This is a genomic window from Streptomyces geranii, from assembly GCF_002954775.1.
Taxonomy (GTDB): domain Bacteria; phylum Actinomycetota; class Actinomycetes; order Streptomycetales; family Streptomycetaceae; genus Streptomyces; species Streptomyces geranii.
Genome location: NZ_PJME01000008.1, coordinates 1 through 57,671 on the forward strand (window position 1 = coordinate 1; position 57,671 = coordinate 57,671).

A 57,671-nucleotide genomic window follows, 5' to 3' on the forward strand; every position below is an offset into this window, starting at 1 on the left:
GCTACGGCTACCCGCCCGCCGCGGCGCCGCCCCCCATGCCCGCCGCACCGCCGCCCGGCGGACGCCCCGGCGCGGCCCCCGCGGGCCCGCCCATGGGACAGCGGCCGACCGCGGCGGCGGGCCGCACGCGCGCGTGGGTCGAGATCAACGGCGCCCGCCACCAGATCACCCGCGCGACCCTGGTGCTCGGCCGCAGTACCGAGGCCGACGTGCGGATCGACGACCCCGGCGTCTCACGCCGGCACTGTGAGATCCGTCCCGGAACGCCCCCGTCCATCCAGGATCTCGGGTCCACCAACGGCATCGTGGTGGACGGAACGCACACCACCCGCGCTACGCTCCGCGACGGCTCGCGGATCGTCGTGGGCAGCACCACCATCATTTACCGGCAAGCCGAAGGGTGAAGCGGGGGCAATGTCAGAGCTGACCCTCACGGTCATGCGGCTGGGTTTCCTGGCCGTACTGTGGCTGTTCGTGATCGTGGCCGTGCAGGTCATCCGCAGCGACCTGTTCGGTACGCGCGTCACCCAGCGCGGGTCGAGGCGGGAGAGCGGCCGGCAGCAGCAGGCCGCCCGGCAGGCCGCCGCGCCACCACCGCAGCGCCAGCAGCAGCCGTCCGGCGGCGGCAGGCAGCGCCGGGGCGCCCCCAGCAAGCTGGTCGTCTCCGAGGGCACCCTGACGGGCACCACCGTCGCCCTCCAGGGGCAGACCGTCACGCTCGGCCGGGCGCACGACTCGACCATCGTCCTGGACGACGACTACGCGTCCAGCAGGCATGCCAGGATCTACCCGGACCGCGACGGCCAGTGGATCGTCGAGGACCTCGGATCCACCAACGGCACCTATCTCGACCGGACCCGACTGACGACTCCCACGCCGATTCCGCTCGGCGCCCCGATCCGCATCGGCAAGACCGTCATCGAGTTGCGGAAGTAGTGCTACATCATGATTAGGCGCGAGCGGAGCGAGCACGCGGTGGCGGCCGTCATCCACGGCCCCGGCGCGCTCCCGACCGGAGGGTGGGCACCGTGCGGATGTACCCGGAGCCGACGGGCGAGGTGCGCATGAGTCTGTCACTGCGCTTCGCCGCCGGATCGCACAAAGGCATGATCCGCGAGGGCAACGAGGACTCCGGCTACGCCGGTCCCCGCCTCCTCGCCATCGCCGACGGCATGGGCGGCCAGGCGGCCGGCGAGGTCGCCTCCTCCGAGGTGATCTCCACCATCGTCGCCCTCGACGACGACGTCCCCGGCTCCGACATCCTCACCTCGCTCGGCACCGCAGTGCAGCGGGCCAACGACCAGCTCCGCATGATGGTCGAGGAGGACCCCCAGCTCGAAGGCATGGGGACCACCCTCACCGCGCTCCTGTGGACCGGCCAGCGCCTCGGCCTCGTACACGTGGGCGACTCGCGCGCCTACCTCCTGCGCGACGGCGTCCTCACCCAGATCACCCAGGACCACACCTGGGTGCAGCGCCTCGTCGACGAGGGCCGCATCACCGAGGAAGAGGCCACCACCCACCCGCAGCGCTCCCTGCTGATGCGCGCGCTGGGCAGCGGCGACCACGTCGAACCCGACCTCTCCATCCGCGAGGTCCGCGCCGGCGACCGCTACCTGATCTGCTCCGACGGCCTCAGCGGCGTCGTGTCCCACCAGACCATGGAGGACACCCTCGCCAGCTACCAGGGCCCCCAGGAGACCGTCCAGCAGCTCATCGAGCTGGCCCTGCGCGGCGGCGGCCCCGACAACATCACGGTGATCGTCGCCGACGTCCTCGACCTCGACACCGGCGACACCCTCGCCGGGCAGCTGTCCGACGTACCCGTCGTGGTCGGCGCGGTCGCCGAGAACCAGCTCAACCTGCACGACGGCGGCGCCATGCAGACGCCCGCCGGACGCGCCTCCGGGCTCGGCCGCCAGCGGCCCGCGCACGGCGGCGGAGGCGGCGAGTTCGGCCCGCCCGGCTCCGGCGACACCACCGGCTACATCCAGACCGGCGGCTTCGGCGGCTACACCGACGACGACTTCGTCAAGCCCAGCGCAGGCCGCAAGTGGTTCAAGAGAACCCTCTACATCACCCTCGCCCTCGCCGTCATCGGCGGCGGCCTCTACGGCGGCTACCGCTGGACCCAGACCCAGTACTACGTCGGCGCCAACGACGAGCACGTCGCGCTGTACCGGGGCATCAGCCAGGACCTCGCCTGGGTCTCGCTCTCGAAGGTCGAGAAGGACCACCCCGAGATCGAACTCAAGTACCTGCCGTCGTACCAGCAGAAGCAGGTCGAGGCGACGATCACCGAGGGCGGCCTCAAGGACGCCCAGTCGAAGATCTCCGAACTGGCCACCCAGGCCTCCGCGTGCAAGAAGCAGGAAGCCCGGCGCGCGGCCGACAACGCGAACAACGCCGAGACCGGCGAAGGCGAGGCCGGAGGCACCACGGGAACCACCCGTACCGCCGCCGCGTCCAAGGCGACGCCGAGCCCGACGCCGTCCGGATCGGCGTCCCCGTCCACAACCGCACCCACTCCCACACCCGGCCCCAGCCTCTCCGACGAAGAGCAGAAGCTGGTCTCGCAGTGCGGTAAGCAGTAGGCAAGCCGTGAGGGGCCACTTCATACGATGAGCAGTACAACCAACAGTCCGACACACCACACGTCCACGATCGGCGCGATCGGCACACCCAGCCGACGCAACACCGAACTGGCACTACTGGTGTTCGCCGTGATCATCCCGGTGTTCGCCTACGTCAACGTGGGCCTCGCCATCAACGACAAGGTCCCGGCCGGGCTCCTCGCCTACGGCCTCGGCCTCGGCCTGATCGCCGGCGTCGGCCACCTCGTCGTACGCAAGTTCGCCCCGTACGCGGACCCCCTGCTGCTGCCCCTGGCCACGCTGCTCAACGGCGTCGGCCTGGTCGTCATCTGGCGGCTCGACCAGTCCAAGCGGCTCCAGCGCCTCCCCATCTACGTCGAGGCCGCTCCCCGCCAACTGCTGTACTCCGCACTGGGCGTGGCCCTCTTCGTCGCCGTACTGGTCTTCCTCAAGGACCACCGCATCCTGCAGCGCTACACCTACATCTCCATGGCCGGCGCGCTGATCCTGCTGGTCCTCCCGCTCGTCCCCGGCCTGGGTGTCGACATCTTCGGCGCCAAGATCTGGATCAAGATCCCCGGCCTCGGCACCGTCCAGCCCGGTGAGTTCGCCAAGATCGCCCTCGCCATCTTCTTCGCCGGCTACCTCATGGTGAAGCGCGACGCCCTCGCCCTCGCCAGCCGCCGCTTCATGGGCCTCTACCTGCCCCGCGGACGCGACCTCGGCCCGATCATCGTCGTCTGGATCATCTCGATCCTGATCCTCGTCTTCGAGACCGACCTCGGTACGTCGCTGCTGTTCTTCGGAATGTTCATCATCATGCTGTACGTCGCCACCGAGCGGACCAGCTGGATCGTCTTCGGTCTGCTGATGTCCGCGGCCGGCGCGGTCGGCGTCGCCAGCTTCGAGACGCACGTCCAGCAGCGCGTCGAGGCCTGGCTCGACCCGATGAACGAATACCTGCTCAGCCAGAAGGGCATCGCCGGCCACACCGAGCAGTCCATGCAGGCCCTGTGGGCCTTCGGCTCCGGCGGCACCCTCGGCACCGGCCTCGGCCAGGGCAACTCCGACCTCATCGGCTTCGCCGCCAACTCCGACTTCATCCTCGCCACCTTCGGCGAGGAACTCGGCCTGGCCGGCGTCATGGCGATCCTGCTCATCTACGGCCTGGTCGTCGAACGCGGCGTCCGCACCGCCCTCGCCGCCCGCGACCCCTTCGGCAAGCTCCTCGCCATCGGCCTCTCCGGCGCCTTCGCCCTCCAGGTCTTCGTCGTCGCCGGCGGCGTCATGGGCCTCATCCCGCTCACCGGCATGACGATGCCCTTCCTGGCGTACGGCGGCTCCTCCGTCATCGCCAACTGGGCCCTCATCGGCATCCTCCTCAGAATCAGCGACACCGCCCGCCGACCCGCCCCGGCCCCCGCGCCCAACCCCGACGCCGAGATGACCCAGGTGGTCCGACCGTGAACAAGCCCCTGCGCCGGATCGCGCTCTTCTGCGGACTCCTCGTCCTCGCCCTGCTCGTCCGCGACAACTGGCTCCAGTACGTCCGCGCCGACGAACTCAAGGACGACAAGTACAACCGCCGCGTCGCCATCGAGCGCTACGCCACCCCCCGCGGCAACATCATCGTCGACGGCGAGGCCATCACCGGCTCCACCACGTCCGACAGCAGCGACTTCGAGTACAAGCGCACCTACAAGGACGGCCCCATGTGGGCCCCCGTCACCGGGTACGCCTCGCAGGCGTTCGGCGCCACACAGCTGGAGTCCATCGACGACGGCATCCTCACCGGCAACGACGACCGGCTCTTCTTCCGCAACACCCTCGACATGATCACGGGCAAGAAGAAGCAGGGCGGCAACGTCGTCACCACCCTCAACGCCGCCGCCCAGAAGGCCGCGTACGACGGCCTCAAGGAGCGCGGCAAGGGCGCCGTGGCCGCCATCGACCCCTCCACCGGTGCGATCCTGGCGCTGGCCTCCTTCCCCTCGTACGACCCCTCGGTGTTCGCGGGCAACTCGACCAAGGACTCGGAAGCCTGGCAGAAGCTGCAGAAGGCCCAGGACCCGAACGACCCGATGCTCAACCGGGCCCTGCGCGACATCTACCCGCCCGGCTCGACCTTCAAGGTCGTCACGGCGGCGGCGGCCCTGGAGAACGGCCTCTACACGGACGCCGACGAGAAGACCGACTCCCCGCTCCCCTACACGCTGCCGACGACCACGACCGAGCTGAAGAACGAGGGGACCATCCCCTGCAAGAACGCGACCATGCGCGTCGCCCTGCAGTGGTCCTGCAACACCGTCTTCGGCAAGATCGGCGCCGACCTCGGCAAGGACAAGATGCTCGCCGAGGCCAAGAAGTTCGGCTTCAACTCCGAGCAGTTCGTCCCGGTCCGCTCCGCCGCCTCCAACTTCCCCGAGAAGATGGACGAGCCGCAGACCGCCCTCAGCTCCATCGGCCAGTTCGAGACGGCGACGACCCCGCTGCAGATGGCCATGGTCGCCGCCGCGATCGCCAACGACGGCAAGCTGATGAAGCCGTACATGGTCGACAAGCTCCAGGCCCCCAACCTCGACGTGCTCGAACAGACCGAGCCCGAGGAGATGAGCCAGCCGCTGTCCTCCAAGAACGCCCAGATCCTCCAGTCGATGATGGAGACGGTCGTCAAGGAAGGCACCGGCAAGAAGGGCCAGATCAGCGGCGTCACCGTCGGCGGCAAGACCGGCACCGCCCAGCACGGCGTCGACAACAGCGAGAAGCCGTACGCCTGGTTCATCTCGTACGCCAAGCTCGCCGACGGCAGCTCACCGGTGGCCGTCGCGGTCGTCGTCGAGGACGAGGGCGCCATCCGCGACAACATCTCCGGCGGCGGTCTGGCCGCCCCCATCGCCAAGAGCGTGATGGAGGCGGTCATCAAGAGCAAGCAGTGAGCCCCGTCACGTCCCCTTCACATCGGTGCACGTTGCGATACCGGTCCGGTATCGGCTGACGGGCTTGGCCAGGTCACACAAATGAACCCGGGTACCGTATGCCCGGACGGCACACCGCCGGACCACACAGCAGGTGCGGTCGGGACCGACGGAGAGGGCTGGTAGGAAGCTATGGAAGAGCCGCGTCGCCTCGGCGGCCGGTACGAGCTGGGCCAGGTGCTCGGTCGTGGTGGCATGGCGGAGGTCTACCTCGCACATGACACCCGCCTCGGCCGCACCGTGGCAGTGAAGACGTTGCGCGCCGACCTCGCGCGCGACCCTTCCTTCCAGGCCCGGTTCCGCCGGGAGGCCCAGTCGGCCGCCTCGCTCAACCATCCCGCGATCGTCGCCGTGTACGACACCGGCGAGGACTACATCGACGGGACGTCCATCCCGTACATCGTCATGGAGTACGTGGACGGCTCGACCCTGCGCGAACTCCTCCACTCGGGCCGCAAGCTGCTGCCCGAGCGGACCCTGGAGATGACCATCGGGATCCTCCAGGCCCTGGAGTACTCCCACAGAAGCGGCATCGTCCACCGCGACATCAAGCCCGCGAACGTGATGCTCACGCGCAACGGCCAGGTCAAGGTCATGGACTTCGGCATCGCCCGCGCGATGGGCGACTCCGGCATGACGATGACGCAGACCTCCGCGGTCATAGGAACGGCCCAGTACCTCTCGCCGGAACAGGCGAAGGGCGAACAGGTCGACGCCCGGTCGGACCTCTACTCGACCGGCTGCCTCCTCTACGAACTCCTGACGGTACGTCCGCCCTTCATCGGGGACTCCCCGGTCGCGGTGGCCTACCAGCACGTACGGGAGGAACCGCAGCCCCCGTCGGTGTTCGACCCCGAGATCACGCCCGAGATGGACGCCATCGTCCTCAAGGCCCTGGTCAAGGACCCGGACTACCGCTACCAGTCCGCCGACGAGATGCGCGCCGACATCGAGGCCTGCCTCGACGGCCAGCCGGTCGCCGCCGCGCACGCCATGAGCTCGGTCGGCTACGGCGGCTACGGCTACCCCGACGACCAGGCCACGACCGCCCTGCGCTCCGACGCCGGCGCGACCACCATGCTCCCCCCGATGAACCCGGACGACGGCGGCTACGGCTACGACGACCGGGGCCCCCGACGCCGCCAGCAGCAGAAGAAGTCGAACACCTCGACGATCCTGCTGGTCGTGGCCGGGCTGCTGGTGCTGGTGGGCGCGATCCTGATCGGCAGGTGGGTCTTCGACGGGCAGAACGCCGGCGACTCCACCATCAAGAACCCCAACTTCGTCAGCCAGACCAAGGAAGACGCGGAAAAGGCGGCGGTGAACGTCGACCTCAAACTGGCGTTCACGGAGAAGGCCTGCGAGGACGAGCCCAAGGGCAACATCTGCGACCAGACTCCGGATGCCGGTGTCGACGTGAAGAAGGGCGACACCATCACGCTGGTGGTGTCCACCGGCGCGCCGAAGGTGGCGGTCCCGAGCGTGATCGGCCTCAGCCTCGACGAGGCACGGACGAAGCTGGAAGGCGACGACTACGGCTTCACCGTCAAGACGGAGTCGCGGGAGTCCTCGGAGGAACCTGACAGCGTCCTGGACCAGGACCCGGCTTCCGGCAAGGAGGTGGAGAAGGGATCGACGATCACCCTCACCATCGCCAAGGAAGAGGAGAAGTCGACCGTCCCGGACGTCACCGGCCAGGACTGTGACACCGCCAAGCAGCAGATGCAGGACAACGACCTCGTCGGCGAGTGCACGGAGGTCGAGACCCAGGACGGCAACCAGGTCGGCAAGGTCATCGCGACCTCGCCCCAGGCCAACACCCAGGCCGACCCCGGCTCCACGGTCACCATCCAGATCGGCAAGCAGGCCGAGCAGCAGAAGACCCAGGTCCCGAACGTCATCGGCCAGACCGTGGGCCAGGCAAAGCAGACCCTCCAGGCAGCCGGCTTCACGAACATCCAGTTCACCAACGGCAGCGACCAGAGCGACAACGCGTTCGTCACCGGCCAGAACCCGGGCCAGGGCAACGAGGTCGACGATCCGGGCAACACCCAGATCACCCTCCAGAGCGTCGGCTTCGGCAACGGAAACGGCAACAACGACGGAGACAACGGCGACAACGACGGCCTCTTCGGCTGACCCGCTCGTCATCTGAGTGAGCCCCGGCACCTGACATCAGGCGCCGGGGCTCACTCATACCCCTGTACGAAATCCGACCAGAACTTCGTATGCCTGGACTCGTTGGACAGTACGGAAAATCCGACGATTCGAGGAGCAACGGAACGTGATCAACGAAACGGCACTGCTGGAGTCCAAGACCCTGCGCGACAGCGTGCTGGAACGCACAGACGTACTCGACAAGGTCAAGACTCTGTCACTGCTGCCGGACGGCATGCATGTGACAACGGCGATGGTCGCGGCGTACTTCGAGGTCGCGGAGCGCGCCGTCAACCGGATGGCACAACGCCACCGGGACGAGCTCACGACGAACGGCCTGCGGATCCTGCGCGGCGAAGAACTCGCGCGGTTTAAGGGAGACACCCTGTCTCTCTATCCCGAGCGCCATCCACAACCCCGCTCCAGCCTGGCCCTTTGGTCCCGCCGAGCGATTCTCAACGCGGCCATGCTCCTCCGCGACAGCGAAGTGGCCCGCAAGGTCCGCACCTACCTCCTGGACATGGAGTACCTGGCACGCACCACCCAGCCTGTGGACAACCCTGTCCCCCAGGACACCCCCTCCCTCGACGACCGCATCGACCAACGCATCACCCACGTCCTCGGCAAGACCGTCGTCCCCATGTTCAACGCCCTGATCGAAACCTCGGGCGAACACCGCAGGGAACTCATCGCCCTGCGGACCGGAGTCCAGCGCATCGAGCGACGGCTCCACCAGCACCACACCCGCCTGCAGCGGCTCGAAGGAACAAGGGACGACCGGCCCGCCATCGGAGTCATGGCCACCATGGACGCCATGAACGGCCGCACGTTCGAGCACCACATCGCCAAACTGCTCCGCCGCGACGGCTGCACCAACGTCGTCGTACAGGGCGGTCACGGAGACCGTGGCGTGGACATCATCGCGTTCACGGCCGACGGGCGAAGCCTCGTCGTCCAGTGCAAGAGGTTCGCGCCCTACCTCAGCATCACCAGCCCCGACGTCCAGAAGTTCATCGGCTCGGCGAAGGTCCTCCACAGTGCCGATGTCGCCCTCTACGTGGCGACCTGCCCCTTCACCCCGGAAGCCCTGAACATCGCCGCCGAGGCCGGAATCACCGTCGTACACCGCGGAGTGCTGGAGGAGTGGAGCGCCGGGGAACCCCTGAAGGTGCTGGAGTAGTCACGACTGGAGTAGTCACGAGCTGACGACGAAGGCCCGAAGCCGCAAGAGAAAGTTGCGGCTTCGGGCCTTCGCCATGCTAACGACAGACCCCCTCGCAGGGGGTCTGTCACCGCAACTCCTCCGGCACCGTCCGCTCCGAGTCCACCTTCTCCACCCGCACCAGCTCCCCCCACACGATGTACCGGTACTCCGACGTGAACACCGGCGTGCAGGTCGTCAGCGTGATGTACCGGCCCGCCTTCCGTTTCCCCGACTCCTTCGGGATCGGCGACAGCACCTGGACGTTGTACTTCGACGTCTCGGGGAGGGTCTCGTAGACCTTGTAGACGTACCACTCGTTCTTCGTCTCGAAGACGATCGGGTCGCCCACCTTCAGCTTGTCGATGTTGTGGAACTTGGCGCCGTGGCCGTCCCGATGGGCCGCCAGGGTGAAGTTGCCCGTCTTCGACTGCGGGAGCGCCGACTTGATGGGGTCCGTGTAGTAGCCGGCCACGCCGTCGTTCAGGACGCTCGACGACGTGCCCTTCTTGACCAGGACCTCGCCGTTCTTCATGGCCGGGACATGCAGGAAGCCGATGCCGTCCTTGGTGTCCAGGGCGCCGGGACCCGTGTCCGGGTCGGCCCAGTGGTCGCGTACCTCGTCGCCCTGTTTGTTCGCCTCGCGGTCCGCGACGACGTTCGTCCACCAGAGCGAGTACGCCACGAACAGGCCGAGCACCAGGCCCGCCGTGATGAGGAGTTCGCCGAAAACACTCACCGCGGTGGCCAGTTTGCCGACCGCCCGCCCGGGGCGGGCCCGCGACGGGGAGACAGGCGCCTGCGCGGTCTGCTCGTCGTGGTCCGTCGTCGCTGCCACTCTGCATCTGCCCTAACTGCTACTGCACGAGCCCGCCGTCGTCACCGTCACCACCAACTACAGCAACGCATCCGGCTTGCCCTTGCTGCGCGGCCGTTCCTCGACCATCTTGCCCCACACGATCATCCGGTACTTGCTCGTGAACTCCGGCGTACACGTCGTGAGGGTGATGTAGCGGCCCGGCTCGGTGAAACCCGAGCCCTTGGGGATCGGGTCCAGCACGCTCGTGTTGCTCGGTGACGTGACCGGCAGGATCGCCTCCATCTTGTAGACGTAGTACTTGTCCTGCGTCTCCACGACGATCGCGTCGCCCTTCTTCAGCCGGTTGATGTACCGGAACGGCTCACCGTGCGTGTTGCGGTGACCCGCGAGCCCGAAGTTGCCGGTCGCCGCCGACGGCATCGCCGTCGTGAGACCGCCCTCCGCGTAGTGCCCGACCATCCCCCGGTCCAGCACCTTCTTCTTGCTGGTGCCCTCCGCGATCGGCACCACCACGTCCAGCTTCGGGATGTCCAGGATGGCGAACCCCTGCCCCGGCTCGAACACCCCCGGCGCCCGCTTCCCGCTCGCCCAGTCGTCCTGGAGGCTCGTCGTCTCGTTCCCGGCCTGCGCGTGCGCCCGCACGTTCGTCCACCACAGCTGGTAGGTCACGAACAGCAGCATCAGTACGCCCGTGGTGATGAACACCTCGCCGATCGCCCGGCTCGCCATCACGGCCATGCCCGGCTTCTGCGCCCGCGCCGCCTGCCGAGCCGCCACCCGCGAAAGGGCCGCTCCCTCCGCAGCCACCACGGCCACCTCGGCGCCCGGACCCTCCGATGCCTCCAGAGGGCCTCCATGGCGCCCGTGACGGGCTTTGGCGGCCTTCCGGCGTGCCGCCCGCCCACCGGCCACCGAAGGGCCCTCAGAGGCGCCTGTGGCCCCTGTGGCGGCCGAGCCCGCCGACACCGAGCCCTCGTCGGGTATTCGCGGCAGATCCGCCAGCCGCAGCGCCACCGTCTCCTCGTCGACCGGCGGCACCACCGGCGAGGCCGCGCGAGGGGGCACGGCAGGGGACACGGGAGCGGCTGCCTGCGGGGCGGTCCGGGGGGCGGCCTGGAGGTGGGCGGCCTGAGGAGGCACCCGCCTCGCCGCCCGAGGAGCCGGGGCAGGAGCCGCGTACGGCACCTGCTCCTCGTACACCCCCACCTGCCAGTCCTGCGCGTACCCCCGCGATTCGTACTCCGACTCCGGCCCAGGCCCCCGGTGCTCCGCCGCGCCCTGTTCGGCGCCCTGCTCGGCCGAGGCGTCGTACGGCCGCGCATGGCCGCGCCTGCGCCGCCCGGTACCCGGCGCCGGATCGCTCCGCGGCGCCGGCAACGGGTCGCTCAACGGATCCGCCGGCCGTTCCGCCGGCGCCTCGAACGCGCCCGGCACCCCGTACGGCTCCTGCTGCCCGTACGAGGGTCCCTGGTCGCCGGTTTCTCCGTACGCGGAGCCGGACTCGCGCTCGGGGCGCACGGCGGTCACGCCGAGGCCCTGCCCACCACCGGGGCGAGCCCCGACGACCTCGCCACGGCACCGCGGTCACCGCACTCCACCAGCCAGTTGGCCAGCATCAGGTGACCGTGCTCCGTCAGCACCGACTCGGGGTGGAACTGCACCCCCTCGACCGGCAGTTCACGGTGCCTGAGACCCATGATGATCCCGTCGTGCGTACGGGCCGTGACCTCCAGCTCGGCCGGGACCGTCTCCGGCTCCGCCGCGAGCGAGTGGTAGCGCGTCGCAGTGAACGGCGTGGGCAGGCCCGCGAAGACGCCCTTGCCCTCGTGTTCCACGAGGGACGTCTTGCCGTGCAGCAGCTCGGGCGCCCGGTCCACCACACCGCCGTACGCCACCTGCATCGACTGCATCCCCAGGCAGACCCCGAACACCGGCACCCCGGTGGCCGCACAGTGCCGCACCATCTCGATGCAGACCCCGGCCTCCTCGGGCGTACCAGGGCCCGGCGACAGCAGCACACCGTCGAAGCCGTCCTGCGCGTGCGCCGTCGACACCTCGTCGTTGCGCAGCACCTCGCACTCGGCGCCCAGCTGGTAGAGGTACTGGACCAGGTTGAAGACGAAGCTGTCGTAGTTGTCGACGACGAGAATCCGGGCGCTCACTGGTCGTTCACCGTCACATCGTTGAAGGGGAGCAGGGGTTCGGCCCACGGGAAGACGTACTGGAAGAGCACATAGACCACCGCCAGCGCCAGCACGAGGGAGAGCAACGCCTTCACCCACGCGTTCCCCGGCAGATGCCGCCAGATCCAGCCGTACATGCCGTCCCTTCCGTCGCCCACGGCACCCGACTCGCGGCACCGGACTCACGCGTACCTCACCAGATTAACGGCGCAGCGCCGCAGGTTTCCCGGCCTCCACAGCCTGTGTGGAATCCAGGTGTGCCCAGACGATCAGCCGGTGGCTGTGCCCCCACTCCGGATCGCACGTGGTCAGCGTGAGGTAACGACCCGAACGCGTGTACCCGCTCTTACGTGGCACAGGATCGATCACCTCAATGTCCGTGGGCACGGTTTTGTAGGGCCCTTTGTCGATCCGATACGTGAACCAGGTCGTCCCGTCCGTAAGCACGACCGCGTCCCCGCGCCGCAGCTCCGGAAAGTCCTTGAACGGATCGCCGTACGTACGCCGGTGGCCGGCGACCGAGAAGTTGCCCTCCTGACCGAGCCGCGCGGTGGTGGCGTAGTGGCCGAGGCCCTTCTTCAGAGTGCTGGTCCTCGTACCTTCGAGCACGGGCTTGTTCCACGTGAAACCAAAGCGCGGGATGTACATGATCGCGAAGGGCTTGCCCGAGGAGTACGGCCCCGGGGGCTTCGGCCCGGTCGGGGCCTCGCCGCTCGCGGGGGTGGGCGTCGGCTCGGGCGACGCCTGCGTGACCGCGCCCTTCGACCACTCGTCCCGCAGCCGATGGATCTGGTCGTCCATCTCGCCGTCGGCCTTCACCCCGGTCCAGAAGAGCACGTACACGACGAAGAGCACGATCACCGTGCCCACCGTGACGCACAGTTCACTGACCGTCCTGATGATCACGCGCCCCGACACAGGCCCCCCAGTGGTGAGCTACCCGGCTGTTCCGGCTACTCCACAGGCTTCGCGTACTGCAGATCCACTGTGCCCGAGTACCCGGGCAGAGTCACCGTCCCGTCCTCGTCGACCTGCCAGCCGAGCCCGTAGACGTTGACGTAGACCATGTAGTTCTGGATCGCCTTGGACGCCGAGAGCGCGTTCCGCAGCTTCTCCGGGTCACCCACCGCGGTGATCTTGTACGGGGGTGAGTAGACGCGTCCCTGGAGGATCAGGGTGTTGCCCACGCAGCGGACCGCGCTGGTGGAGATCAGCCGCTGGTCCATGACCTTGATGCCCTTGGCGCCGCCCTGCCACAGGGCGTTCACGACGGCCTGGAGGTCCTGCTGGTGGATGACCAGGTAGTCGGGCTGCGGCTCGGGGTAGCCGGGGAGCTTCGCGGTGGCGTTCGGCGGGGCGTCGTTGAGCGTGACCGTGAGGGCCTCGCCCTTGAGTTTCTGGGTGCCCGCGGCCTTCTCCAGCGCCGCCAGCTTGGCGTCCTCGGCCTCGGTGCTGCCGTCGTCGCGCTCGGCGAGCGCCTCGACGTCGCCGCGCAGGGCCGCGTTGGACTCGTCGAGCCGGCCGTTCTTGTGGCTGCGCTCCTGGATGAGGTCCGAGAGCCGCAGCAGGGAGGCGTCCGTGCGGATGTTCGTGCCCTTGGCCGTGTCGAAGCTCGTGAAGAAAATCAGCCCGGCGAGAGCGAAGACCCCCACGGTGAGCACCCGGACCGGGCGGAAACGGCGGTTACCGGCGGGACTGGATTCCGTACCGGGGGAGTCGGCAGAATTGCTCAACGTACCCTTATCTCCTTCGGCGCCGCGGAAGCACTACGCTAACGGACGCCCGGGGGAGCACTAAGTGTCCCCTTGTACGCTGCCCCCGAGCCCGACCCAGTTACCTGCGCGGCCACGCAGCGCATCGACAGGAGAGACCCTCGTGCCGAAGTCACGTATCCGCAAGAAGGCCGACTACACGCCGCCGCCCGCCAAGCAGGCGACGGCCATCAAACTGAACAGCCGCGGCTGGGTCGCACCGGTCATGCTGGCGATGTTCCTCATCGGCCTGGCCTGGATCGTCCTCTTCTATGTGACCGACGGCACGCTGCCGATCGACTCACTGGACAACTGGAACATCGTGGTGGGCTTCGGCTTCATCGCCGCGGGGTTCGGCGTCTCCACGCAGTGGAAGTAGGGCCTCTCAGGGCTCTGCCCAGGGCTTTTCGCTGAGTTATCCACAGCCAGGGTCCAATTTCCACACCCCACCTGGGGAAAAGACGACGATCTGTGGATAACTCATCGAGGGTTGACGCCGGTACGACTGACACACCGGTAACCGTAAGCCTGTTCGCCCCCTGTCTGACCTGGGGAAACTCCGGTCGGTGACAGGGGGCACAGCTGTTCCCGCACACTGTGCACAGGTAGCGCCACGGACTGTGGACAACAGGCACCCAGTGACAGGAGTGACCTGTCGGGGCGCCTCGCCGGCGCCCCTTGCCGACGCTCCTTGCCGGGTCGCGCTAGAGCAGCTGGCCTGTGCGGATCAGTGTCATCACGAGCACCGCGACCAGGACCACCGCGCAGACGCCGTACTGGACCAGGGACCGGCGCTCGCGCGGGGCGTGGACCATGGCGTAGCCGATGACGACGCCGGCGACGAGGCCGCCGATGTGGGCCTGCCAGGCGATGTTGAGCGGGCCGAAGGTGAAGATGAGGTTGATCACCAGCAGGGCGAGGATCGGCCGCATGTCGTAGTTGAGGCGGCGCATCAGGACGGCGGTCGCGCCGAAGAGGCCGAAGATGGCGCCGGAGGCGCCGAGCGACGGCGTGGTCGGGGCCTCGATCAGATACGTCAGCGCGCTGCCGGCGAGGCCTGAGACGACGTACAGCGTGAGGTAGCGGGCGCGGCCGAGGGCGGCTTCCAGGGGGCCGCCGATCCACCACAGGCTGAGCATGTTGAAGAGGATGTGCATGATGCTGCCGTGCAGGAACATCGAGGTCAGCAGGCGGTACCACTGGCCCTCGGCGACACCCTGTGCCGAGTCGAACTGCTGGTAGTAGGCGCTGCCGATGAGTTCGAAGCGTTGGGTGAACTGGTCGCCGAGTGTCAGCTGGACCAGGTAGGCGGCGAGGTTGATGCCGATCAGGATCTTGGTGAGGAGCCTGGGGTCGGCTGTGACGGTGCCGCCCGCGATGGTGCGGGGGGTGGAGGCGTTCGGCGCGTGTCCGGTGCCCGAGCCGTTGCGCACGCACTCGGGGCACTGGAAGCCGACGGAGGCGTTGACCATGCACTCGGGGCAGATGGGGCGTTCGCAGCGGGTGCAGCGGATGCCTGTCTCGCGGTCCGGGTGGCGGTAGCAGGTGGGCAGGCTGGGGGCGTCCTGTGGGCCCTGCGGGCTGCCTGGCGCCTGGTCCATGGGATCCCCTAAGTCCTTAGGTCCGTCGTCGTACGGTTCGTCGTCGTATGCAATGCACCGCCCCGCCCATCCTTACGGATGAGCGGGGCGTTTGGTTCCCTGCCGGCTCCCTTCGGACGGAGCCGGTGGGAGGCGTTGCGGGGTGTGGGTCCTAGCGCTTCTCGACGACGACCGACTCGATGACCACGTCGCTGACGGGGCGGTCGGTGCGCGGGTTGGTCGCCGTGGTGGCGATGGCGTCGACGATCTTCTGGCTGGCCGCGTCGGTGATCTCACCGAAGATGGTGTGCTTGCGGGTCAGCCAGGCCGTCGGGGAGACGGTGATGAAGAACTGTGAGCCGTTGGTGGCCGGGCCGGCGTTGGCCATGGCCAGGAGGTACGGCTTGTCGAAGCGGAGGTCCGGGTGGAACTCGTCCTCGAACTGGTAGCCGGGGCCGCCGGTGCCGTTGCCGAGGGGGTCGCCGCCCTGGATCATGAATCCGCTGATCACCCGGTGGAAGACCGTGCCGTCGTAGAGCTTGTCCTTGGACTTCTCACCGGTCGTCGGGTTGGTCCACTCACGCTCACCGGTGGCGAGTTCGACGAAGTTCTGGACCGTCTTGGGCGCGTGGTTCGGCAGGAGCCGGACTTCGATGTCGCCGTGGTTGGTCTTCAGGGTGGCGTAAAGCTGCTCGGCCACGATCTGCCTTCCGTTGTCCTCTTGTGACTCCCAGATCCTTGCACGGTCCACGCCGTGCGTCGCCCGGCACCCTCCTCCGAGCGAAATTCGGGCGATTCCGCTTGCGCGTCGGGCGCTGCGGAGAAAACCGGTCGAGTGGGCGCCGAGTAGGCACAGGACGGGGGCGCGGGGCTGCGATCCGTGGCATTGTCGACGACAAGCTCTTGTTGCCCTGTATTCATCGCTATTGCATGTGATCGTCATCCGCTGCCACATGCGACCGGTTCGGTGCCGTCAGTCCCGCGTGATCGGCCGTCCATGACCCGGATGCCCGCCCTCGCATGCCCCGTGTCGTATTGCCGGGCATGATCCGTCAAAGGGTGGAGAGTCGAATAACCGTACGCCACCGAGGAGGAGGATCCTGTGACCCGCATCGAAAGCGTGCGTGCCGCAACCGGCTCGGCCAAGGACAGCGTCCTGCACGCAGCGGACGTGGTGGCGCCCTACGCCGACACGGCCAAGGACAGGGCCACGCAGTACGCACACGAGGCACGCGTACGGCTTGCGCCCAAGGTGTCCCAGGCCGCGGAACAGGCCCGTGTCCAGTACGGCGCGCATCTCGCGCCGCGCCTGGAGCAGGCCCGTACGCATGTGCCGCCGAAGGTCGACCATGCCGCCCACGAGGCCGCTGTCCGTACCGCCAGGGCCGCCCGGCAGGCCGCCGACTACACCGCGCCGCGGGTGGAGCGGGCGGTCGCGGCGGCCGGGCCCGTACGAGAGGAAGCCGCCGCGCGGGGTGCCGCGGCGCTGGCCGCGCTGCGCGGTCAGGTCACCCCGCAGGAGATCCGGAAGCTGACCCGCAGGCACGAGCGGCGGGCCCGGGCGGGCCGGCTCGTGAAGGGGCTGGCCGTGCTGGGGGTCCTGGCGGGCGGTGCGTTCGCCGCGTGGAAGTGGTGGGACAAGCAGGCCAACCCTGACTGGCTGGTCGAGCCGCCCGCCGCGACCGAGGTCCCGGAGACGGGCCGGTTGACGTCGGTGGACGGCACGGTTCCGTCGGTCCTGGACCCGGAGGTCGAGGCGAAGGAGGCCGAGTCGGAGGCGGCGGAGGGCGACGAGGGCCGTCGCTGACGGTTGAGGGCGCGGCGATGTTTCACGTGAAACAGTCCGGAGCTGTGTTTCACGTGAAACATCGCCGTCGGCCGTTCGACGGCGGGATCTTCTCGACGGGCGGGCAGAGGTCACCGCGTCCGACGAGCGGGCGGCGATCGACCGGCTGGCGGGCGAGGTGTCGGACAGGCCACAGGTCGCCGGTGTGGTGAACCCGTTCCGGACCGCCGACTCGCTGAGCCAGAGCGGGACGACGGCGTTCGCGACGGTCACCTACACGGTGATGGCGGACGAACTCATCGACGCGAGCAAGGCTGCGCTGAGGGCCGCCGTGGAGCGGGCCCGGGACGCCGGTCCGACCGTCGAGGTCGGGGGTACGGCGCTGGCGAGCCAGCCGTCGGCGGGCGGGGCGGGCGAGGTCATCGGTATCGCCATCGCGGCCGTGGTGGCCGGGTTCCGGTACAGCACGCAGGTGGTCGTGGCCGCCGCGCTGATCATGATCGCGGTGTTCTCCGGCTTCATCACCGCCGGTGAGTCGATGATCAAGAGGGTCGGCTTCGGTCTGGCCATCGCCGTGCTGTTTCGACGCGTTCGTCGTCCGGCCGGCCTTCGTACCTGCCGTGCTGGCGCTGGTCGGTGATCGGGTCAGCCGGCTCCCGGGGTGGCTGGACCGGCTGCTGCCGCATGTGGACGTGGAGGGCGAGAAGCGGGTCCAGCAGCATCCGCCGACGCGGGCGGCGGAGTCCGGCGGCCCGGCCACGGGCGACAGCGCCGACTCGACGTCGACGCTGGTGTGAGGCCCGGCCCGGTGTCGCCTCGTCAGGAGACGGCCAGCCGGGTGCGTGCGCCGAGGCTGCCGAGGCCGGTCATGGCCGGGGCGCGCAGCACCCTGCGGAGGGCCGGCGCGGCCACCGCGACCGGGGCAGCGGCCGGGACCGGGGCCGTGACCGGCACCGGGATCTCCACCGGCACCAGGACCGGGGCCTGAGCCGGAGCCGGAGCCGAGGCCGTGCTCTTGTTCCGGCCGACGGCGAAGACGAAGACCCGGAGGACCAGGAAGCGGCCTATGCCGGCGAGGCCGGAGGCGCTGAGGTAGACGATCTGCTCGGTCAGCATGCCCGGCGAGGACTGGACCAGGTGCAGGACGAACATCGCGACGCAGGTGACGACGTAGGCGGCGGTGGCCGAGCCGGCCGACTGCCAGTGCTGGCGCCAGCCGGCGCGCTTGCCGGCGCCGAAGGTGAAGCGGGCGTGGAGTTCGGTGCACAGGATGGTCGAGGCGACCGTGATCAGCGCGTTGGCCAGCGCCCAGGGCATCGCTGCGGCGAGCAGTGCGACGGCGCCGCTGGAGAGGAGGCCGACGCCACCGCCGCACAGCACGAACCGGGCGAAGGAGGCGAACGGCCCGGGAGCAGCAGCGGCGCCGGTGGTGCTGGGCTTCGACGAGAGCTGCGACTTCACGGCGGTTTCCTTCCGGCGGGGTGGCTGTGGACCTCTGTGGATCACGGGGATCAACTGGGTTCAACGATGCCGTCGCGCGCTCTGGGAAACGATGACGTGTACTCCCGAACCGATGGTGTAGCTGGCCCCACCATCGGGGTACCGCTGAGCCCACCCGCCGAGGTGCGCAGCGTCCGCGAAAAATGCCCCCTGAACTGCGTTTCCGCAGTTCAGGGGGCATTTCGGGGGTGGAGCCTAGGGGAGTCGAACCCCTGACATCTGCCATGCAAAGACAGCGCTCTACCAACTGAGCTAAGGCCCCGAAGGAAGGCGTCCGCCCAGAACTACCCGGAACAACCAGGTCCTGGTGGGTGCCGACGACCAGAGTACCGGGTCATCCCCCGTATCTCGCAAAAGGATTGGGGGTCCCCGTGAACGACCACTCTCCGTAAGATGCTCGACGTGGTTCGCTACAGCGAACCGCGGTATTTGGGGAAGCGATGGGGAGACGCAATGGATGCCGCACAGCAGGAAGCAACCGCAAGAGCGCGGGAGCTTCAGCGGAACTGGTACGGGGAGCCGCTGGGGGCGCTCTTCCGTAAGCTCATCGACGATCTTGGTCTCAACCAGGCTCGCCTCGCGGGGGTACTGGGGCTGTCCGCGCCGATGCTGTCACAGCTGATGAGCGGCCAGCGGGCCAAGATCGGCAATCCGGCGGTGGTGCAGCGCGTTCAGTTGCTGCAGGATCTGGCCGGTCAGGTCGCGGACGGCAGCGTCAGCGCGGCCGAGGCGACCGAGCGGATGGACGAGATCAAGAAGTCGCAGGGGGGTTCGGTGCTCAGCAACACCACGCAGTCCACGACGAGTTCGGGGGCGCCCACGGTCAAGCGGGTGGTCCGCGAGATCCAGTCGCTGCTGCGCTCGGTGGCCGCCGCGGGGGACATCATCGACGCGGCGGACACTCTCGCCCCGAGCCACCCGGAACTGGCAGAGTTCCTCCGGGTGTACGGCGCGGGCCGCACCTCCGACGCCGTGACGCACTACCAGTCCCACCAGAACTGAGCCGCCGGCCCGGCCGCCGACCGGGGGTTCGGCGGCCGGGCTCCGGCTCAGGAGCGGCAACGGCGGGGCGGGCGTTCAGGGGACGGGCGTACCGAGGACGGACAGGCAGGAAGACGGACGCGGAAGTTGGGCGGGGAAACAGGTATGGAGACAGGTTCTGGGCGGGCGGGGTGACAGCGGGCTCCGGCGCCGGGTAGAAGGGGCCGTACCACCCGCCGGTCCGCAGCCGACCGAGCGGGGATCCGAAGGGGGATCGACGCAGAGCCATGGGTGAGGTCTTCGCCGGCCGGTACGAACTGGCCGACCCGATCGGGCGTGGGGGAGTCGGCGCCGTCTGGCGTGCCTGGGACCACCGTCGCCGCCGGTATGTGGCCGCCAAGGTGCTCCAGCAGAGCGACGCCCACTCGCTGCTGCGCTTCGTGCGCGAACAGGCGCTGCGGATCGACCACCCGCATGTGCTCGCCCCGGCCAGCTGGGCCGCCGACGACGACAAGGTCCTGTTCACGATGGACCTGGTCGCGGGCGGCTCGCTCGTCCATCTGATCGCGGACTACGGCCCGCTGCCGCCCGCGTTCGTCTGCACCCTCCTCGACCAGCTCCTGTCGGGCCTCGCCGCCGTGCACGCGGAGGGCGTCGTCCACCGTGACATCAAGCCCGCCAACGTGCTCCTCGAAGCGACCGGCACGGGCCGCCCGCGGCTGCGGCTGTCCGACTTCGGCATCTCGATGCGGCTGGGCGAGCCCCGGCTGACGGAGACCGACTACGTGGTGGGCACGCCGGGTTACTTCGCGCCCGAGCAAATGCTGGGCGCGGACCCGGACTTCCCCTCCGACCTGTTCGCCGTCGGCCTGGTCGCGCTCTATCTCCTGGAGGGCGCCAAGCCGGACTCCAAGGCCCTCATCGAGTACTTCGCGGAGCACGGCACGCCCAGTGCCCCGCAGGGCATACCCGAGCCGCTCTGGCAGGTCGTGGCCACGCTGCTGCAACCGGACCCGCAGGCACGCTTCCGCACCGCCACGGGCGCCCGCAAGGCCCTCGGCCAGGCCGCCGAGCTACTGCCCGAGCCGGGCCCCGACGACGAGTTGATCGAGATCTTCGACCAACTCGGCCCGCTCCCAAGGGGTTTCGCCCCGGCGGGCCCCCTCAAGCCGTCCCCGGGCGTGACCGCGAACGGCGCGCGTACGGGAGCGGCGGCGGGCGGCAACACAGCGGGCGGGCAGGCGACGGGCACCGGGCACGGCGGCGAGTACGGCGACGCGGACTCGGACGGCCCGCACACCGGCCCGGGGGCGGCCCGCCCGTACGACCCGTACCGCGAACCGCACCCGGACGGCACACCCACCGGCCCGGCGACGGGCGGCACGCACACGGGCCCGGGGCTCAGACCACCCCGGGGCCCGATCCCGGCCCACGTCCCCCTGCAGACACCGGCGCCGGGCACACTCCCCTCGCTGCCCGGACCGGGTACCGGCGGCATACCGGCCATGCCGGCCAGGCCTGCCGAGGACCCCACGCCCACCGGCTCCGGTCCCGGCCACCCCTGGCCGCCCGCCGCCTCCGGCGCCACCCCGGCGTGGCCCGGCAGCGACCCCGTACCACCGTCCCGGCCACCGGCCCCGAACGGCACCGAGGCTCCCGGCGGACCCCACCAGGCCCACCCCGCCCAGCTCACGCACCCCGCGCACCTTGGCCACCCCGGTCACCTCGCGCAGCGCAACGGCGTCCCTCCCCACCCGGACGTCACCCCACCGCGCCCCGCTCACCCACCTTCCACAGCGCCCTCGGGCTCCTCGCCCACGCCGCCGGCCCCCATCCCCCCGCAGCCCTCCGCGCGGCCACCCCAGCCGTCCACCATGTCGGACACGGGCAGCTTCCACCTGCCCCCGCCGCAGCCGACGGCCTCCGCCACTCCCCCCTCGGCGGCGGCCCACGTACACCCGCACTTCGACACCCCGCACGCGCACGGGGCCACCACCCGGACCCAGACCGCGACGGTTCCCCCCGCTCCGACGCCGCGTCAGGACACGTACGCCTCCACCCCTTCGTACGTCGACCCGCTCCCGCAAGTTCCCGACACGCCGCAGGCCGTTCCGCAGCGCCGTGGCCGACGTCGTCAGCGTCGTCCCGGGCCGCCCGCGAAGGTGGCGATACCGGTGCTTTTCCTGGCGCTGACCTGCTACGCGGTCGGTTTCTGGGCCCTGTTCCGCATCTGAGAACGCGGAACCGCAGGGTCACGGGACCGCAGGCCGTACGACCACGGCCGCACACACCGGCGCGATCACCCGATCGCCCGGCTAGACGAGTGCGCGACTACGCGCGACCTGCCCGCCGCCGGGCGACCAGCGTCCACAGCCCGAGCCCCAGCACCAGCGCGCTCCCCGCCCCGATGCCGCTCGCCGCGACCACTCGCATCACGGCGTCACCGCCCCCGTCGCCGTCGCCGCTCGCCGCGGTGCTCTCGTCGGCTCCGGTGTCGCCCGTCACGCCGCCCGACGTCCACCCCTCGGCCGCTTCCCGGTCCGCCTCCGTGACCGCGAAGGTGCCCCGGGGCACGGACTGGCCCACATACGCGGGCGCGTCCTGCACGGTGCCGCTCACCTGCACGCGCAGGGTCAGTCCGTACGGTCCCGCGCCGAATCGTTCCGTCATCTCGTCTCCGAGATGGACGACGAGGTAGTACGAGCCGGCGAACCGCATCCCGCGCATCCGGTCGCCGGTGCCGAAGCGGTTGGCGTACTCGACCGGGGGCAGCGGGTCGAGGGCGGCGGAGGCCTGGTCGCCGTCGTAGCTGAGGCCCTCGTCGTCGACGTACCCGCGCGCGGGGTTGTAGAGCGACATGACGAGCGCGTTGCCGAGGAACTCGCCGTCGCCGGTGGAGCTGCCCAGTTCGACCACGGCGTGCAGTTGCTGCCCCCAGTCGACCGGGACCCGGTAGAACAGCGTCCGGCCGGGCGTGATCTCGTCCCGCCAGACTCCCTGCCCCACCGCGGTGGCCGTGGCGAAGCCGGGGCCGCCCGCGCGCGTGACGGCGTCTCCGGCGAGGGGGTCGGGCGTGGCGGAGTCCCAGGCGCCGGGGGACTCGGGCGCGGTCGTGGCGCCCTCGCCGACGAGGCCGGGCTCCGACACGTAGGTCAGTTCCAGGTCCCAGTCGTCCGCGGAGGAGCCCGCGGAGTCGATGCGGTCGACGACGACGTAGTACGTGCCCGCGCTGCGGCAGGCCGTCGTCGCGCCGTCGGTCGTGCGCGAGGCCCAGGCGGCGACCGGATGCGGGCTGCGGGAGGCCCCGAAGCGGGTGCTGTCGTAGGAGCAGGACCGGGCGTCGGCGTCCTGCACGGACACCTTGACGCCGTCGGAGGAGGACACGGTCGTGCCCTGGCGAGGGACGGCGGTGGCGGAGACGTACGCGTTCGAGGTGGCGTCGAGGTCGAGGCGGTAGTAGAGCCTGCCGTTGACCGGGAGGGTGCTCCGGTAGGTTCCGCCGGCCTCCAGCCGTACGGCGTCGGTGGTGCTCTCGGCGCCTTCGACGGCCTGCGCGTCCGCGGCGAAGCCGTAGGCGTACGGATCCGGCGCGGCGACCGCCGCGGAGCCGGCCCCCGGCCCCGTGCCCGCTGCCGCCAGCGCGCACAGCACCGCCGTCACGACCGCGCCCCGTACCGTGCGCCGCCCCATCACGCGCCCCCCTAGTCCCGTTCGCCGCCCGAACGTCCGCCGGGCCCGTCCCTGCCCGGGCACCGTTTCTGCCCGGGCCGTCGCTCATCCTGCCCCGCCGTCCGCCCCACCACCCACGCAATTCGCACGACTGCCCGAAACGGCTGCCCTAAGGAGGCTTGAATTTGCCCAAGCAACCATTTCATTAACGACGGCGAACTGTCCGTCAGCTCCGGAGAACACAAAACCCCGACCGCGTCGGCGGCCGGGGTCTGTTCACAGACTGCTGTCGATACTCAGGAACCCGTGGGCACGGAGTCGGTCGCCTCCGTCCACAGGTCCTGCTCGGCGCGATCCGCCTGGATCTGGCGGTACACGAGGAGCCCGCCGATGGCGGCCAGTGCGACCAGGAGAAGCTTCTTCACCGTGCGACCTCGTCTTTCCTTGACGTAGGGGACCTCTGGCGCCCGACTATACCCTCCGGCCGAGACCGATCGGTTACCTACGCGGGCCGCCAACTCCCGCCCGGCGCACCGCAGTAGAAGCGGACGAGACCGCTCCGATCGGAAGGTGATCACACCTCCACGCACGGTGACCATTTGCGGACATTGCCCCCCTTGCGTCCATCCGAGTGGTGTTCATCAGAAGATCGACGCGCCACGGTCGCAGGTCCACCACTTCCGGTCCGCCATACACATCATGAGGAAAGTACGCAAATCGCCCAACCCGAAAGTGAGGGGCCATGGCCCAGAACAAGGTCTTGAAGCTGTGGACCGCCGTCGTCACCGCCTTCCTGGCGCTGTGCACGACGCTCGGCCTGATCACGACGACCGCCACCGCGGCCGTAGCCGACAGCCACCCGGCCCGCAACTGCGCCACCGCACCCGCGGCGCCTCTCGCGACAGCCGCCTGGGACTGGTCCTACGCCCGCTCCCTGCCCCCCACGATGAAGCAGCGCATCCGGGCCGAGGCCCACGGCTCCTCCCCGAGCTGCCGCCACCACTCGCCCGCGGACACGGAGGCGGACACGGAGCAGGAGACCGCCACGGACGCGGAGACGGCGCCCCAGCCCCTCTCCTGACCGGTCCGGCACGATCCCGCACCCGAACCTGCCCCTCCCCATGTAGCGGCGAACTTGCGTACGAAGCCACACGGAAGCACCAGGAGACAGGCACCAGGACAAACGAAAGACCCCCAACCATGACTGGCTGGAGGTCTTCTGACTGTGGGGCTAACAGGATTTGAACCTGTGGCCTCATCCTTATCAGGGATGCGCTCTAACCAACTGAGCTATAGCCCCGCCGCGCTCTGCGGTGTATGTCCCGCGCGCTGACCTCTGAAGATTAGCGCACGACGCGGCCAGTCCCAAAATCGATAGCCGAGCCAGGTTTGAGGCCGTACTTCAGCCGCTCGCTCGACCGGTCACTCGTCCTCGGCGAGCGTCAGCTCGATGCCGCCGACGAAGCCCGCGGAGAGGTTGTAGATGAACGCGCCGAGGGTCGCCAGCGCCGTCGCGAGGACGACGTCGATGACCGCGATGACCGACGTGAACAGCACGACGTTCCGCAGCGACAGGAAGGACTGGAGGTCGAAGCCGTTCGACTCGTTCGAGCCCGTCGCCTCCGAGATCGTGCCGCCGACCGTCGAGAAGACGCCCATCGCGTCCATGACCATCCACAGGACGACCGCCGCGACGATCGTGCAGATGCCCAGCGCGATCGACAGCAGGAAGCTGACCTTCATCACCGACCACGGGTCGGCCTTCGCCACGCGCAGCCGTGCCTTGCGCGTACGCGGCAGCGTGCGCGCCCCCGTGCGCGGCAGCCGTACGGCCCCCGCCGCCTGATTGCCCGCCGGAGCCTGGACCGGGGCCGCCGGAGCGGCCGGCGGATAGGCCTGCGGCGGGTGGTAGGGCCCCGCGGGCTGGTGCTGCTGACGCTCACCGGGCAGCGGCGAACCCTGCTGCAGGCCCTGCTGCTGCGAACCCTGCTGCTGGGGCGGCGCGGCGGCGCGCTGTGCGGCCGGCTCCGCCACCGGCAGGGCAGCGGGGGCGCCCTGGCCCGCCGGGCCCGCGCCGGCCCCGTACTGCTGGGTCTGCGGACCTCTGGCGTCCGTCACGGTTCCCCCCTGGGATCCCTGGGATCCATGTGTGTCGGGCGAGCGCTTGCCCGTCGTACGGGGCTTGATGGCCTGCAGGTTGGTCGTGTGCGGATCTGTCGCACTGTGTGCGTCCCGCGCACCCTGCCCATCGGTCGCACGCGCGGCGGAGCCACGACCGCCGCCGTCTTTGTCCGTACCGGTCGAGGGACCGGACGAACTGCCGGACGAACCGGCGCCCGTGGCTCCGCTCACGATGACTCACTCCTCGCGCTACTCCGACGAGGACTGATCGCCCTCGTCCGTGCCGGTGGTCGCGGCACCCTCGGCCGGCTCGTCGACGGCGTCCTCGCCGTCGACCTCCTCGGCCTCGCGTCCCGCCTCGGCGTTACGTGCGATGCCGACGACGGCATCGCGCTTGCCCAGGTTGATCAGTTGGACGCCCATGGTGTCACGGCCCGTCTCCCTGACCTCATTGACTCGCGTACGAATAACACCGCCGGAGAGCGTGATGGCGAGGATCTCGTCGGTCTCCTCGACCACCAGCGCACCGACGAGAGAACCGCGGTCCTCGACGATCTTGGCGGCCTTGATACCGAGGCCGCCGCGACCCTGGACGCGGTACTCGTCGACGTTGGTCCGCTTCGCGTACCCGCCGTCTGTGGCAGTGAACACGAACGTACCGGGTCGAACAACATTCATCGAGAGCAGCTGGTCTCCCTCACGGAAGCTCATGCCCTTGACACCCGAGGTGGCGCGGCCCATCGGACGCAGTGCGTCGTCCGTCGCCGTGAACCTGATCGACTGTGCCTTCCTGCTGATCAGAAGTAGATCATCTTCTGACGAGACGAGTTCGGCTCCGATCAGTTCGTCGTCGGAACCGTCCTCCGTCTCCCGGAGGTTGATCGCGATGACACCACCGGAACGCGGCGAATCGTAATCCTTCAGAGGCGTCTTCTTCACCAGACCGCCCTTGGTGGCCAGGATCAGGTAGGGCGCCACCTCGTAGGTGCGGATCGCGAGGATCTGCGCGATCGACTCGTCCGGCTGGAAGGCCAACAGGTTGGCGACGTGCTGTCCACGCGCGTCACGTCCGGCGTCCGGCAGTTCGTACGCCTTCGCGCGGTAGACGCGGCCCTTGTTGGTGAAGAACAGCAGCCAATGGTGGGTCGTCGACACGAAGAAGTGGTCGACGATGTCGTCTTCCTTGAGCTTCGTACCGCGGACACCCTTTCCGCCGCGCTTCTGCGAGCGGTAGTCCTCGGTCTTGGTGCGCTTGACGTAGCCGCCGCGCGAGATCGTGACGACGATGTCCTCTTCGGCGATCAGGTCCTCGATGGACATGTCACCGTCGAACGGCACCAGCTTGGAGCGCCGGTCGTCGCCGAACTTCTCGACGATCGCGGCGAGTTCCTCGCTGATGATGCCGCGCTGACGCACCGGCGAGGCCAGGATCTCGTTGTACTCGCGGATCTTCGCCTGCAGCTCGTCGTGCTCGGAGACGATCTTCTGCCGCTCCAGGGCCGCCAGCCGGCGCAGCTGCATCTCCAGGATCGCGTTGGCCTGGATGTCGTCGATCTCCAGGAGGCCCATCAGGCCCTCCCGCGCGATCTCGACGGTGTCGCTGCGCCGGATCAGCGCGATGACCTCGTCGATGGCGTCCAGGGCCTTCAGGAGGCCGCGCAGGATGTGCGCGCGCTCCTCGGCCTTGCGCAGCCTGAAGCGCGTACGCCGGACGATGACCTCGATCTGGTGCGTCACCCAGTGCCGGATGAACGCGTCCAGGGACAGGGTCCGCGGTACGCCGTCCACCAGCGCCAGCATGTTCGCGCCGAAGTTGGTCTGCAGGTCGGTGTGCTTGTACAGGTTGTTCAGGACGACCTTGGCGACCGCGTCCCGCTTCAGGACGATGACCAGGCGCTGGCCCGTACGGGACGACGTCTCGTCGCGGACGTCCGCGATGCCGCCGATCTTGCCGTCCTTCACCAGGTCGGCAATCTTCTGCGCGAGGTTGTCCGGGTTGACCTGGTAGGGGAGTTCGGTGACCACCAGGCACTGGCGGTTCTGGATCTCCTCGACGTCGACGACCGCGCGCATCGTGATCGAGCCGCGGCCGGTGCGGTACGCCTCCTCGATGCCCTTGCGGCCCACCACCAGGGCGCCGCTCGGGAAGTCGGGGCCCTTGATGCGCTCGATCAGGGCGTCGAGCAGCTCCTCGTGGGAGGCCTCGGGGTTCTCCAGGTACCACTGGGCACCGGCCGCGACCTCGCGGAGGTTGTGCGGCGGGATGTTCGTCGCCATGCCGACCGCGATACCCGCCGAGCCGTTGATCAGCAGGTTCGGGAAGCGGGCCGGCAGAACCGTCGGCTCCTGGTTGCGGCCGTCGTAGTTGTCCGTGAAGTCGACGGTGTCCTCGTCGATGTCCCGGACCATCTCCATGGACAGCGGCTTCAGCTTGCACTCGGTGTACCGCATGGCGGCGGCCGGGTCGTTGCCGGGAGAGCCGAAGTTGCCGTTGGAGTCCACCAGCGGCATCCGCATCGACCACGGCTGCGCGAGACGGACCAGCGCGTCGTAGATCGAGGAGTCGCCGTGCGGGTGGTAGGTGCCCATGACGTCACCGACGACACGGGCGCACTTGTAGAAGCCCTTCTCGGGCCGGTAGCCGCCGTCGTACATCGCGTACAGGACGCGGCGGTGGACGGGCTTGAGACCGTCCCGGACGTCGGGCAGCGCGCGCGACACGATGACGGACATCGCGTAGTCGAGATACGAGCGCTGCATCTCCGTCTCGAGCCCGACGGGCTCGACGCGCAGAGTGATCTCGCCGCCTTCTTCAGGCGTGCTCGGGGTGTTTTCGTCGGCCATTGCTGGTGAAGATCCTTCCTGGTGCGGTCAGCGGAGAAGACCGACTCAGATGTCGAGGAAGCGGACGTCCTTGGCGTTGCGCTGGATGAACGCGCGGCGTGCCTCGACGTCCTCGCCCATCAGGACCGAGAACAGGTCGTCGGCCTGCGCGGCGTCGTCGAGCGTGACCTGGCCGAGGACCCGGTGCTCCTGGTCCATCGTCGTGATGCGCAGCTCCTCGGCGTTCATCTCGCCGAGGCCCTTGAAGCGCTGGATCGAGTCCTCGCGGACCCGCTTTCCGGCCTGCCGGCCCAGCTCGATCAGGGCGTCGCGCTCACGGTCCGAGTACGCGTACTCGAAGTCGTCCCGGCCCCACTTGATCTTGTACAGCGGCGGCCTGGACAGGAACACGTGTCCGGCCTCGACCAGCGGGCGCATGAAGCGGAACAGGAATGTCAGCAGCAGGGTGTTGATGTGCTGGCCGTCGACGTCGGCGTCCGCCATGAGGATGATCTTGTGATAGCGCAGCCGCGCGATGTCGAAGTCCTCGTGGACACCCGTACCGAACGCCGAGATCAGCGCCTGGATCTCCTGGTTCTGCAGGATCTTGTCGATCCGCGCCTTCTCCACGTTCAGGATCTTGCCGCGGATCGGGAGGATCGCCTGGTACTGCGGGTTGCGGCCCGACTTGGCCGAACCGCCGGCGGAGTCACCCTCGACGATGAAGATCTCGCACTTGGTCGGGTCGTTCGACTGGCAGTCGGACAGCTTGCCCGGCAGCGACGCCGTCTCCAGCAGACCCTTGCGACGCGTCAGGTCACGGGCCTTGCGGGCCGCCACGCGCGCGGTGGCCGCCTGGATGCCCTTGCGGATGATGTCCGAGGCCTCGACCGGGTTGCGGTCCAGCCAGTCGTTGAGGTGCTCGTAGACCGCCTTCTGGACGAAGGTCTTCGCCTCCGTGTTGCCCAGCTTGGTCTTCGTCTGGCCCTCGAACTGCGGTTCGGCCAGCTTGACCGAGATGATCGCGGTCAGACCCTCGCGGATGTCGTCGCCCGTGAGGTTGTCGTCCTTCTCGCGGAGCAGCTTCTTGTCGCGCGCGTACTTGTTGATCAGCGAGGTCAGCGCCGCCCGGAAGCCCTCCTCGTGCGTACCGCCCTCGTGCGTGTGGATGATGTTGGCGAAGGAGTACACACCCTCGCTGTAACCGGTGTTCCACTGCATCGCGACCTCGAGGGACAGGCTCTTGTCCTTGTCCTCCGCCTCCAGGTCGATGATGGTCGCGTGGACCACGTCCCCCTTGCGGGAGTTGAGGTGCTTCACGAAGTCGACGATGCCGCCCTCGTAGTGGTACGAGACGGTCCTGACCTCTTCCTTCGCGTCGGCACCCGCCTCGTCCGCACCGGTCGTGGCCTTCGCCACCTCGCGCTCGTCGGTGAGGTTGATCGTCAACCCCTTGTTGAGGAACGCCATCTCCTGGAAGCGCCGCGACAGCGTCTCGAAGGAGTACTCGGTGGTCTCGAAGATGTCGCCGTCGGCCCAGAAGGTGACCGACGTGCCGTGCTCCTGCGTCGCCTCGTGCTGGGCCAGCGGGGCCGTCGGGACGCCCAGCTTGTAGTCCTGCGTCCAGCGGTAGCCGTCCGTCTTCACCTCGACGGCGACCCTGCTGGACAGGGCGTTCACGACGGAGACGCCGACGCCGTGCAGACCGCCGGAGACCGCGTAGCCGCCGCCGCCGAACTTGCCGCCCGCGTGCAGCACGGTCAGCACGACCTCGACGGCCGGTTTGCCCTCGGACGGGACGATGCCCACCGGGATGCCACGGCCGTTGTCGATGACGCGCACGCCGCCGTCGGCCAGGATCGTCACGTCGATGGTGTCCGCGTGCCCGGCCAGCGCCTCGTCGACCGAGTTGTCGACGACCTCCTGCACCAGGTGGTGCAGACCGCGCTCACCGGTCGAACCGATGTACATGCCGGGTCGCTTGCGGACCGCGTCCAGACCCTCGAGGACGGTGATGGCGTTGGCGTCGTACGCCGTGGCTGAGGCCTCGGGCGTGGTGGCCGGGGCCTCGGTGGACGGGATGTTCTCGTTGGGGTTGCCGGAATCGGCCACGAAGCGCCCTTTCTGGCACAGCACAAGCCGAACTCCTGGGGATCCCCCCTGTTGGGGAGGGTGGCCGGAGCGGCTGCGGCATGTTGCGTTGGTAAGCCTTGGTCAGCGGTGGGACACCATTTCCCGGTGATCCCCTCCAATGGGGCGGGATTAGCTCCCAGTCTACCGGTAGCGCCGACAGTGATGGGGGTTTGCCGGTACCTGAGTCCGCATGTGCCGCCCTCAACCGGTCTCTCCCGAGTCCCCATATGCGGAGCGGGGCTCCAAGAGGCTTGGAGAGGCACTCAGCGCTTCCGGGTGTCAACCCATGGCTACCGGGGAGTCACCTAGGAATTCGCAAACGCGCGTACCACCGTCCGCACGCCCCCGACCTGCCCCTCGTGTGACACACCTCACCCGTGGTGAGTGTCGGGGCTCACCCGTAGGTGTCACCCGGACCCGTGCTCCCGGGGGCCCGCAACGGGCCGAAACGCCGGGCCGGGCCGTTCGGCCCCAGCACCTTGAGCAGCCGCACCCGGCCGTGCCCGAGATCCTCGTTCAACCGTGCGACGAGCTGCGGCGCGAGCAGCCGCACATTCGTCGCCCACGCCGTCGAGTCGCAGCGCACCGTCAGCACCCGCTCGTCCTCGTCGTACGACTCCGGCTCGCAGTGGTTGGCCAGATCCGCGCCCACGATCTGCGGCCAGCGCCCCATCACCCCGCCCACCGCGGCCGGCGCGTCCCACCCGCGCTCCGTCACCAGGCGGTTGATCGCCGCGCCCAGCGCCATGGGGTCCCGCCGGTCCCGCCCCGAACCGGACCGCAGACCGCCCCCGCGACGCGACTGCTTCTTCTGCTGGGCCGCGTCCCCACGCGCGCGTGCCGCCTCTTTCGCCGCCCGCAACGCCACCCGCGCCAGATCCACCCCGGACGGCTCCGGGGTCGGCCTGGGGGCTTCCTCGGGGTTCCCCCCGGACAAGGGCTCCTGGGTGCTCACGCGCGCTCCACCACCCCGTCGGCCACCGCATACCGCGTGCCGGCCAGCACATGCGGTACGTCGTCGTCGACCGCGGCCGTCACCAGCACCTGCTCGCCGGGCGCCACCAGCTCCGCCAGCCGCTCCCGGCGCCGCGTGTCCAGTTCCGCGAACACGTCGTCGAGCACCAGCACCGGCTCGTTCCCCTCGGCCCGCAGCAGGTCGTACGAGGCCAGCCGCAGCGCCAGCGCGTACGACCACGACTCCCCGTGCGACGCGTACCCCTTGGCGGGCAGCGAGCCGAGCTTGAGGTGGACGTCGTCGCGATGCGGCCCCACGAGCGTGACGCCACGCTCGATCTCCTGCTTGCGCACCTCCGCCAGGGCCCCCATCAGCTGCTCGTACAGCTCCTCGCGCGCGTGCGCCTCACCCGGCGCCGACGGCTTGTACTCCAGGGCGAGCGGACCGCCGCCGGGCGCCAGTTGCTCGTACGCCTTGTCGGCCAGCGGCTGGAGCGCGGCGATCAGGTCGAGCCGCTGGGCCAGCAACTCGGCCCCCACGCGAGCGAGATGCTGGTCCCACACGTCGAGCGTCGACAGGTCCATCGTCCGCCCGCCGTGCCGCCGCGCCAGCGCCGCCGACTTCAGGAGCGTGTTGCGCTGCTTGAGGACCCGGTCGTAGTCGGAGCGCACACCCGCCATCCGCGGGGAGCGCAGGGTGACCAGCTCGTCGAGGAACCGCCGCCGCTCACCCGGATCGCCCTTCACCAGCGCGAGATCCTCCGGCGCGAACAGCACGGTCCGTACGATCCCCAGCACGTCCCGGGGTCTGACCTGCGACGACCTGTTGATGCGGGCGCGGTTGGCGCGGCCGGGGTTGAGTTCCAGCTCGACCAGCTGCTGCCGCTCGCCCTGTCTGACCTGGGCCCTGATGATCGCCCGGTCGGCGCCCATGCGGACCAGGGGCGCGTCCGAGGAGACCCGGTGGCTGCCCAGGGTGGCGAGGTAGCCGACCGCCTCGACGAGGTTGGTCTTGCCCTGGCCGTTGGGGCCCACGAACGCGGTGACGCCCGGTTCGAGCGGGACCTCGACCCGGGCGTACGAGCGGAAGTCGGCCAGCGACAGATGCGTGACGTGCATGGTCGTTCGCCGACCTCCCCCGCGCTTGTGGACCGTTTACCGGGCCCTGTGGATTACTTCGCCTCGACCGCGTGGCCGCCGAACTGGTTGCGCAGCGCCGCGATCATCTTCATCTGCGGGGAGTCGTCCTGCCGGGACGCGAACCGCGCGAACAGCGACGCGGTGATCGCGGGCAGCGGGACGGAGTGGTCGATCGCCGCCTCCACCGTCCAGCGGCCCTCCCCGGAGTCCGCCGCGAACCCGCGCAGCCGGTCCAGGTGCTCGTCCTCGGCAAGGGCGTTGACCGCGAGATCGAGCAGCCAGGAACGGATGACGGTGCCCTCCTGCCAGGACCGGAAGACCTCCCGTACGTCCGTGACGGAGTCGACCTTCTCCAGCAGCTCCCAGCCCTCGGCGTACGCCTGCATCATGGCGTACTCGATGCCGTTGTGGACCATCTTGGAGAAGTGCCCGGCGCCCACCTTGCCCGCGTGCACCGCCCCGAAGTCCCCCTTGGGCTTGAGGGCGTCGAAGACGGGCTCCACCTTGGCGATGTGCTCGGCGTCGCCGCCGTACATCAGCGCGTAGCCGTTCTCCAGGCCCCAGACGCCCCCGGAGACCCCGCAGTCGACGAAGCCGATGCCCTTGGCCGCCAGCTCCTCGGCATGCCGCTCGTCGTCCGTCCAGCGGGAGTTGCCGCCGTCCACGACCACGTCACCGGGTTCGAGCAGCTCGGCCAGCTCGTCGACCGTGGACTGCGTCGGGGCGCCGGCCGGGACCATCACCCACACCACGCGCGGGGCGCTGAGCCCGTCCACAAGCTCCTGGAGGCTGTGGACATCGGCGACGTCCGGGTTGCGGTCGTATCCGACGACGGTGTGGCCCGCGCGGCGGATCCGCTCGCGCATGTTGCCGCCCATCTTGCCGAGGCCGACGAGACCGAGCTCCATCAGTTGTTCCTTAGGTTGCGACGTGGCATGAGGGCACTCCTGTTGCTCGTACCCACGTCCGAGCCTAAACCCGGACGCTCACGCACATCTGTGGGCATACGCGCTCAAACGCATGCCCACACCTGCGGCGTTCCGCCTCGGAGGCGATCAGCCGCTCAGAAGGGTCAGCCGCTGAGGCGGACCGGCATGATCAGGTACTTGTACGCCTCGTCCGCCTCGGCGTCCACGGCCGGCTTGCCGCTGAGCAGCGCGGGCTTCGTGGACGTCGTGAAGGAGAGCTGGGCGACCGGGGAGTCGATCGCGCTCAGGCCGTCCAGCAGGAACGTCGGGTTGAAGGCGATCGACACGTCGTCACCCTCCAGCTGGGCGTCGACCCGCTCCACAGCCTGTGCGTCGTCGCTGGAACCGGCCTCCAGGATGAGCACGCCCTGCTCGAAGCTGAGCCGCACCGGGGTGTTCCGCTCGGCCACCAGGGCCACACGCTTGACGGCCTCCACGAAGGGGGCGGTCTCGATCACGGCGATGGAGTTGAACTCCGTCGGGAACAGCGAGCGGTACTTCGGGAGGTCGCCCTCCAGGAGACGCGTCGTCGTACGGCGGCCCGCGCCCTCGAAGCCGATGAGGCCCTCGCCCGCGCCCGAGCCGGACAGCGCCAGGATCACGCTGTCGCCGCTCGTGAGGGCCTTGGCGGTGTCCAGGAGCGTCTTGGCGGGCACCAGGGCCACCGCGGACGCCTCCGGGTCCTCCGGCTTCCACAGGAACTCCCGGACCGCGAAGCGGTAGCGGTCAGTGGACGCCAGCGTCACCCGGTCGCCCTCGATCTCGATGCGCACACCGGTGAGGACGGGCAGCGTGTCGTCACGGCCCGCCGCGATGGCCACCTGGGCGGCGGCGGAGGCGAAGACCTCACCGGGGACCGTGCCGGTCGCGGTGGGCATCTGCGGCAGCGCCGGGTACTCCTCCACAGGCAGTGTGTGCAGCGTGAAGCGGGAGGAGCCGCACACCACCGTCGCCCGGACACCGTCCATGGAGATCTCCACCGGACGGTTGGGCAGGGCGCGGCAGATGTCGGCGAGCAGGCGGCCGGACACCAGGACCGTGCCCTCCTCCTCGACCTCGGCCTCGACCGAGACCCGCGCCGAGACCTCGTAGTCGAAGCTCGACAGGCTCAGCTGGCCTTCCTCGGCCTTCAGCAGCAGCCCGGCGAGGACAGGGGCCGGCGGACGGGCCGGGAGGCTGCGCGCCGCCCAGGCAACTGCCTCCGCGAGTACGTCGCGTTCCACCCGGATCTTCACTGTTGCCGCCTCCTGCTGTTGCCGGCGCTTCTCGGCCTGCCTGGCTTCGTCGTCTGTCTCGGTGTCGTCGGTCCCCGTGGTGGGAAGGACACCGGGAACAGTCTGACGCACGGCACTGACAGTAGGTGCCCGTCGGGGTCAAGTCGTGACGAGGGGCAGCCGGGCTCCCGACAGCGAGTTGTGCACAGGACCCACTTCGAAACGGATTCTCAGCTCTCTCTAGTTGTCAGTAGTAGTAGGGGCTGTGGATACCGTGGATAACCCCGTTTGCGCAGCTCAGGCGCCAAATTTTGTCCACTGACCCTGTGGGTGGAGGCGGTGGATAACTCACCCTCTCTGTGGAGAACAGAAAGTTCTGCACACACCGTGCACAGGCAGGGGTGAGTTCTCCCCAGATCCGTCCCCAGCTTTACCCACGTTTCCCACAGCCCAACCCGGCAACTTCGTGTGACGCCTTTCACTCGACCCGGCGAGGAGGCGCGTCGTGTTGCCGAACAGTGGACAGGGGTGTGGAGAAGCCGCCGATCGCTGGGGACAACCGGCCGCAGCCTGTGGGCCGCCGGTGGACAACTCCGTGCACAGCCTGTGGATCAATTTTTTGTCCACAGCCTGTGGAGATCTTTTGTCCACTGTTCCACAGCCACTTGACCTGCTCTGATGGTCTATCACCAGCCTGGCCTGTGGACACAGTCTGGACAACTTCGCGGTCCCCAGGGTGTGGACGCGAGAAAGTCACCAAATCTGTGGAGGGTGGCCGTAACCCGGCCCGCATTCGAACAGCGGGTTGCGGCCCGGCAACGGCCGCCGGGGCCCGGAAACGCCGAAGGGCGCCCCGGGAAGTCGTCCCGGAGCGCCCTCGGTGCCGTGAACTCGGCTGCTGTCAGCCGTTCTTGATGCGGTTGGTCAGCTCGGTGACCTGGTTGTAGATGGAGCGGCGTTCGGCCATCAGCGCGCGGATCTTGCGGTCGGCGTGCATGACGGTCGTGTGGTCGCGTCCGCCGAACTGGGCCCCGATCTTCGGCAGGGACAGGTCCGTCAGCTCGCGGCACAGGTACATGGCGATCTGGCGGGCGGTGACCAGCTGGCGGCCCCGTGAGCTGCCGCAGAGGTCCTCGACGGTGAGGCCGAAGTAGTCGGCGGTCGCCGCCATGATGGCCGGCGCGGTGATCTCGGGGGTCGAGTCCTCGCCGCCGGGGATCAGGTCCTTGAGGACGATCTCGGTGAGACCGAGGTCCACCGGCTGCCGGTTGAGCGACGCGAACGCCGTCACCCGGATCAGCGCCCCCTCCAGCTCGCGGATGTTGCGCGAGATGCGGGAGGCGATGAACTCCAGTACCTCCGGCGGGGCGTTGAGCTGCTCCTGCACCGCCTTCTTGCGGAGGATCGCGATCCGCGTCTCCAGCTCGGGCGGCTGTACGTCGGTGATCAGACCCCACTCGAAACGGTTCCGCAGCCGGTCCTCCAGGGTGACCAGCTGCTTGGGCGGCCGGTCGGAGGAGAGGACGATCTGCTTGTTCGCGTTGTGGAGCGTGTTGAAGGTGTGGAAGAACTCCTCCTGCGTCGACTCCTTGTCCGCGAGGAACTGGATGTCGTCGACGAGCAGGATGTCCATCTCGCGGTAGCGCTTGCGGAAGCTGTCGCCCTTGCCGTCGCGGATGGAGTTGATGAACTCGTTGGTGAACTCCTCCGAGCTGACGTACCGCACGCGCGTGCCGGGATAGAGGCTCCGCGCGTAGTGCCCGATCGCGTGCAGCAGGTGGGTCTTGCCGAGCCCCGACTCCCCATAGATGAAAAGAGGGTTGTACGCCTTCGCGGGTGCCTCGGCGACGGCGACGGCCGCGGCGTGGGCGAAACGGTTGGACGCGCCGATGACGAAGGTGTCGAACAGGTATTTGGGGTTGAGGCGTGCGGTCGGCTCGCCCGGACCCGGTGCCGGTGACTGCCGCGAGGCCGACGAGCCGGGGGCACCGCCGCCGGGGCGCCCGGAGCCGCCCGGTCCGCCGCGGTGCGCGTGGCCGCCGCCCGACGGGGAGTCCGTCAGGTCGCGGCGGCCGTCGCGACCCTCGTACTCCGCGCGCTGCTGCTCGTAGCCGTTGCGCTGCTGGCCGTACTCGGACTGCTGCTGCTCGTATTCGGGGCGCTGCTGTTCGTACGGTGAGCGCTCGCGCGGCGGCTGCGGGCGGTAGTCGGAGGAGGGCGACGCGTACGGGTCGCGGTCGGGGAAGCCGAGCCGGGGCTGCTGCCAGCCGTAGTCGTCCTGGGTGGTCCGGGGCCAGGCGCCGGGTTCGGGGCGCTGGTACTCGGACGGGTAGGCGGGGCGGGCGGTGGGCAGCGGGTCCGCGTGGGAGGGCTGCTGGCCGTCGCGCCCGCGGTCGTGGTCTTCGGCGCGGTGGCGGCCGTAGCCCTGGTAGGGGTCGCGGGCCGGGGGCAGCTCGGGCTCGTCGTAGCGCGACTGCGGCGGGGCCGGGGGTGCGGGCGGGGAGGGTTCGCCGACGGAGTCGTCGACGGTGATCGCGATGCGGATCGGCCGGCCGCACTCACGGCTCAGTGTCTCGCTGACGATCGGGGCGAGGCGGCCTTCGAGCACGCCCTTCGCGAATTCGTTCGGTACGGCGAGCAGTGCGGTGTCCGCGACCAGGGCCAGCGGCTGGCAGCGGCGGATCCAGCGCTCGTCCTTCACCTCGACGCCCTGTCCGCGGCCCTCACCGAGGAGATGTTCGAGCACTCGTGGCCACACTGCGGCAAGATCGGCAGGTACGTCAGCCACAGGGGCACGCTCTCTCACGGGTCCCACGAACGTGTGGTTCTGGGACGTATCGGGATGTACATCGGGTGTGACGGGCGAATGGGAGTCCGGCCAAGGTAGTCAGGGCGACGGGTGCGGTTCAAGTTGTTGTCCCCAGGCTGTGGATAGTGTCTCGCCCAGGGCGCTGGTTTGACCGGATGGCGTAGCCCCGCGTACCGTAACCAGGTCGAGTTGTCGATGGCTGCTGCCGCCTGCCTCCGATGGGCATAGATCATCAACAGGTGCTCCCACCAGGGCATCTTCCAGTGATCGGGAGCGGTGCACTCGGGCGTAAGCGAGCTACTCGTGGGCGCACGGTGACAGCCAAGACGGCACCCCGGTACCTACCGATTCTTTCTGGAGCCCCCGAGTGAGCAAGCGCACCTTCCAGCCGAACAACCGTCGCCGCGCGAAGACCCACGGCTTCCGCCTGCGGATGCGTACCCGTGCCGGTCGCGCGATTCTCGCGAACCGCCGTGGCAAGGGTCGCGCCAGCCTGTCGGCCTGATCCTGATCAGGTTGTGACGTCGTGCTGCCTACCGAGCATCGGCTGAGGCGGCGCGAGGACTTCGCGACCGCGGTACGACGGGGTCGCCGGGCCGGCCGCCCGCTCCTCGTCGTCCATCTTCGTAGCGGTATCACAGACCCGCACGCGCCTGGGGAGAGCGCTCCCCCGACGCGTGCGGGTTTCGTCGTCAGCAAGGCAGTGGGCGGTGCGGTCGTCCGCAACAAGGTGAAGCGCAGGCTTCGCCACCTGATGCGGGACAGAGTCGCCGAGCTGCCCCCCGGTAGCCTGGTAGTCGTACGAGCGTTGCCCGGTGCGGGCGATGCCGACCATGCACAGTTGGCCCGAGACCTGGACGCCGCTCTGCAGCGGCTGCTGGGAGGGGGCGCGCGATGAAGTACCCGCTGCTGGCTCTGATCAAGCTGTACCAGTGGACGATCAGTCCGCTGCTCGGGCCGGTCTGCAAGTACTACCCGTCGTGCTCCCACTACGGCCATACGGCCATCGACCGGCACGGCGCGGTCAAGGGAACGGCACTCACGGCCTGGCGCATCCTGCGGTGCAACCCGTGGTCGCTCGGCGGTGTGGACCATGTCCCGCCGCGCAAGCGTCCGCGGTGGCACGAAATGCTGCGCAACGCCTGGCATGCACGCAAGGGCGGGACCTCCGCCGCCGGCGCGGCCATCGAGGGGCAGAATCCTTCGAGTCCGGCCGCCGAGACCCCGTCCCATGTCCAAGGAGCATGATTAGTGGACACGATCGCCAGCATTTTCAGCTTCATCACGACACCCGTTTCCTGGGTCATCGTCCAGTTCCACAAGGTCTACGGCGCGATCTTCGGCGACGACACCGGTTGGGCCTGGGGCTTGTCCATCGTGTCCCTGGTGATCCTGATCCGCATCTGCCTGATCCCGCTCTTCGTGAAGCAGATCAAGGCGACCCGGGCCATGCAGACACTGCAGCCCGAGATGAAGAAGATCCAGGAGCGCTACAAGAACGACAAGCAGCGCCAGTCCGAAGAGATGATGAAGCTGTACAAGGAGACGGGCACCAACCCGCTCTCCTCGTGCCTGCCCATCCTGGCGCAGTCGCCGTTCTTCTTCGCGCTGTACCACGTGCTCAACAGCATCGCGAACAACGACACCATCGGTGTCATCAACCAGAGCCTGCTGGAGAGCGCGCAGAAGGCGCACATCGTCGGTGCTCCGCTGGCCGCGAAGTTCACGGACAGCGCGGCTGACGTCACGGCGCTCGACGCCTCGCTGACCACGGTCCGCATCGTCACCGCGGTCATGATCGTCCTGATGTCGGCGTCGCAGTTCTACACGCAGCGCCAGCTGATGACGAAGAACGTCGACACCACGGTGAAGACGCCGTTCATGCAGCAGCAGAAGATGCTGATGTACGTCTTCCCGATCATGTTCGCCGTCTTCGGCATCAACTTCCCGGTCGGTGTCCTCGTCTACTGGCTGACCACCAACCTGTGGACCATGGGCCAGCAGATGTTCGTCATCCGCAACAACCCGACCCCGGGCAGCAAGGCGCAGGCCGCCTACCTGGAGCGCCTGCACAAGCACGTCACGCAGCACGGCAAGACCCGCAGCCGCGGTGAGCGCGCCATCGTGAAGGCCATCGTCTCCAAGGGCCGTGACCGCAACGAGTTCGAGCGCAAGTTCATCAACGGCCTCAACAAGGCGGGTCTGGCGGCCCAGGCCGACGGCACGGTGACGAAGGGCGTGAACCCGGAGGTCACCGAGACCGAGGACGGTACGCCCGCCACCGGCGCCGCCAAGCGCCAGCAGCCCAAGCGCCAGAGCAAGTCCCAGCGTCAGTCGGGCGGCCCCAAGCCCGCGGGCGGTGCCGATCCGGACACCCCCACGACGTCGCTGGTCAAGTCCGACCAGCCCGAGGACGCCAAGCCGGCCGGAGGAGCCGCCAAGCAGGCCGCCTCCAAGCCCGGTGCCGGTACCCGCAGCAAGGCCCAGTCCGGACAGCGCAAGGGTCCGCAGCGCCCCAAGTCCCCGTCCAAGAAGTAAGAAGGAGTCCATCCCGTGACGGAAGGCACCACCACCTCCGCCGCAGCCGAGGGTGTCGACACCCTGTCCCGCCTGGAGCAGGAGGGCGAGATCGCGGCGGACTACCTCGAAGGTCTGCTGGACATCGCCGACCTCGACGGCGACATCGACATGGATGTCGAGGCCGACCGCGCCGCTGTGTCGATCATCAGCGACGCGGGCAGCCGCGACCTGCAGAAGCTGGTCGGCCGGGACGGCGAGGTGCTGGAGGCCCTCCAGGAGCTCACTCGTCTTGCCGTGCACCGGGAGACCGGGGACCGCAGTCGGCTGATGCTCGACATCGCGGGCTACCGCGCCAAGAAGCGTGAGGAGCTCTCGGAGCTGGGCGCCAAGGCGGCGGCCGAGGTCAAGAGCTCCGGCGAGCCGGTCAAGATGAACCCGATGACCCCGTTCGAGCGCAAGGTCGTGCACGACGCGGTGAAGGCCGCGGGCCTGCGCAGCGAGTCCGAGGGCGAGGAGCCCCAGCGCTTCGTCGTCGTCCTTCCCGCCTGACCGGTACGTACGTCCCTCCGGCCCCGTCTGTCACCCAGACGGGGCCGAACTTTGTCAGCCTGTAGTTCAGTCCTGGTGATCAGCGCCCAGTGCGCTCGTGCGGTACGGAAGGACGGTCCCCCGTGACGGAGGCAGCGGAACTCCCCCCGGCGCCCGAGGTGGCGCGCGAGGTGTTCGGTGATCGCTTCGCGGACGCGGTCCGGTACGCGGAGCTGCTCGCCGAGGCGGGTGTGCAGCGCGGTCTGATCGGACCGCGTGAGGTGCCCCGGCTGTGGGAGCGGCATCTGCTGAACTGCGCCGTGCTCTCGGAGGTCGTCCCCGAGAACGTGACGGTGTGCGATGTCGGCTCGGGTGCCGGCCTGCCGGGCATTCCGCTGGCGCTGGTCCGGGAGGACCTGAAGATCACGCTGCTGGAGCCCCTGCTGCGCCGGACCAACTTCCTCGCCGAGGTCGTCGAGCTGCTGGGCCTGGACCATGTGACGGTGGTGCGTGGGCGGGCCGAGGAGGTCATGGGGTCGCTCCAGCCGGTCCATGTGGTGACGGCCCGTGCGGTGGCTCCGCTGGACCGGTTGGCCACCTGGGGCATTCCGCTGCTGCGTCCGTACGGGGAGATGCTCGCGCTCAAGGGGGACACCGCCGAGGAGGAGCTGAAGGCCTCGGCCACCGCCCTGAGCAAGCTGGGGGCGGTGGAGACGTCCATCCTGCATGTGGGTGAGGGCGTGGTGGACCCGCTGTCGACCGTCGTGCGGGTCGAGGTCGGGGAGAGCCCCGGTGGTGTGCGGTTCGCGGCGAAACGGGCGAAGGCCGCCCGGACGGGTCGGACGCGGCGCCGGCGCTGAACCGTCGCCCGGTCATTACTGCGGCGGGAGTTTTTCGTCACGTTCGTTGATCCGCCCTGACGACGAGCCTTACTCCACACAAGCTGTCAAACCTACACATCTCGGAGTGTCGCGTCATCGCGGCCCTCGCGGCTAGGCATCTTGTTTCACGTGAAACGTCGCTCACTGCTGCACGGCATCATCAGCCGCGGTCGGGCCGCGGCTGCACCCCGCGACCGAAAGTCTCTCCGTTCACTCGGAGAGGTAACGGAGTTGTCCACAGAGGTGGATTTCTCCACAGAACACCAGGCCTCACTGGTTCATGACCCCGATGGCATGGCAGGCTCTGTTCATTGCGAGCCTGAAGTCGAGGAGAGTGAATCCTTGCGGTCCAACGCCAACATCGCGGGACCGATGACCGATCCGGTCCCCGGTCCCCGTACCGAGTCGATCGGGGAGGATGTTTCACGTGAAACACCGCCCCCGATGGACGACACTCCCATCGGTCGTGCTGCCCAATTGGCGGTGGAGGCTCTGGGGCGGGCCGGCGAAGGCCTGCCACGGCCGGAGCAGACCCGCGTCATGGTGGTCGCCAACCAGAAGGGCGGGGTGGGAAAGACGACGACAACCGTCAACCTCGCCGCCTCGCTGGCCCTGCACGGGGCTCGCGTTCTGGTCGTGGACCTCGACCCTCAGGGCAACGCTTCCACGGCACTGGGGATCGACCATCACGCCGATGTTCCTTCCATCTATGACGTGTTGATCGACAGCAGGCCACTCTCGGAAGTCGTTCAGCCGGTCCCCGATGTCGAGGGCCTCTTCTGTGCACCCGCCACCATCGATCTCGCCGGTGCGGAGATCGAGCTGGTGTCGCTGGTGGCACGAGAGAGCAGGCTTGAGCGGGCGATCCAGGCGTACGAGCAGCCTCTGGACTACATCCTCATCGACTGCCCGCCCTCGCTCGGTCTGCTGACGGTCAACGCACTGGTCGCCGGTGCCGAGGTTCTCATCCCGATCCAGTGCGAGTACTACGCACTGGAGGGCTTGGGCCAGCTGCTGCGCAACGTCGATCTGGTACGGGCTCACCTCAACCCCGACCTTCATGTGACGACGATCCTGCTCACCATGTACGACGGCCGGACGCGCCTCGCGTCACAGGTCGCCGACGAGGTGCGCAACCACTTCGGCGACGAGGTGCTGCGGACGAGCATTCCGCGCTCGGTCCGTATCTCCGAGGCACCGAGCTACGGACAGACGGTGCTGACCTACGACCCAGGATCGAGCGGTGCCCTGTCCTACCTTGAGGCAGCCCGGGAAATCGCGTTGAAGGGTGTCGGCGTCAGCTATGACGCGCCGCACGCCCACATCGGCGCACAGAGCGAACAGAGCCTCGTGGAGGGGATCCAGTGAGTGAGCGACGGAGGGGGTTGGGCCGTGGTCTCGGCGCACTGATCCCTGCTGCACCGACCGGAGACAGGCCGGCGCCACCGGCGATGGGGGGTGGTGCCTCCACCTCACCGGCGGCGGTACCTGTACTCACCGCCGAGCGTGGAGTGGCCGCGGCGAAGGTGGCCACGCTGCCGCCTGTTTCACGTGAAACAGAGGCCTTCTCCTCGAACGAGTTCGGGGAGGCACCGGCGCCGCCCATCGGCGCTCACTTCGCCGAACTGCCCCTCGACTCCATCTCGCCGAACCCGCGTCAGCCGCGTGATGTGTTCGACGAGGACGCGCTGGCGGAGCTGGTCACCTCCATCAAGGAAGTGGGTCTCCTCCAACCCGTCGTCGTACGGCAGGTGGGTCCCGCTCGCTACGAGCTGATCATGGGCGAGCGTCGCTTTCGGGCCTGCCGTGAAGCCGGCCTTGAGGCGATCCCGGCGATCGTGCGGGCCACGGAGGACGAGAAGCTCCTCCTGGACGCGCTGCTGGAGAACCTCCACCGGGCTCAGCTGAACCCGCTGGAAGAGGCAGCCGCTTACGACCAGTTGCTCCAGGACTTCCACTGCACGCACGACCAGCTGGCGGACCGGATCGGCCGGTCCCGTCCACAGGTCTCCAACACCCTGCGTCTGCTGAAGCTCTCGCCGGCGGTCCAGCGCCGGGTCGCCGCCGGAGTTCTCTCCGCGGGGCATGCCCGGGCGCTGCTCTCCGTGGACGACTCGGAGGAGCAGGACAAGCTGGCTCACCGGATCGTGGCCGAGGGCCTCTCGGTGCGGGCCGTCGAGGAGATCGTGACCCTGATGGGCTCGCGGCCGAAGGCGGCTGCGCGGAACAAGGGGCCGCGGGCCGGTGCTCTGGTGTCGCCGGCGCTGACCGATCTGGCGGGCCGCCTCTCGGACCGCTTCGAGACGCGGGTGAAGGTCGACCTGGGGCAGAAGAGGGGCAAGATCACCGTCGAGTTCGCCTCGATGGAGGACCTGGAGCGCATCCTCAGCACCCTTGCCCCGGGCGAGGGACCGGTCCTGCAGAAGAGCCTTCTCGACGACGACTCCGAGGACACGGAGGAGTGAAGCCTCGGGCGGGCGGTCTCCGCCCGCCCGGCGGTCCTGAGCGGGCCGTGTTCCGGTGTGTACCGGAACACGGCCCGCTCTTTGCTTTCAGTCGGTATCGAGGCAATCACTTGGTGGATACGATGCGTTCGGGTATGGCACATCCACCTGGCAGCACCTCTGATGGGGAGGCGGGGGCCATGCGAACGGTGAGCCGCACCGGACTGGTGAGCGCGGGTCTGGGACTGGGAGCCGTCGGCGGATTCGTCGGCAGTCTGCTCAGGGAACGGAGCGCTCTGACAGCCGCCCGCGACGCTGCGGGCGAAGGAAGCGAGGAACAGCCTTCATGGGGCGTCGGCTCGTACCGCTCACGCTGGACAATCTTCCGGACCTTCCCAAGCGCTGCCGGACGTGTGTCTTCTGGGAACTCGACCCCGTCAGCGGAGGAGCCGCGGTAAAGGCGGGCACACCCGCACTGGAGAAGGAAGCGTGGATCTCGGCGGTCCTGCTCGACTGGGGCTCCTGCGGCCGGGTCGTCTACGTCGACGACAACCCGGTGGGGTTCGTGCTCTACGCCCCGCCGGCCTACGTTCCCCGTGCCACGGCGTTTCCCACGAGCCCGGTCTCACCGGACGCGGTGCAGCTGATGACCGCGTTCATCATGCCGGGGTACCAGGGGCAGGGGCTGGGGAGGGTGATGGTCCAGACGGTCGCCAAGGACCTGCTGCGACGGGGCTTCCGGGCCATCGAGGCCTTCGGGGACGCCCGTTGGAAGGAGACGGCGTGCGTTCTGCCCGCCGACCATCTGCTCGCCGTGGGCTTCAAGACGGTGCGGCCCCATCCGGTGCACCCTCGCCTCCGGTTGGAGCTGCGGACGACGCTCTCCTGGAAGGAAGACGTGGAGCTGGCGATCGACCGGCTGCTGGGGGCAGTGCAGAAGGAGCCGGTGCTTCGGCCGCTCTAGGAACTTGAACGTCGAGCGAAAGACGAGTGGGCCGGTCCTTTCGGACCGGCCCACTGATGTTTCACGTGAAACATCGCTGCTGCGTCGACTACTCGGCGATGAAGTCCTCAAGGTCGCGCACGATCGCGGCCTTCGGCTTGGCGCCGACGATGGTCTTGGCGACCTCGCCACCCTGGTAGACGTTCAGGGTCGGGATGGACATCACGCCGTACTTGGCGGCCGTACCCGGGTTCTCGTCGATGTTGAGCTTGACGACCTCGATCTTGTCGCCGTACTCGGCGGCGATCGCCTCAAGGGACGGCGCGATCTGGCGGCACGGTCCGCACCAAGCGGCCCAGAAGTCCACCAGGACGGGCTTGTCGCTCTTCAGGACGTCCTCGTCGAAGGAGTCGTCGGTCACGTTCTTCAGGGTGCCGGCCACAGGGGCTCCTTAACTCGATGCTGCGGTGGGGCGGACGGGGGTCAGACAGAGGTCTTCTCGGGCTCGGCCTGCTCTTCGCTGTCCGCGAGGGCGGCGAGGAAGCGCTCGGCGTCCAGAGCGGAGGCACAGCCGGTGCCGGAGGCGGTGATCGCCTGGCGGTAGGTGTGGTCGACGACGTCTCCGGCGCCGAAGACACCGCTCAGGTTGGTCCGGGTCGAGGGTGCGTCGACCTTCAGGTAGCCCTCTTCGTCGAGGTCCAGCTGACCCTTGAACAGCTCGGTGCGCGGGTCGTGGCCGATCGCGATGAACAGGCCGGTCACGGCCAGGTCGGACAGCTCGCCGGTCTTGAGGTTGCGCAGCTTCAGTCCGGAGAGCTTCGGGTCGCCCTGGATCTCGGCGACCTCGCTGTCCCAGACGAAGCGGATCTTCGGGTCGGCGAAGGCGCGCTCCTGCATCGCCTTGGAGGCGCGCAGGCTGTCCCGGCGGTGGACGATCGTCACCGACTTGGCGAAGCGGGAGAGGAAGGTCGCCTCCTCCATCGCGGTGTCTCCGCCGCCGATCACGGCGATGTCCTGGTCCTTGAAGAAGAACCCGTCACATGTCGCGCACCAGGAGACGCCACGGCCGGACAGCGCGTCCTCGTTCGGCAGACCGAGCTTGCGGTGCTGCGAGCCGGTCGCGACGATGACGGCCTTCGCCCGGTGCACCGTGCCCGCAGTGTCCGTGACGGTCTTGATGTCACCCGTCAGGTCGACGGACACGATGTCGTCGGCCACCAGCTCGGCGCCGAAGCGCTCGGACTGGGCGCGCATGTTGTCCATCAGGTCGGGGCCCATGATGCCGTCCTGGAAGCCGGGGAAGTTCTCGACCTCGGTGGTGTTCATGAGCGCACCGCCCGCGGTGACGGCGCCCTCGAAGACCAACGGCTTCAGCGACGCGCGTGCGGTATAGAGCGCCGCTGTGTAGCCGGCGGGCCCTGAGCCGATGATGATCACGTTACGGACGTCGCTCACGGCGTGTTTCCTCGTTTCTGGACGGCTTCGTCGACCGGTGGGAGCCTCTCTCAGAACTCTCACCCCACCCAACGGATCCTACGGGGCCCGCATTCCCGCTGTGTCCGGGCACACAGGGGCACCACTCGGTACGGGTACGGCAGAGGGAAGAGAGAAGGAGGAGGGAGGGGAGACGTCCGCTCAGCGACGCGCGTAGGACTGCGTCAGCAGAACCTTGGCGGAGACCGACGGCTTCTTCTCACAGGCCGAGTCGACGACATAGGCGGTGACGCGCGTGGTGTCGCCCGCTGCGGGCAGCACGACGAGGTATGCGTCCGTGCCGTCGTAGGTGCCTTCCTTGAGTCCGAGGACGGAGGCGCCTGTGCGGCCGATGCCCTTCATGACGCAGTCCGGGACCGTCGGGACGTCGAAGATGAGGCCGTCGTGCTCGTTATCCCCCGGCGCGCTGGTATGGGACTCGATGCCCACGGACGGCCCTCCGGTACGGGGGCTCTTCTTGACGTCGCGGCCCTTGAGAATCTCCGCGACCTGGGTCTCGACCTTCTGCCCGGAGAACGTGCTCGCGACCACGGGCGCCTTGGAGTCGTCGCCCAGCGACGACACGAGCAGGGAGCCGAGTCCCAGGGCGGCGGCGGTGAAGACGGTGCCCAGGACGATCGTCCGGCGGCGACCGCGTCGTGCCCGGTCCTTCCGCCCCGGCCCGGTGGCCGCGTGGGCGTGGCCCGTGGGACGGTCGGTCAGGCGGTCCGTGAGCCGGTCGACCGGAGCCGATGTTTCACGTGAAACATCGGCCTCGGCGGCGAGTGCCGCATCGATGCGCTCGGCGACGTCGTCGGGCATGCGCTCTGCGCCCGGCATCGTGCCGAGGAGGCCGCGGATCTCCTCCAGCGAGGCGTACACATCGGCGCACAGGACGCACCCGTCCAGATGCCGTTGCATGTCTGCCGACTGGGACGGTGTGAGCAGGCCTTCGGTGAGGTCGGAGATCTCCGTGACGTCCGGGTGTCCAGCTGTGTCGGTCGTGGATGTCACGCTCGCCCACCTCCGCCCTTCACAGCAGCTGAATCGCTTGGCCCTGCATCCGTCGGTCCCGCTGCGGGTGGGACGGATGTCCCCGACGCCCGGTTCCGTCCATCTTCCGATTCCTTGCCGCCACCGGCGTTTTCCGGCCTGAGGTGGGTGAGGAGCGGCAGCAGTCTGGCTCTGCCACGGGCGCAGCGGCTCTTCACCGTGCCGGTGGGTACGTCGAGGACGCGGGCGGCCTCCGCGACGGGGTAGCCCTGCATGTCCACCAGGACGAGGGCCGCGCGCTGGTCGGGCGGGAGGGTGCCGAGCGCTTCGATGAGCTGGCGGTGCAGGTCGTTGCGCTCGGCCGGGGCCGACGCCGACTCGTGCGGTTCGAGCAGCTGCTCCAGCCGTTCGGTGTCGTCGACCGGTGAGGTCTTGCGGGAGGCGGCCTTGCGGGCGCGGTCCAGGCAGGCGTTCACCGTGATGCGGTGCAGCCAGGTCGTGACGGCCGACTGGCCGCGGAAGGTGTGGGCGGCCCGGTAGGCGGAGACGAGGGCGTCCTGGACGGCGTCAGCGGCCTCCTCGCGGTCGCCCAGCGTCCGCAGGGCCACCGCCCAGAGCCGGTCACGATGCCGACGCACGATCTCACCGAAGGCGTCGGGGTCACCGTCGACATGGCGGGCGAGGAGGTCCTGATCGCTCACTCCGTCGAACGCGGCGCCTTCCGCCATGGAACCCCTTCCCCTCGGTGGATCGTCAGCCGGTGAACTTCAGGTCCGTTATGGCCTGCTTGTAGCCCGCGTTGCTGAAGGAGTCACCAGGTGCGTACGGAAGGGCGGTGAACCAGACCAGCACGTACTGACTCTTCGTCGGCTTGGCGACGGACACCTTCGCGGTGGTGCCCGTCGTCGTCACCGTACCGAGCTTCGTCATCGAGGTCAGAGGGACCGACGAACTCGACGACTCCGTCGCGTACAGCGTGACCGTCGTGTGGTCCCCGCCGAAGAGAAGCCCTATCGAGGCGGCCGAGACCTCCTTGGCCGAGCCGAAGTCGTAGACGATGCCCACACCGGGCTTGTACGCCGGGTTCATGTCCGGGCCGTCTGTGTAACTCGCGGTGCGCCAGTACGTCGAGCTGTCGTTGTCGTACGTCTTGCCGACGTCCTCCGGGTGCTGGGCGCTGCCCTTGGCGACGTACTCCTCGGCGCCCTCGATCTTCAGGGTCGTCACCGGCTTGGCCGTGTTCGTGGGCTTGTCGTTGTCGTCCGGTGTCTGGGTCTGGTTGGTGTCCTCGGAGCCGCCCTGGTCCAGCAGCGCGTCCGCCAGCTGCCAGCTGCCCAGGCCCAGTGCGGCGATCAGCAGCGCCGACACCGCCCACTTCAGCGCCTTGCCGGTGCGGCTCTGCAGCGGGGGCGGCGGGGTGGGCAGGGGCTGGGTGACGCCCGGGCGGGGCGCCTGGCGGCCGTACGAGCCCTGTTGGTAGGTGGTGCGCTGGTACTCGGGCGGGGCCGTGAACACCGGCTCCGGCGGGCGGATGCGGGGCATCTCGCCGATCGCCTTGACCAGTTCCTCGGGCGTCGTGCACGCGGACTCGTGCCGCGAGGCGGTGGCGCCGTCGTTGGCGAGGGCGCGCATCGCGAGTTCCGACAGGCCGCGGTGGACTCCGGCCCGGACCTGGTCGGGTGCGATCAGGCCGACGCCCTTGGGCAGCCCCGACAGGCCGTACGCGTCGCTCTCGTACGGCCAGCGCTGGGTGAGCGCGGCGTACAGCAGGGCGCCGATCGCCTCCGTGTCGGTGCGCTGCGGGGTCTCGGAAGTGATGCCGCGCAGCGCGGCGTTGACCGCGAGGCCGCGCACGCGCCACTGGCCGGACGAACTGCGCAGGATGGTGCCCGGGGTCAGGCGCAGATGCGCGAGGCCCTCACGGTGGGCGGCAGCCATCGCGGAGGCGATCTGGCTGACCATCTGGTAGGCGTCGTGCGGCTCCAGCGGGCCGGCGGCCAGGAGCGCGGTCAGCTCCGTGGCGTCGGGCAGCCACTCGTGGACCACGTAGACGAGGTCGTTCTCCTCGACGGCGTCGAGGACCTGCACGAAGCGGGGGTCGCCGAGCAGCGCCGAGGAGCGGGCCGCGGCCAGCACGGAACGTGCCCGTGAGTGGTCCGCGGGCAGGATGTGCACGCCGACGGCGCGACGAAGTTTCTCGTCGACCGCGCGCCAGCTGCTGAATCCGTCCAGACGGGTGACGCACTCCTCCAGGCGGTAGCGCCTGGCGAGTTTGTGGCCGCTGTGCAGTTCGGGCGGTGAGGCCTTTCCGGGACTCTCGGTCCCGCCGCTCCCCTGTGCCTCGTCGTTGTCCGTGTCCCGCTCCCGGTTCTGGGCCACGCCGTCGGCCGTGGACTCGTCCGCCTGCGCGGTCAGCGGCTCGTCGCCGCTGTTGCCTGCCACGTCGACGGCAGCCGTGCTCCGTTCCGCCACCGTCGCTCCTGCCTCCCCATCCAATGTGAGCTTTCCGACGCCAAACCCAATTGTGCCCACAGTCCGCCGCTCTGCACGACACGCGGTGGCGGACGATGGTTGTGCGCTTGCCCTCGACTTACCGTCCCAGTCGCCCGCGCACCATACCCACCAACGAGTTGAGTTCCTCAATGCGCATCCGGCGGGCGGCCACGTAGAAGACGACGAGCAGGACGGCGCCGCCGCCGAGCAGGGAGGCGAACGAGCCGCCGACACCCTGCCCCAGGGTGATGCCGATGCCGTAGCAGGCCGCGCCGCTGAGCAGCGCCGCCGGTACCGAGGCGATGCCCAGCCGGGCGTAGGTGCGCAGGACGCGGGTGCCGTCGAGGTCGCCGCCCAGCCGCTTGCGCAGCCGGTTCCAGGCGACGCCGACGCCGATCGCGTAGGCGAGGCCGTAGGAGGCCGCCATGCCGACCACGGCCCAGCGGGACGGGAGGACGAAGAAGCAGAGGGCGGAGGCCGTCGCGTTGACGGCGGCCACGATCACCGTGTTGTAGAAGGGCGTGCGGGTGTCCTCGTACGCGTAGAAGGCGCGCAGGACGACGTACTGCACGGAGTAGGGGATCAGGCCGAGGGCGAAGGCCATCAGCATGAAGCCCATGTTGGTGGCCTCGGTGGTGCCCGAGGAGCCGAAGATCAGAGTGCACATGGGGATGCCGAGGGCGACGAAGCCGAAGGCGATGGGCACGATCGCGACGGCGGTGGTGCGCAGGCCCTGGGAGATGTCGTCGCGGACCGCGCCGGCGTCGCCCTCGTGGGCGGAGCGGGCCAGTCGTGGCAGCAGGGCCGCCATCAGGGAGACCGTGATGATGGCCTGCGGCAGACCCCAGATGAGCTGGGCGTTGGCGTAGGCGGCGAAGCCGGTGCCGTCGACCGGGGAGTTCTTGCCCGCGGCGGTGGACAGCTGGGAGACGACGATCGCACCGGCCTGGTTGGCGAGCACGAAGAGGAACGTCCACTTGGCCAGCGTCACCGCCTTGCCGAGGCCGTGGCCCTTCCAGTCGAAGCGCAGCCGCATCCGGAAGCCGGTCTCGCGCAGGTACGGGATCATCGCGAGGGCCTGGACGACGAGGCCGAGCAGGATGCCGATGCCGAGGAGCCGCTGGCCCTCCGGCGGGATGGTCGTGACCTTCATGCCGGAGTCCGCGGCGGTGCCGTAGACCCAGATGAACATGCCCAGCGTCACGATGATGACGATGTTGTTCAGGACCGGCGTCCACATCATCGCGCCGAACTTGCCGCGGGCGTTGAGGATCTGACCCATCACCACGTGGATGCCCATGAAGAAGATCGTGGGCAGGAAGTAGCGGACGAAGGTGATGCCGACCTCGTTGGCCGCCGGGTCACTGGCGACCGGGTCGGACAGCAGGCGGATCAGGAGGGGGGCTCCGGCGACCGCGAGCACGGTGAGAGCGCCGAGCGCGACCACGACCAGGGTCAGCAGCCGGTTGGCGTAGGACTCGCCCCCGTCCTCGTCCTCCTTCATCGCGCGGACGAGCTGGGGTACGAAGACGGAGTTGAGACCGCCGCCCACGGTCAGGATGTAGACCATCGTCGGCAGCTGGTAGGCGACCTGGAACGTGTCGCCCAGCAGGCCGACGCCCAGCGCCGACACGATCAGCGCGGAGCGGATGAAGCCGGTGAGGCGGGAGACCATCGTGCCCGCCGCCATGACGGCGCTCGACTTCAGCAGCCCCGAGGCGCGACCGCCCTTCTTGGTGGCCACCGGTGCCGGTGCGGGCGTGGCCTTGGGGGTGAGCTGCATCGTGGCGTCGGACGCCGGTGTCTGGGCCCGCGGCACGGGGCCGGGTCCCCGTACGGGCGAGGGGGACGGGCCGGGGACGGCCGGCGGCTCCATGGGCTGCTGGCCGCCGCCCTGCTGCTGGTCCCGGAAGAGATGGGCGAAGGCGTCCGGCTCGTGCCGTTCCTCCCCGGCCCGGCTGACCAGGGCGTCGACACCCACGTACTGCGTGGTGCGGGGATCGTCGCCGTACGGCAGGTACTGGGTGGCCCCGTCCGGCTCGGGCGCCGGTGTCTGGGCCCAGACCTGCGGGTCGGGGGCGTACGGCGACTGGGCGGGCTGTCCGTAGAGCGGGGGCTGCGGCTGGTAGGTCCCGGGGGGCGGCGGGGGGTGCGCGGCGCGGTCGTAGAGCGCCTCGGCAACCGGGTCCTGGGCGGAGAGGTCCTGGGACCGGTACGGGTCCTGGGCGTAGGCGTCCTGGAGGTACATGTCCGCGGGGGGCTGCGCCGGCACCTGGCCGTGCTCGGGCGGCGGGCCCTCGGGGTGGCCCGAGTCGCCCGCGCCCTGACCGCGGTCACCGTCGTACGGCGCGTTCATGGTTACCCCACCTCATCGTTCACCGGGCCCACCGGCCACGACATCGCTCAACGGTCCACTCTCTCACCCGTCCCGGACGGGTCGGCGCTTTCCGGTGCGGTGTCCGGCGCCGGGTCACTCGGCTGCTCCGGGGCGTCTGCCCGCGGCAGCGGGTCCGACTCCCCCTGAGGACGGTCCTCGGGACCGGCGTGGTTCTCGTCGCCGTCCTCGCCCTTGTCCGCGTCCTTGTCAGGGTCCGTCTCCGCGGCCTCGTCCCCGGGTCCGTCGCCGGACTCCTGGGGACGCCGGGCCGCGGCGCGCTTGCGCTGGGTGTACATGCGCAGGCCGGCCAGCACCAGCAGCAGGAAGCCGCCGCCGATGACCAGCATCGCCATGGCCGTGAACTCGGTGACCCGCACGTCGAAGTAGACGGCCGGTCCGTACTTCTGGCCGTCCTTCGTGTACAGCTGCGCCATCACGGTGATCGGGCCGTTGGCGTTGGACGACGTGTCGAACTTCACCGACTGGCTGTGCCCGCCGGAGACCGCGACGGACCGCTCCTGGTAGTCGTCGTCACCGATCTTGAGCCGCGTCGGGTTGGTCGAGGTGACCCGCAGGACGAGGTTGTCGACGGGCTGTACGAGGTTGTTCTGGACGGTCACCGGGATCGTGGCGCTGCCGCCGGAGAGCTTCGTCTCGGACTTGTCGATCAGCTTGACCTGGTCGGTGAGGTTGTCGAGGTACGACTTCACGCCCTTGCGGAAGCTGTCCGCCGCGCCGGACCGGCCGCGCCAGGAGGTGGCCATCTCGCGGTTGATGGCCCGCCCGAAGGGGGTCTCCACGCGGGTCCGGTCGGTCAGGATGATCTTGAAGTTGTCGAGCTTGTCCTGCGTGGTCGCGATCTGCGCGAAGGCCGACTGCGGCGCCTGCTGCTTGCGCAGGGAGGCCGGGTACGAGGACGCCGAGGGCACCTTGGTGGTGGCGCCCGGGTCCGGCTTGGTGTCGGCGGTCGCGGTGAGTTCCTGGGCCTGGGACCAGTTGCTGTCCTGGAGGGCGGTGACCGCCTCCGCCATCGTCCGGGCCTGGCCGGCGGACGGCATGCGCTGCGGGGCGACGACGACGGTGCGCTGCTTGTGGGTCTGGAGGTTGGCCGTGAGGCTCTGGGCGAGGAATCTCTGCACCGCGAGCGTGGAGCTGTCGGCGTTCGTCATGTCGCCCTGGAAGGCCGTGGACAGCCGGGCGTCCGAGACCACCGCCGTGGTGCCGCCGCCGATGGGGCGGGCGGCGGAGGGCGTGTACGGCAGGTCGCCGGTCTCCTTGAGGCTGTCGCTGCGCGCGATCACCTTGTCGGCACCCGCGGAGGTGGCGATCTTGACGATCGACGGGTCGACGGCGCCGTTCACCGGCCAGGCGAAGTCGGTGCTCGGGGTGACGTGGAGGATCGTCTCCACCGTGCTGGCGGCGACGTCCGTGGCGCTCTTGAGATGGCTCAGGGTGCCGGTGACGTTCTTGCCGTTGTGCGCGATGGAGGCGAGGTCGGGGTCGGCGAAGGGCAGCGCGACGACCTCCTTGCCCGCGACCGCGTCCTGGAGTTCGGCGAGCCACTGCTTGGCGACGGCCTGGCCCGTGCCGGGTGTGCTGGTGCCGTCGGCGCCCTGGACGCCGTAGGTGCCGATCATCGCGTCGACGGAGGCCAGCAGGTCGGGGTCGATCACCCAGGTGACGTCGAGGCTCTTGCCCAGGGACAGCATCTGGTCCAGGCGTCCGCCCGGGGAGATCTCCTGGGAGAGGTCGTCGTTGAGGAAGACGGGCGTCTGCTGCTCGCCCGGCCCGGTCTCCGCCGTCATGTGGACCGTGGAGACCAGCGGCCACAGATACGTCGTCCGCGTCCTGGTGTCCGCCTCCTCGGGCTGCCACGGCAGGAACGTCCGCTGGATCCCGAGCACCTGCTCGTACGGCGCCGCGGCGGTCTCGCCGGACAGGGAGACGCCGAACTGGTAGACGCCGTCCTGGCCGAGGTCCAGCTTGTCGACCGGCACGGAGATGCTGAACGGCTGGGCGACGCCCGGAGTGAGCTTCGAGAACTTCTCGACGTACTTGCCGCCGATCTCCGTCCCGTCGGCTCCCGGTACGTAGTCGGTGCGCGCGGCGACGTCGTCGATCCCGGAGCGGGTGGTCAGCAACTGGCCCACCCGCAGGTCCACATGGGCGTCCGTGACGGCCCGCTTGCCCTTGTTGAGCACCGTGCCGGACACGGTCAGGGTGTCCCCGTCCGTGGGGGCGCTCGGGGTGAGCGTGTCGACGGAGACGAGCACCGGGTCCGACCCGGCGGCGTACGCCGGCTGCCCGGCGGGAAGCTGGAGGAGACCGGCCAGCAGGGGCGCCCCCGTGAGCAGCACTCCGGCTCGCCGGAACCACCGGCGCGCGGGAGAGGGAGTCAGCCCCGGGAAGTCTGCCGGCTCGGCCACGCGTTCGCCCGTCCCTAGTCGTCAGTGGTCGTCGGAATGTGCGTCCACGCATGGTAACGATGCGCGCTGAGGGGAAGTGCCGCGGACTGCTCCACAAGATCGTGGAACACCCTCCGGCTGTCCTCTATGTGCGTGTATTGATGGAGGAGTCCCCGGCGGCGGGCGTGGACGTTTTATGAAGGCGCGGTCCGCGGCCCGCGCCACGTACCCTTTTCTGTTGTGCCGAACGCCAACGAAGACACCTCCAGCGCCCTGAACCAGGGGCAGCCCCACACGGTCAGCGAACTGCTGAGGATCGCCCCTGTCGCCGACGATCTCGCCCGCCGCTTCCAGGAGGCCGGGTTCTCCCTCGCCCTGGTCGGCGGCTCCGTCCGGGACGCGCTGCTGGGCCGGGTCGACAACGACCTGGACTTCACGACCGACGCTCGCCCCGAGGACGTACTGAAGATCGTGCGGCCCTGGGCGGACGCCGTCTGGGAGGTCGGGATCGCCTTCGGGACGGTCGGTGCGCAGAAGGGGGGCTACCAGATCGAGGTGACGACGTATCGGTCGGAGGCCTACGACCGGACCTCGCGCAAGCCCGAGGTGTCGTACGGCGACTCCATCGAGGAGGACCTCGTCCGGCGGGACTTCACCGTGAACGCGATGGCCGTCGCGCTGCCGGAGAAGGTGTTCATCGATCCGTACGGCGGACGCGAGGACCTGGTACGGCGGGTGCTGCGTACGCCGGGCACGCCCGAGGCGTCCTTCTCGGACGACCCGCTGCGGATGATGCGGGCCGCGCGGTTCGCCGCCCAGCTCGACTTCGAGGTGGCCCCCGAGGTCGTCACCGCCATGACCGAGATGGCCTCGCGCATCGAGATCGTCTCGGCCGAGCGGGTACGGGACGAGCTGAACAAGCTGGTCCTCTCCGCGCACCCGCGCAAGGGCCTGACGCTGCTGGTGGACACCGGCCTCGCCGACCACGTCCTGCCCGAGCTGCCTGCCCTGCGGCTGGAGCGCGACGAGCACCACCGGCACAAGGACGTGTACGAGCACACGCTGATCGTCCTGGAGCAGGCGATCGAGCTGGAGCAGGACGGTCCCGACCTCGTCCTGCGCCTCGCCGCGCTGCTGCACGACATCGGCAAGCCGCGCACGCGCCGTTTCGAGGAGGACGGCCGGGTCTCGTTCCATCACCACGAGGTGGTCGGGGCGAAGATGACCAAGAAGCGGATGGCGGCGCTGAAGTACTCCAACGAGCTGGTGAAGGACGTCTCACGTCTGGTCGAACTTCACCTGCGTTTCCACGGGTACGGCACCGGGGAGTGGACGGACTCGGCGGTCCGCCGTTACGTCCGGGACGCCGGCCCTCTTCTCGACCGCCTCCACAAGCTGACCCGCTCGGACTGCACGACACGGAACAAGCGCAGGGCCACGGCGCTCTCGCGTGCCTACGACGGCCTGGAGGAGCGCATCGCTCAACTCCAGGAGCAGGAGGAGCTGGACGCGATCCGTCCCGACCTGGACGGCAACCAGATCATGGAGATCCTGGGCGTCGGGCCCGGACCGGCGATCGGGCAGGCGTACAAGTTCCTGCTGGAACTGCGGCTGGAGAACGGTCCGATGGAGCGGGAAGCGGCGGTGGCGGCGCTCAAGGAGTGGTGGTCCGAGCAGGGCTGAGGCCGTGAAACGGCGCGATGTTTCACGTGAAACATCGCGCCGGAACCCGCAGAGGGCGATGTTTCACGTGAAACATCGCCCTTCGTGCGTGTGGGCCGGGTCAGGCCCGGACGGCTCAGACCTCCTTGAGGCAGAGCACCACGTCGTGGCTGCCGCCCTGCTGGTAGTAGGCGATCGTCGACTCCGTGACGGCCTCGCACTTGTTGGCGTCGCTGGTGTTGTCGAACTTCTGGACAACCTTGAACTGTGCGTCGCTGGAGGTGCAGTCGACCTCGTTGAGGTCGGCGTCCGTGTCCGTGCCGTCGTTGTGCATGCAGGCGCCCACGGACGTCGTCTCCGCGTCGCTCTGGTTGAAGTACCACTTGCCGCCGGCGATGGCTATCGCGACGACGATGAACACGCCTATGCGGACCAGCTTCTTGCCGAAGCGGTTCGTGGGCGCGGGCGGCGGGACCGGAGCTCCCTGGAACGGGGCACCCTGGTGCGGCGGGTACGGAGCCTGGGGCGCCGTCGGCTCGGCAGAAGCAGGGGTGTTCGGGTTCTGGTCCTGCGGCGGAGTGGTCACTCGGGGGTCCCCCTTGGCTATGGGTGTGCTTGGTGCGAAGTAAGACGCACGTAAATTACCGGGACCCACTGACATCTCTGTACCTCAGAGGGTCTCTGTGGCCTTCATGTGACACTTACCGGTGTTCAAAGCGGGCCATAGCCGCAGCAATTGCCCCGTAGATAACGGCGATTGTGACCAGGAGAGGCACCGAGCGGCCGTCGGACGGCAGCATCAGGGCCGCCACTCCGGCCGCGCCGACGAAGGCGACGTTGAACAGGACGTCGTAGACGGAGAAGATCCGGCCGCGGAAGCCGTCGTCGACCGAGGACTGGACGATCGTGTCCGTGGCGATCTTCGAGCCCTGGGTGACGAGGCCCAGGACGAACGCCGCGATCAGCATGGGCACTTCGGTGAAGGCCAGGCCGAGCCCGGGCACCAGGACCGCCGCCGCCCCGGCGCACACCACGATCCAGCCGACCGGACCGAGCCGGCCCGCCGCCGCCGGAGTCAGCACCGCCGCGACGAAGAAGCCCGCCCCGGAGATCCCCACGGCGAGGCCCAGCAGGGCCAGCCCGTCGTCGGAGTCGTCCGACCAGGCGTACCGGCAGAGCATCAGCACCATCACCGTCAGGGCGCCGTAGCAGAACCGCATCAGCGTCATCGCGGCCAACGACCAGGCCGCCTCCCGACGCCCCGGCTCGGCGAGGTGCCGTACGCCCGCCGCCAGGCCGCGCGCGGTGCCGGTGAGGGCGGCCGTCAGCTTCGGCTGCACCAACTCGGCGTCGGGTCCGAGCAGTTCCCGGTCGAGGCGGAGGGAGGCGAGGGACGAGCAGAGGTACAGGGCCGCGCCCAGGAGGACCACCGCCGCGTCGGAGTCGGAGGCCGCGATGCGTACGACGAAGGCGAGGCCGCCGCCGGCCGTGGCGGCGAGCGTGCCGGCCGTCGGGGAGAGCGAGTTGGCGATCACCAGCCGGTCCTCGTCGACCACGCGGGGCAGGGACGCCGAGAGCCCGGCCAGGACGAAG

50 protein-coding genes, 2 tRNA genes and 2 pseudogenes (1 of these 54 running past the window's edge) are annotated in these 57,671 nt (G+C 69.2%); 24 read left to right on the forward strand and 30 right to left on the reverse strand.

Annotation, left to right across the window (positions count from 1 at the left end):
* From CW359_RS13740 to CW359_RS13775, 7 genes are all read left to right on the forward strand, one after another.
* On the forward strand, window positions 1–404 hold a 404-nt coding region (locus CW359_RS13740), incomplete at its 5' end, for an FHA domain-containing protein (protein ID WP_157968534.1).
* Between the two features lie 10 nt (window positions 405–414).
* The gene (locus CW359_RS13745) at window positions 415–936 is read left to right on the forward strand and encodes an FHA domain-containing protein FhaB/FipA (RefSeq protein ID WP_105970208.1); all 522 of its coding nucleotides are present in this window, start codon (window positions 415–417) and stop codon (window positions 934–936) included.
* 98 nt (window positions 937–1,034) lie between these two features.
* Entirely contained in the window at window positions 1,035–2,594 is a 1,560-nt protein-coding gene (locus CW359_RS13750; protein WP_198655220.1) for a Stp1/IreP family PP2C-type Ser/Thr phosphatase, read from the forward strand.
* A 27-nt stretch (window positions 2,595–2,621) separates the two neighbouring features.
* On the forward strand, window positions 2,622–4,061 hold the full coding sequence (locus CW359_RS13755) for an FtsW/RodA/SpoVE family cell cycle protein (protein WP_105970210.1): 1,440 nt from the start codon (window positions 2,622–2,624) through the stop codon (window positions 4,059–4,061).
* Window positions 4,058–5,530, forward strand: coding sequence for a peptidoglycan D,D-transpeptidase FtsI family protein (locus CW359_RS13760; RefSeq protein ID WP_105970211.1), 1,473 nt, complete (start codon window positions 4,058–4,060; stop codon window positions 5,528–5,530). The genes CW359_RS13755 and CW359_RS13760 overlap by 4 nt, the downstream gene beginning before the upstream one ends.
* Before the next feature lie 171 nt (window positions 5,531–5,701).
* The gene (gene pknB, locus CW359_RS13770; RefSeq protein WP_105970212.1) at window positions 5,702–7,708 is read left to right on the forward strand and encodes a Stk1 family PASTA domain-containing Ser/Thr kinase; all 2,007 of its coding nucleotides are present in this window, start codon (window positions 5,702–5,704) and stop codon (window positions 7,706–7,708) included.
* A 145-nt stretch (window positions 7,709–7,853) separates the two neighbouring features.
* Complete coding sequence (locus tag CW359_RS13775) at window positions 7,854–8,906, forward strand: restriction endonuclease (protein ID WP_105970213.1); 1,053 nt, start codon at window positions 7,854–7,856, stop codon at window positions 8,904–8,906.
* 109 nt (window positions 8,907–9,015) lie between these two features.
* On the opposite strand, the gene CW359_RS13780 is transcribed toward CW359_RS13775, so the two are convergent.
* The 6 genes from CW359_RS13780 to CW359_RS13805 are packed head-to-tail and all read right to left on the reverse strand — an operon-like array spanning window position 9,016 to window position 13,663.
* The gene (locus CW359_RS13780; protein ID WP_105970214.1) at window positions 9,016–9,765 is read right to left on the reverse strand and encodes a class E sortase; all 750 of its coding nucleotides are present in this window, start codon (window positions 9,763–9,765) and stop codon (window positions 9,016–9,018) included.
* A gap of 57 nt (window positions 9,766–9,822) precedes the next feature.
* Window positions 9,823–11,274, reverse strand: coding sequence for a class E sortase (locus CW359_RS13785; protein WP_105970215.1), 1,452 nt, complete (start codon window positions 11,272–11,274; stop codon window positions 9,823–9,825).
* Entirely contained in the window at window positions 11,271–11,909 is a 639-nt protein-coding gene (locus CW359_RS13790; RefSeq protein WP_105970216.1) for an aminodeoxychorismate/anthranilate synthase component II, read from the reverse strand. The genes CW359_RS13785 and CW359_RS13790 overlap by 4 nt, the downstream gene beginning before the upstream one ends.
* A complete protein-coding gene (locus tag CW359_RS13795) occupies window positions 11,906–12,088 on the reverse strand; it encodes a hypothetical protein (RefSeq protein WP_198539328.1) in 183 nt (60 codons plus the stop codon). Before CW359_RS13795 ends, CW359_RS13790 begins: the two co-directional genes overlap by 4 nt.
* Window positions 12,089–12,131: 43 nt before the next feature.
* Window positions 12,132–12,848, reverse strand: coding sequence for a class E sortase (locus CW359_RS13800; RefSeq protein ID WP_105970218.1), 717 nt, complete (start codon window positions 12,846–12,848; stop codon window positions 12,132–12,134).
* A 35-nt stretch (window positions 12,849–12,883) separates the two neighbouring features.
* Window positions 12,884–13,663: a DUF881 domain-containing protein gene (locus CW359_RS13805; protein WP_105970219.1), complete on the reverse strand. Its 780-nt coding sequence runs from the start codon at window positions 13,661–13,663 to the stop codon at window positions 12,884–12,886.
* A gap of 142 nt (window positions 13,664–13,805) precedes the next feature.
* On the opposite strand from CW359_RS13805, the gene crgA reads away from it, so the two are divergent.
* The gene (gene crgA, locus CW359_RS13810; protein WP_006383246.1) at window positions 13,806–14,060 is read left to right on the forward strand and encodes a cell division protein CrgA; all 255 of its coding nucleotides are present in this window, start codon (window positions 13,806–13,808) and stop codon (window positions 14,058–14,060) included.
* A 325-nt stretch (window positions 14,061–14,385) separates the two neighbouring features.
* On the opposite strand, the gene CW359_RS13815 is transcribed toward crgA, so the two are convergent.
* Window positions 14,386–15,282, reverse strand: a complete 897-nt coding sequence (locus CW359_RS13815) for a rhomboid family intramembrane serine protease (protein ID WP_105970220.1) — start codon at window positions 15,280–15,282, stop codon at window positions 14,386–14,388.
* Window positions 15,283–15,433: 151 nt separating this feature from the next.
* Entirely contained in the window at window positions 15,434–15,961 is a 528-nt protein-coding gene (locus CW359_RS13820) for a peptidylprolyl isomerase (RefSeq protein ID WP_105970221.1), read from the reverse strand.
* Between the two features lie 402 nt (window positions 15,962–16,363).
* Between CW359_RS13820 and CW359_RS13825 the strand changes: the two genes are divergently transcribed.
* The 3 genes and pseudogenes from CW359_RS13825 to CW359_RS46400 form a co-directional block, all read left to right on the forward strand.
* Window positions 16,364–17,068, forward strand: a complete 705-nt coding sequence (locus CW359_RS13825) for a DUF5324 family protein (protein WP_105970222.1) — start codon at window positions 16,364–16,366, stop codon at window positions 17,066–17,068.
* A 157-nt stretch (window positions 17,069–17,225) separates the two neighbouring features.
* Window positions 17,226–17,432 (forward strand): annotated as a pseudogene (locus CW359_RS46395) (hypothetical protein); the annotation flags it as partial.
* A 54-nt stretch (window positions 17,433–17,486) separates the two neighbouring features.
* A pseudogene (locus tag CW359_RS46400) lies at window positions 17,487–17,844 on the forward strand (MMPL family transporter); the annotation flags it as partial.
* Between the two features lie 22 nt (window positions 17,845–17,866).
* On the opposite strand, the gene CW359_RS13835 reads toward CW359_RS46400, so the two are convergent.
* A complete protein-coding gene (locus tag CW359_RS13835; RefSeq protein ID WP_232838390.1) occupies window positions 17,867–18,508 on the reverse strand; it encodes a GtrA domain-containing protein in 642 nt (213 codons plus the stop codon).
* A 228-nt stretch (window positions 18,509–18,736) separates the two neighbouring features.
* Window positions 18,737–18,809, reverse strand: a tRNA-Ala gene (locus tag CW359_RS13840).
* A 191-nt stretch (window positions 18,810–19,000) separates the two neighbouring features.
* On the opposite strand from CW359_RS13840, the gene CW359_RS13845 reads away from it, so the two are divergent.
* Window positions 19,001–19,549: a helix-turn-helix domain-containing protein gene (locus CW359_RS13845; protein ID WP_105970223.1), complete on the forward strand. Its 549-nt coding sequence runs from the start codon at window positions 19,001–19,003 to the stop codon at window positions 19,547–19,549.
* A 266-nt stretch (window positions 19,550–19,815) separates the two neighbouring features.
* Window positions 19,816–21,762: a serine/threonine-protein kinase gene (locus CW359_RS13850; RefSeq protein WP_105970224.1), complete on the forward strand. Its 1,947-nt coding sequence runs from the start codon at window positions 19,816–19,818 to the stop codon at window positions 21,760–21,762.
* A gap of 97 nt (window positions 21,763–21,859) precedes the next feature.
* On the opposite strand, the gene CW359_RS13855 is transcribed toward CW359_RS13850, so the two are convergent.
* Both CW359_RS13855 and CW359_RS46405 read right to left on the reverse strand, forming a co-directional pair.
* Window positions 21,860–23,218 (reverse strand): hypothetical protein, encoded by a 1,359-nt coding sequence (locus CW359_RS13855; RefSeq protein ID WP_332874974.1) that lies wholly within the window; start codon window positions 23,216–23,218, stop codon window positions 21,860–21,862.
* A gap of 275 nt (window positions 23,219–23,493) precedes the next feature.
* A complete protein-coding gene (locus CW359_RS46405) occupies window positions 23,494–23,622 on the reverse strand; it encodes a DLW-39 family protein (RefSeq protein WP_003999697.1) in 129 nt (42 codons plus the stop codon).
* Between the two features lie 317 nt (window positions 23,623–23,939).
* Between CW359_RS46405 and CW359_RS13865 the strand changes: the two genes are divergently transcribed.
* Window positions 23,940–24,278 carry a DUF6344 domain-containing protein gene (locus CW359_RS13865; protein ID WP_105970227.1) on the forward strand — a complete coding sequence of 113 codons (339 nt, stop codon included), beginning with the start codon at window positions 23,940–23,942 and terminating at the stop codon, window positions 24,276–24,278.
* Between the two features lie 145 nt (window positions 24,279–24,423).
* On the opposite strand, the gene CW359_RS13870 is transcribed toward CW359_RS13865, so the two are convergent.
* The 9 genes from CW359_RS13870 to dnaA form a co-directional block, all read right to left on the reverse strand.
* A tRNA-Ile gene (locus CW359_RS13870) sits at window positions 24,424–24,497 on the reverse strand.
* A gap of 122 nt (window positions 24,498–24,619) precedes the next feature.
* Entirely contained in the window at window positions 24,620–25,549 is a 930-nt protein-coding gene (locus tag CW359_RS13875; RefSeq protein ID WP_105970228.1) for a DUF3566 domain-containing protein, read from the reverse strand.
* Between the two features lie 18 nt (window positions 25,550–25,567).
* The gene (gene gyrA, locus CW359_RS13880) at window positions 25,568–28,162 is read right to left on the reverse strand and encodes a DNA gyrase subunit A (RefSeq protein WP_105970229.1); all 2,595 of its coding nucleotides are present in this window, start codon (window positions 28,160–28,162) and stop codon (window positions 25,568–25,570) included.
* Window positions 28,163–28,207: 45 nt separating this feature from the next.
* Window positions 28,208–30,277 carry a DNA topoisomerase (ATP-hydrolyzing) subunit B gene (gene gyrB, locus CW359_RS13885; protein ID WP_105970230.1) on the reverse strand — a complete coding sequence of 690 codons (2,070 nt, stop codon included), beginning with the start codon at window positions 30,275–30,277 and terminating at the stop codon, window positions 28,208–28,210.
* A gap of 391 nt (window positions 30,278–30,668) precedes the next feature.
* Window positions 30,669–31,229 (reverse strand): DciA family protein, encoded by a 561-nt coding sequence (locus CW359_RS13890; RefSeq protein WP_105970231.1) that lies wholly within the window; start codon window positions 31,227–31,229, stop codon window positions 30,669–30,671.
* Complete coding sequence (gene recF, locus CW359_RS13895; RefSeq protein WP_105970232.1) at window positions 31,226–32,347, reverse strand: DNA replication/repair protein RecF; 1,122 nt, start codon at window positions 32,345–32,347, stop codon at window positions 31,226–31,228. The genes CW359_RS13890 and recF overlap by 4 nt, the downstream gene beginning before the upstream one ends.
* A gap of 53 nt (window positions 32,348–32,400) precedes the next feature.
* Complete coding sequence (gene gnd / locus CW359_RS13900) at window positions 32,401–33,276, reverse strand: phosphogluconate dehydrogenase (NAD(+)-dependent, decarboxylating) (RefSeq protein WP_105970233.1); 876 nt, start codon at window positions 33,274–33,276, stop codon at window positions 32,401–32,403.
* Between the two features lie 164 nt (window positions 33,277–33,440).
* Window positions 33,441–34,571 carry a DNA polymerase III subunit beta gene (gene dnaN / locus CW359_RS13905; protein WP_105970234.1) on the reverse strand — a complete coding sequence of 377 codons (1,131 nt, stop codon included), beginning with the start codon at window positions 34,569–34,571 and terminating at the stop codon, window positions 33,441–33,443.
* Window positions 34,572–35,451: 880 nt separating this feature from the next.
* Window positions 35,452–37,338 carry a chromosomal replication initiator protein DnaA gene (gene dnaA / locus CW359_RS13915; protein ID WP_105970236.1) on the reverse strand — a complete coding sequence of 629 codons (1,887 nt, stop codon included), beginning with the start codon at window positions 37,336–37,338 and terminating at the stop codon, window positions 35,452–35,454.
* A 388-nt stretch (window positions 37,339–37,726) separates the two neighbouring features.
* Between dnaA and rpmH the strand changes: the two genes are divergently transcribed.
* From rpmH to CW359_RS13960, 9 genes are all read left to right on the forward strand, one after another.
* On the forward strand, window positions 37,727–37,864 hold the full coding sequence (rpmH, locus tag CW359_RS13920) for a 50S ribosomal protein L34 (RefSeq protein ID WP_006381191.1): 138 nt from the start codon (window positions 37,727–37,729) through the stop codon (window positions 37,862–37,864).
* Window positions 37,865–37,885: 21 nt separating this feature from the next.
* On the forward strand, window positions 37,886–38,257 hold the full coding sequence (rnpA, locus tag CW359_RS13925) for a ribonuclease P protein component (RefSeq protein WP_105970237.1): 372 nt from the start codon (window positions 37,886–37,888) through the stop codon (window positions 38,255–38,257).
* A complete protein-coding gene (gene yidD / locus CW359_RS13930) occupies window positions 38,254–38,607 on the forward strand; it encodes a membrane protein insertion efficiency factor YidD (RefSeq protein WP_105970238.1) in 354 nt (117 codons plus the stop codon). Before rnpA ends, yidD begins: the two co-directional genes overlap by 4 nt.
* A gap of 3 nt (window positions 38,608–38,610) precedes the next feature.
* The gene (gene yidC / locus CW359_RS13935) at window positions 38,611–39,897 is read left to right on the forward strand and encodes a membrane protein insertase YidC (protein ID WP_105970239.1); all 1,287 of its coding nucleotides are present in this window, start codon (window positions 38,611–38,613) and stop codon (window positions 39,895–39,897) included.
* Window positions 39,898–39,912: 15 nt separating this feature from the next.
* The gene (locus tag CW359_RS13940) at window positions 39,913–40,428 is read left to right on the forward strand and encodes a Jag family protein (protein ID WP_105970240.1); all 516 of its coding nucleotides are present in this window, start codon (window positions 39,913–39,915) and stop codon (window positions 40,426–40,428) included.
* A 122-nt stretch (window positions 40,429–40,550) separates the two neighbouring features.
* Window positions 40,551–41,267, forward strand: coding sequence for a 16S rRNA (guanine(527)-N(7))-methyltransferase RsmG (gene rsmG, locus CW359_RS13945; protein ID WP_105970241.1), 717 nt, complete (start codon window positions 40,551–40,553; stop codon window positions 41,265–41,267).
* Window positions 41,268–41,582: 315 nt separating this feature from the next.
* Window positions 41,583–42,656 (forward strand): AAA family ATPase, encoded by a 1,074-nt coding sequence (locus CW359_RS13950; RefSeq protein WP_105970242.1) that lies wholly within the window; start codon window positions 41,583–41,585, stop codon window positions 42,654–42,656.
* On the forward strand, window positions 42,653–43,753 hold the full coding sequence (locus tag CW359_RS13955) for a ParB/RepB/Spo0J family partition protein (protein WP_105970243.1): 1,101 nt from the start codon (window positions 42,653–42,655) through the stop codon (window positions 43,751–43,753). The genes CW359_RS13950 and CW359_RS13955 overlap by 4 nt, the downstream gene beginning before the upstream one ends.
* A 325-nt stretch (window positions 43,754–44,078) precedes the next feature.
* Complete coding sequence (locus CW359_RS13960; RefSeq protein ID WP_105970244.1) at window positions 44,079–44,696, forward strand: GNAT family N-acetyltransferase; 618 nt, start codon at window positions 44,079–44,081, stop codon at window positions 44,694–44,696.
* 88 nt (window positions 44,697–44,784) lie between these two features.
* Here the strand turns inward: CW359_RS13960 and trxA are convergent, their stop codons facing one another.
* From trxA to CW359_RS13995, 7 genes are all read right to left on the reverse strand, one after another.
* Window positions 44,785–45,117, reverse strand: coding sequence for a thioredoxin (gene trxA, locus CW359_RS13965; RefSeq protein ID WP_037754283.1), 333 nt, complete (start codon window positions 45,115–45,117; stop codon window positions 44,785–44,787).
* A 41-nt stretch (window positions 45,118–45,158) separates the two neighbouring features.
* A complete protein-coding gene (gene trxB, locus CW359_RS13970) occupies window positions 45,159–46,130 on the reverse strand; it encodes a thioredoxin-disulfide reductase (RefSeq protein ID WP_105970245.1) in 972 nt (323 codons plus the stop codon).
* A gap of 180 nt (window positions 46,131–46,310) precedes the next feature.
* A complete protein-coding gene (locus CW359_RS13975; RefSeq protein WP_105970246.1) occupies window positions 46,311–47,162 on the reverse strand; it encodes an anti-sigma factor family protein in 852 nt (283 codons plus the stop codon).
* Window positions 47,159–47,869, reverse strand: a complete 711-nt coding sequence (gene sigM / locus CW359_RS13980; protein WP_105970247.1) for an RNA polymerase sigma factor SigM — start codon at window positions 47,867–47,869, stop codon at window positions 47,159–47,161. The genes CW359_RS13975 and sigM overlap by 4 nt, the downstream gene beginning before the upstream one ends.
* Before the next feature lie 25 nt (window positions 47,870–47,894).
* The gene (locus CW359_RS13985; RefSeq protein WP_105970248.1) at window positions 47,895–49,613 is read right to left on the reverse strand and encodes a protein kinase family protein; all 1,719 of its coding nucleotides are present in this window, start codon (window positions 49,611–49,613) and stop codon (window positions 47,895–47,897) included.
* Between the two features lie 118 nt (window positions 49,614–49,731).
* On the reverse strand, window positions 49,732–51,990 hold the full coding sequence (gene murJ, locus CW359_RS13990; RefSeq protein ID WP_105970249.1) for a murein biosynthesis integral membrane protein MurJ: 2,259 nt from the start codon (window positions 51,988–51,990) through the stop codon (window positions 49,732–49,734).
* 47 nt (window positions 51,991–52,037) lie between these two features.
* A complete protein-coding gene (locus CW359_RS13995; RefSeq protein WP_105970250.1) occupies window positions 52,038–54,437 on the reverse strand; it encodes a DUF6049 family protein in 2,400 nt (799 codons plus the stop codon).
* Between the two features lie 219 nt (window positions 54,438–54,656).
* Here CW359_RS13995 and CW359_RS14000 point away from each other — a divergent pair, with 219 nt between their 5' ends.
* Window positions 54,657–56,099 carry a CCA tRNA nucleotidyltransferase gene (locus tag CW359_RS14000; protein ID WP_105970251.1) on the forward strand — a complete coding sequence of 481 codons (1,443 nt, stop codon included), beginning with the start codon at window positions 54,657–54,659 and terminating at the stop codon, window positions 56,097–56,099.
* Window positions 56,100–56,214: 115 nt separating this feature from the next.
* On the opposite strand, the gene CW359_RS14005 is transcribed toward CW359_RS14000, so the two are convergent.
* Together CW359_RS14005 and CW359_RS14010 are read right to left on the reverse strand one after the other, a co-directional pair.
* The gene (locus CW359_RS14005; RefSeq protein WP_105970252.1) at window positions 56,215–56,664 is read right to left on the reverse strand and encodes an LppU/SCO3897 family protein; all 450 of its coding nucleotides are present in this window, start codon (window positions 56,662–56,664) and stop codon (window positions 56,215–56,217) included.
* Between the two features lie 115 nt (window positions 56,665–56,779).
* Window positions 56,780–57,671 carry the 3' portion of an MFS transporter gene (locus tag CW359_RS14010; protein WP_105970253.1) on the reverse strand. The gene runs 371 nt beyond the window's last position, so the window shows 892 of its 1,263 coding nt (coding positions 372–1,263); the start codon falls outside the window, past its right edge — the gene reads right to left on this strand; its stop codon occupies window positions 56,780–56,782.

What these genes read in the sequence shown, in the direction of transcription:
- CW359_RS13745 (WP_105970208.1), top strand. Translation starts at nt 415, where the DNA reads ATGTCAGAGCTGACCCTCACGGTCATGCGGCTGGGTTTCCTGGCCGTA.
- CW359_RS13750 (WP_198655220.1), top strand. Translation starts at nt 1,035, where the DNA reads ATGTACCCGGAGCCGACGGGCGAGGTGCGCATGAGTCTGTCACTGCGC.
- CW359_RS13755 (WP_105970210.1), top strand. Translation starts at nt 2,622, where the DNA reads ATGAGCAGTACAACCAACAGTCCGACACACCACACGTCCACGATCGGC.
- pknB (WP_105970212.1), top strand. Translation starts at nt 5,702, where the DNA reads ATGGAAGAGCCGCGTCGCCTCGGCGGCCGGTACGAGCTGGGCCAGGTG.
- CW359_RS13815 (WP_105970220.1), bottom strand. Translation starts at nt 15,282, where the DNA reads ATGGACCAGGCGCCAGGCAGCCCGCAGGGCCCACAGGACGCCCCCAGC.
- CW359_RS13845 (WP_105970223.1), top strand. Translation starts at nt 19,001, where the DNA reads ATGGATGCCGCACAGCAGGAAGCAACCGCAAGAGCGCGGGAGCTTCAG.
- CW359_RS13850 (WP_105970224.1), top strand. Translation starts at nt 19,816, where the DNA reads ATGGGTGAGGTCTTCGCCGGCCGGTACGAACTGGCCGACCCGATCGGG.
- CW359_RS13855 (WP_332874974.1), bottom strand. Translation starts at nt 23,218, where the DNA reads ATGGGGCGGCGCACGGTACGGGGCGCGGTCGTGACGGCGGTGCTGTGC.
- CW359_RS13865 (WP_105970227.1), top strand. Translation starts at nt 23,940, where the DNA reads ATGGCCCAGAACAAGGTCTTGAAGCTGTGGACCGCCGTCGTCACCGCC.
- gyrA (WP_105970229.1), bottom strand. Translation starts at nt 28,162, where the DNA reads ATGGCCGACGAAAACACCCCGAGCACGCCTGAAGAAGGCGGCGAGATC.
- recF (WP_105970232.1), bottom strand. Translation starts at nt 32,347, where the DNA reads ATGCACGTCACGCATCTGTCGCTGGCCGACTTCCGCTCGTACGCCCGG.
- gnd (WP_105970233.1), bottom strand. Translation starts at nt 33,276, where the DNA reads ATGGAGCTCGGTCTCGTCGGCCTCGGCAAGATGGGCGGCAACATGCGC.
- yidD (WP_105970238.1), top strand. Translation starts at nt 38,254, where the DNA reads ATGAAGTACCCGCTGCTGGCTCTGATCAAGCTGTACCAGTGGACGATC.
- CW359_RS13950 (WP_105970242.1), top strand. Translation starts at nt 41,583, where the DNA reads ATGGCAGGCTCTGTTCATTGCGAGCCTGAAGTCGAGGAGAGTGAATCC.
- CW359_RS13960 (WP_105970244.1), top strand. Translation starts at nt 44,079, where the DNA reads ATGGGGCGTCGGCTCGTACCGCTCACGCTGGACAATCTTCCGGACCTT.
- sigM (WP_105970247.1), bottom strand. Translation starts at nt 47,869, where the DNA reads ATGGCGGAAGGCGCCGCGTTCGACGGAGTGAGCGATCAGGACCTCCTC.
- murJ (WP_105970249.1), bottom strand. Translation starts at nt 51,990, where the DNA reads ATGAACGCGCCGTACGACGGTGACCGCGGTCAGGGCGCGGGCGACTCG.